The following is a 55,982-nucleotide window of genomic DNA, read 5'->3' as shown; positions in this document are numbered from 1 at the left end:
ACATTCAGGCTGTACATGCGGTTTCCTTGCGTGATTGTGCGGGCGGGATCAGTAGCGAATGCGGTGGCACAGCGTACGGTCCGCCTCCGGCCCTGTCACCCGCTGCATCACGGCCGGGAGATCGACAAACGCATCCTCGCCGGTAATGAGACCGTCCAGGGCCGGGTCATCGAGCAGTGCGAGTGCGAGCGCCAGCCGTCGCCGGTAATCCCAGCGCGGCGCCCGCTCGGGCGGGATACGCCCGACCTGCGAGCTGCGCAGGGCCAAGCGGCGTGCGTGGAAGCCTTCCCCCAGCGGCAGATCCACCGGCTGGTCACCGTACCAGCTCATCTCCACCACCCGCGCCTCGACGCCCGCCAGGCTCAGTGCCTGGCGCAGACCAGCCGGGTTGCCGCTGGCATGCACCACGAGGTCCAGTTCCTGCAAGGAGGCGTCCTGGGCGGCCTGATTCGGGGTCAGAAGGGTCAGGTCGAGTGCGGCACAGATGTCTTCGCGCGCAGGGTTGGGGTCGACCACGGATACCTCGGTTCCGGGAATCCTTCGCAACAACCAGGCGGCGAGCAGGCCCACCACGCCCGCGCCGATCACGGCGATACGATCCCCGGGACCGGCAGCGCTGTCCCAGACCGCGTTGATCGCCGTCTCCATGTTGGCCGCCAGCACGGCACGTTCGGCGGGCACACCCTCGGGAATGGACATCACCGCACTGGCAGGCACGACATACTCCGACTGGTGCGGGTGCAGGCAGAACACCGTCTGCCCCGCCCCGGGGCCCTCGACGACGTTGCCCACACTGATATAGCCGTACTTGACCGGCGCCGGGAAGTCGCCCGTCTGAAAGGGCGCGCGCATCGCGGCGTGCTGGCTGGGGGGAACGCGACCATGAAACACCAGAGACTCGGTCCCGCGGCTGATCGCGGAATAGCGGCTGCGCACCCGCACCTCGTCGGCACCGGGCGCCTCCAGCGGCTCGTCACGCAACTCGCCCCGGCCGGGTCCGGTGACCCAGAAGGCGGTGGCACGGGGAGCGCTCATGGAGCGGTTCGATTATCGTCCGGCATGGGGCCAGTGTGGTCGATGGTCGTGATTCCAGGCAACTCGCGGGCGATTACACGGTCGTTATCTCAGTAACGACTACACTCGAGCCATGGATTCCACGCTGACCTCCAACCGCTGGCCGGAACGCGCGCGCACGGGCCTGCGCACCTGGGCGCGGGACTGGGCGCTGGCCGGCGCGGGCGGCCTCGCACTGTCCGCGCTGCTGGGCTGGCAGATCGGCGCTGTCACCCCGCTGCTGATCGCGCACGTCGGGATCTGGCTCCTGCTAGGTCTGATACTGGTCCTGAACACACCCCAGACCGGGCTTACAATACAGCAGCGCGGACCCGGGCCCGCCAACCGCGTAACCCTGGCCCGCGCCGCGATCGCGACCCCGCTCGGGGCACTCGTTCTGGCGGCGGTTGCCGCCCCCGAGACGGTCGTACTGCTGTGGGTCCTGGGACTCGCTGCAGCGGCCCTGATCCTGGACGGCGTGGACGGTGCCGTTGCCCGCCGCACCGGTAGCCGCACGGCCTTCGGCGCCCGCTTCGACATGGAGCTGGATGCGGCCATCATCCTCGCCCTCTCGATTCTGGTCTGGTGGATGACCGCGGTCGGGGCCTGGGTCGTGCTGATCGGCGCCATGCGCTATCTGTTCCTGGGTGCGCAGCACATCTGGCCCTGGCTGGCCGAGGACCTGCCCCCGAGCCGTCGCCGCCAGGCGGTCTGCGTGCTGCAGACCGGCGTACTCCTGGTCGCCCTGCTCCCGGGCCTGCCCCCGGTGGCAGCGATCGGCGTCGCCCTGGCGGGGCTTGCAGCCCTGACCGGCTCGTTCGCCACCGACATCCACTGGTTACACCGTCATCGTCCCGGAGGTTCGACATGATCCACGCCCGCGCCCCACGCTCGCTGCTCCTGGCCGTTCTTCTTGCCCTGGCCCTCCCCGTCTCCGCGCTGGCCCAGGCCGATCGCTGGGAAATCGACCCGGAACACTTTGCGGTCGGCTTTCTGGTGGATCATGCCGGCTTCGCCAAGGTCCTGGGCATGTTCCTGGAGGCCGAGGGCGAGTTCACCTTCGACCCGCAGACCCGGGAACTGCGCGAAGGGTATTTCGTCGTGCAGACCGACAGCGTGTTCACCAACCACGAGGAGCGCGACGACCACCTGCGCAGCGATGACTTCCTGAATGTCGCGGAATACCCGGAGATGCGCTTCACCGCGACACAGTACGAACCCACCGGCGATGACACCGGACGCCTGACCGGCGACCTGGAGCTGCTGGGCGAAACCCGTCCGGTCACTCTGGACGTGACGATCAACAAGGTCGGTCGCTATCCGTTTCCGCTCGGTGGGGTGTTCGGACGGCCCTACGTGCTGGGCGCCTCGATGCGCGGCAGCTTCGACCGCTCGGACTTCGGCATGACTTATGGCCTGACGCGCGACATCGTGGGGGACGAGATCGAGCTGATCATCGAATTCGAGGCCCAGCGCCAGTAAGCCCGGCGCCGGGAATCAGGTGGCCGCCGCCGCGGCCCCCTCGCTTTTCAACAGGTCGCGCAGCGTACGCCCGTCCAGATGGTCACGGCGTGCGGTCTCCAGTTCCTCCAGCGTGGCCTCGACTGCCGGGTCGCCCTGCAAACGGCGCAGGGCGCGGGCATCCGCATCCTGGCGCAGGGCCTCCAGGATCTCGTCCACCCGAATCCGCTCCAGATCACGCCCCGGCACATAACAGGTGGCATCGGTGCCGGCCCGCACCAGCAGCCCCGCCGACTCGAGCGCCTGCGCGACCTCGCCCAGGGCATTGCCCGGCACTGACAGGTCATGCGCCACATGATCCAGGGTCGGCGGCGAGCGGCCGTCGAGGAAACGCTGGCCCACCTGCTGCATCAGGTGCAGGCCCATGCGTTCACGCGCCGCGCCGGACAGGCGCAGGCGCAGGCCGCGCACCGTCATGTACTCGGGGTGCTGCACGTAGAAGGCCACATTCGCCCCGATCAGCAGGATCAGCCAGGCCAGGTAGATCCAGATCAGCAACAGGATCATGATCGCGAAGCCCGAATAGATCGCGTCATAGCGCGTAGACCCGGCCACCATGGTCGCGAACCCCCAGCCCACGCTCTGCCACAGCAGCCCGGCCACAACGGCCCCGACCAGGGCCGGGAACAACCGTACCCGAGTGTTTGGCACAAACACGTAGATGAAGGTGAACGCGGCCATGATCAACAGATACGGAACCATGCGCGAGGCGCCGGTGATCAGCGTGCCAAACGGCTCGATCCCGGCCAGGGTCTGCATGGCCGTGGTGGACATTACCGTCGCGGTGATCCCCAGGGCGGAGACCACCAGGAGCGGACCAATCAGGATTACCGACAGGTAGTTGGAGAAACGCTGGGCGAAGTTACGACTGTTCTCGACCCGCCAGATGGTGTTGAACGCCAGTTCGATCTTCTGCACCAGCGCGATCACGGTGTAGACGAGGAATAGCAGACCGACAAAACCGAGGACGCCGACACGCATGTTGTCGACGAATTCGATCACGTTGTTCGCGATCTCGACCCCCTGCTCCCCCAGCGGCTCAAGAAACCCCAGCACCACCGGCTCGACCGCGTTGTGCGCGCCGAAGGCCTTGAGTACCGAGAACGACAGCGCGATCAGCGGGACGATCGACAGCAGCGTGGTATAGACCAGACTCATCGCGCGCAGCGTGAGCTGACCCTCCTTGGCCTCGTGCATGATCGCGCCCGCACCCCGCACGATCCCGAGCAGCAGGGCCTTCCAGCGCGGCAGCCGCGTCAGGTCGGTATCCTGCACCAGCGATACCAGACGCTGGCGCTGGGCCTCGATGCGTTCGGCCAGCGTCAGCGCCGGCACGGACCACTCCCTGTGCCTGGCAGGCTCATGGGCGGGCTATTTTTGCTGCCACTGGCCGTTGCGGTCCTGGTACCAGTAGCCGGAGGGCGCCTCTTCCACCCAGACCCGGGCGAAGGTCTCGCGAATCCGGTCTTCCCAGTCCGGGCGATCATTCGCCCGCGCGATCTCGCGGTAGAGCGAGTCGCGGTCCGAGTTTTCCTCGCTCACCAGCCGCTGCACAGTGCTGCGATCGCGCAGCGGGACCTCGGACAGGTCACGGATCACCACATCGGCGTTACGCCCGAAGCCGATCGCCCCGCTACGAAAATGCGGCGCGAGCTGCGGCGCCCGCTCGCGCATGGAGGCGCGGATGCGGTTGATCGCCGGGGTCTGGATCTGCAGGTCCGGGCTCTGCGCGGCAGCCGGGCTCACCAGTCGATCCAGCACCCAGGCCAGCACTGGCAGGTTGCCATTCGCCGGGGTGTTGCGCGGCATCAGCATCGCACCGGGCTCGGCCTCAGGTGACACTTCCGACTCCGGGGTGCCTTCCTCGACCTGCAGCGCGTCGCGTACGATCGCGCGCGCCGCCTCCTCGGCCGCGGCCGTCGGGAAATAGATATTGATGGTCACGCAGCCCGCCATCAGGGCGAACACCAACGCCAGTCCCGGAATAGTCCATAAAGCCTTCATGCCGTACTTCCCTTGTCGAGGCGGTTCAACCCGCATGATGCCCAATCTACACCAACACCCTGAACGGCAACCAAACGCCAGGCCGCTTATTGCACCACCGGGCCCTCACCAGCCTGGATGGTCGCCAGACGATGGACCAATTCGGGCCAGTCGACCCGGCGGTTGTAGCCAATCACCTGAATCTGCGGGATGCCACCGCCCTGCACCAGCACGAAGCCGCCATCCGGGCGATCGGCCACGCCGGAGGCGGTGCAGACCTCGCCACGCAGCTCGCAGCGAAAACCAAGGCGACGATAGCTGAAGTTCTCGAAGAATTGCAGGAAGACCGACGAGGCCGCGGCCTGAAGTCCCCCACCCAGCTCGGTGATGTTCTCCACCGCCCGCTGGCTGATCCGTCGGCGCCCACGATCACGCTCCGGCGTCATCAACTCCAGATCCATGTGTACCGGCGACCAGTCCACCATCACCAGATCGCGCACGTGCCCGGAGATCCGGCCCTGCACACGCCCGAAATCGAAGGCCTGGGTCAGGGGATCCAGGTCCAGCCGCTGGATCTCGGCCGACAGGCCCAACTCGGGGGCGTAACCCAGCAGATTGTGGATATACACATCACGCAGCACGACCTCGCCGTTGAACACCTGGACCAGCAACCGCCCATCCACGTTCAGGTCACCCTGTTCGTAGCGTACCCGAGGAATCATGCCGGCCAGCCGCCCGGAGAATCGCGGCCAGCCCAGTACCTCGGTCAGCGGCTCCAGGCTGATCGCGCGAATACCGCCCTCGAACCGTACATCCGGCCCCGTATCGGTCTGGCGCAACTCAAAGACCCCGATACGCAACCCGCCATCGAAGATCGGGATCTCGGTTTCAGCCAGCAGCTCCATTCCGGCCGGCAGGGCCCGGATCTGCGCCTCGAACGCATCGAATGGCAGCCCGTACAGGTGTGCGGCATCCAGCGCGAAGGTCCCGGGGCTGCCCGCCTCGTCTGCCGACCAGTCGAGTGCCCCGCGCGCACCGGCCAGGCCGAAACGCCCCCGCCGGTCACTGGCATCCAGTTCCGACCACTCGAGATCCGCACGCCGGGGCTGCGAACCCGCCAGTTCCACATGCCCTGCGATCCACCCCCCGGTGGCCAGATCCCCGAGTACCGTCCCGGCCAGCCAGGGCGCCAGCAAGGAATCGTAGACCGGCGCGAGCGCATGGACCCGCCCGTGAAAGACCCCATCCAGCCCGGCCTCCGGGTCGTAGGCCACCGCCTCTCCCCTTGCCTCCAGCGCATCGCCGTAACGCAGATCCAGGGCATCCACTCGGAACGCCTTGGCCCCGGGATCCCCCTCCAACCCGTTCAGGGAGAGCTCCACCGGCCCCTCGTCGTCCAGGTCCACGAACCACGGATCGATGTAGACCACGCCGCCCTCCAGGGCGAGATCCAGGTCCCAGCGCATGCCATCCCCGGACAACTGCGCCTGGCCGCGCAGTTCCTCGCCGGCCTGCAGGCCCAGCGGATCGCTGAACGCGACCTCTTCCAGCCCCAGGCGCGCGGTGACCCGACCATCCGGGCGCAGCCGCAGATCGAGATCGGCCCGTCCCCCGTCGACGGCGACGGGGAGCTCCAGAGACAAGCGGTCGAATGCGGCCAGCGCCTGGAGATCCAGCCCTCGCAACCGGGCATCGATATCCCAGCCGCGTTCGGGGGCAAAATCCGCGCGCAGGCTCCCACGCCCGCCGAACCACCGGGGCCAGTCCCCGGCCAGTCGGAGATAGCCGCTGTCGCGGCCCCAGGCCAGCGACAGGCGATGGCCGTCCAGCCGCAGATCGCCCGAGCGCCCCCACAGACGCGCGTCGTCACAGGCCACCTCGCGCCGGGTCAGGCGCAACTCGGTACATTCCACCCGCGCGGCCGTCAGCGTGCCCACCGGCTCCGGCAGCTCGATACGCTCGGCACGCAACTCCAGGCTCAGGCGCCCGTCGCGCCAGCCGATACGAGACGTCAGCCCCTTGGCACTCAGGGCCTCGTGCACCAGCGACTCGATACTCAGCTCGGCCCCGAGGGAGACGTCGGGCTCGGCCAGCGCCGAGGCCGATGTGGCCGCGAGGCCTGACGCGCAAATCCCCGCCAGCATCCAGCGCACCGGGCGGGGCACGGCCATCAGTCTCCCGTACTGCCGCGCAGGCGCTCGCGCAGGGGCAACGCCACCCGCGCCAGCCACTCGCGCAGAGCAAAGCGCGAGGTCTCGATGGCCTCGGCCGTGGGCAGGAAGTCCTGCAGACCGCGCGGTTCACCAGTGGTGCCGCGGAAACCGGCGGGCGCCGGATAGGCGTCAAACCCGGCGCGCTCGAAGCACTCCAACGCACGCGGCAGATGCATCGCCTGGGTCACCACCAGCACGGCCTCCACGCCCTGCCCCTGCAGACGCTGGCGTGTATGTGTGGCGTTCTCGCAGGTGTTGCGCGAGGTGTTCTCGAGCCAGCGAGCCGAGACACCGAGATCCTGTTGCAGGGTCGCGGCCATCAGTTCGGCCTCCGAACGCCGCCCGGGCAGCGCCCTCGGTGTCCCGCCCGAGACCACAATGGGGAGATCGGTTGCACGATGCAGCCGCGCGCCCGCGCGCACACGCTCGTGGGTGCGAGGGTTCAGGGCATCGTGTCCGGCGTCCTCCGCACGGCCCACCCAGCGGCCGCCGCCCAGGATGACAATCGCATCCGCCCGCCCGGTCGCCAGTACGCTGTCGCGCACCTCGCGCTCGAGGGTGTCCGCCAGGGGCTGTGCCACGACCTGCAGGCTGGGCAGCACCAGCGCCAGCAGCCCCAGCGCCAGGAGCGGCCGACCACCGCGCCAGTCGGCCCGCCACAGCAGCCCGCCCAGGATCGTCAGGGCCATACCCAGCCCCGGCGGCAACAGCAGGTGTTCCGCGATGGTTTGCAGGGACGCGAGCATGGGCGGTCCCGGGGGGCTTACTTCTTGCCCGGGGAGTAGAGGTAGTGGGCGTAGGTCGCCACGTCCTCCGAGACACGGCGAATCAGGTGATCCAGGCTGATGATCGCGAACTCCAGCAGGTTCACCGCGATATACGGGTTTTCCACGCGCAGGCGGTCGTACATCGAGCGCGACAGCCGCAACAGCCGCGTCTTGTCGCTCAGAGCCCGCATGCGCACGCCGCGCGGCACGCGGTCAAAGAACGACATCGACCCGGCCAGCTCGCCGGTCTGCATACGCCCCACCTCGATCTCCTGGCTGCCATCGTCGTGATACAGCGCGGCCGTCCCGCTCACCACGAAAAACAGCGACTCGCCCACCTCGCCGATGTCCGCGATCACCTGCTTGTGGTGGGTTTCCACCACCTCCAGGTATTCGAGCAGGACTTCGACCTCCGCAGGCGTCAGGGACGCGGAGATCGGGTGCTTGGAGAGGAATTCGGTCAGCAGTTCCTTGGACATGAGGGGGCTTCCTTCTGACGGGTCCGCAGTAGCAGTGGAGGTGATTTAGAGTATAACGAACGCACCCTCGACACGGGGGACGGGATACACCGAGGAGACGTGGATTGATCGACATTGATGCCCTGCGCCGACATCTGCCGCGCCGCCTGCGCGAAGGTCGGGCCCTTCTGCTCGCGGCCGGGGCCAAGCCGCCGGACAGCCCACCGGGGCTGGAACAGATCACCGTGGAGGACTTTCTCGAACACCCACCCGAATCCCGCGTGCCACTGGTACTGCTGCTGGACACCCTCAGCGCCCTGGATATCCCGACCGGCCAGCAACTGCTCGGCGGACTACGGGATCGCTGGGCGGACGAGGTGCTGATCCTCCATCGGCTGGACGATGAACGCTGGGGACTGAATGAGTTGCTGGCACTGGGTTTTCGGCGCGACCCGGACGCCGAATCGGCCGCACCGGACCATGCGGTCTACCGCACCAGCCTGTACGACTACAAGCTGACGCCCGACTGGCTGAATGCCCGCTTCTGGGCCAACCCGGAGATGTGGAACAAGGCGCGCTGGTAGGCGCGCGGGGGCCTAATCCTTCTCGGGATTGAGTCGCGGGTGGGTCTCCTCCCCCCACAGCAGTACCAGCGCACCGGACAGGAACATGGCGATGGCCACGAACCAGAAGCCCCAGGTCACCGAACCGCCGATGTGGGCGACGACCCCCAGGGCCAGTGCACCGATGCCGTAGCCCAGGTCCCGCCAGAAGCGGTAGGTCCCGATCGCCGAACCGCGCCAGTTTGGATGGGCAATATCGGCCACCGCCGCGCTCAGATTGGGATACAGCAGGGCCATGCCAAAGCCGGTTACGGCCGCCGCGAACGACCACCAGATGACCCCCTCGCCGAGCAGCGTCAGGGCCACGCCCGCGCCACAGATCCACATGCCCCAGACGATGGGCTGCAACCGCCCCACATGGTCGGAGAGCTTGCCGGTGGCGAACTGCGAGCCACCCCAGACAAAGCCGTAGATCCCCACGACCCAGCCGATCGCGGCCAGGCTCAGCCCCTGCTGATACAGGAATACCGGATAGAACACCCAGACCAGGGCATCGACGAACTTCTCCACCAGGCCCGCCTGACTGAACGCGGCCATGCGCCGGTCCCGCCAGGACATCAGCGTGAACACCTCCCAGGTGGTCGGCGTATCGGCGATCGACTTGGGATAACGCGGCTGCGGCCCGGTGGATTGCCCGGCGGCATGCCGTGCCCCCTCGGCCCTGGCCCAGTCCAGGGTCTCGCGCACCCACAGCGCGGTCATCAGGATCGCGATCGCGATGACGACGACGCCGAACACGAACACCCCCATGCGCGGCCCAAGGGCCGCGGCCATATAGCCGGTCACGATCCCGGCAACGGCCACCCCGACATAGCCGGAGAACTCGTTCATGCCCATCGTGAAGCCGCGCTCGTCGCCCCGGGTGATGTCCATCTTCGCGGTCTGCGTCATCGACCAGGCCAGCCCCTGATTCACGCCCAGCAGGATGGTCGCGGCCACGATCCAGCTCCAGGACGGGGCGTAGAGGATCATGAACGGGATCGGGATGGCCGCCATCCAGCCGAGCATCAGCACGGTCTTGCGCCCCATGCGTTCGGACAGTCGCCCGGCCACGAAATTGAGCACGCCCTTGACCACGCCGAACGCGACGACGAACGCGGTCAGCAGCATGAACGAGCCCTCGGCCACGCCGAACTCGTCCTCGGCCAGCGCCGGGATGACGGTGCGCATCATCCCGATCGTCAGGCCGACGAAGAAGACCTGGACCAGTTGCTGCCCGAACTGCCCGAGGTTCTCGCGAATCCCGTGGGTCAGGTGTTCATAGGCCTGCGCGGCCCTGGATGGATCGCTCATCAGAGTTCCTTGCCTTGTGCCAATCAGGCCGCGATGTTTGCGGCTACATAGGCATCCATATCCGCCGGTCGCGGAGGGATGTCACTCGTCAGGAAATCGGCAAACGCATCGCGATCGCTGAACGCAAGCCCCGGGTTATAGCGTTTCTCGAAACCCAGGGTGGAGGATGGCTTGCCCGACAGACCCGCGCCACAGGCGCTTCCGGCGTAGTGGCCCGGATAGATCTCGACTTCATCCGGCAGCCCCAGCAGCCGCTGATGCAGGCTGTCGTAGAGGCGCCCCGCCATCTCGCGTTCCTGCCCGGCCAGATCGGGGCGCCCGACGCTCCCGATAAACAGCGTGTCACCCGTCAGAATGAACCACGGCTGCTCGCCACGACGCCTGTCGGTCACCAGCAGACACACGCTGTCCTCCGTATGTCCCGGCGTGTGGATGACCTCCACTTCGACGTTACCGGCCTCGATCCGGTCGCCGTCGCGCAGGGGATAAAAATCGAACTCGACCACCTCGCGATCCGATTCATGGAGGCAATACTTCGCGCCAGCCCGCTCCGCCAGATCGCGCCCACCGGAATAGTGATCGGCGTGGACATGGGTATCGATTACGTGCGTGATCTCGACACCGGTCTGGCGTGCCTGCTGCAGGAACCACTCCTGGTCACCCTCGACCACGTCCACAGCGATCGCCTTGCCGAGCGATCCGCACCCAAAGAGATAGGACAACGACGATTCTGTAGTCGCTAACTGACGGAAAAACATGACATACCTCCTGGATCATCCATGATGACGACAAGGATCGGGCGAGAATAGGCATCCGGTTGGTTCCATCCCGGGAAAGTTACCCCGTAATCGAACAGAACCCGCCAGGCAGAATCTTAATTCTAACGTTCGTTAGAATGTAACCTAGTTGGCAACCAAGGAGATGTCAAATTGCGTTCTGGCCAATGCTGATGGGGTTCCAGCGCAGGGCACGGACGAACGTCCAGCGGCACGCAACTCACGCCCCTGCTGGGGGCGCTGACGCGGGGTATGCGAACCGGCGCCACCACCGCAACGCGGCTTCAGGGCTCGGAGGCCCCTGACGAAACACTAACTAGTGTTTCCCTTGTTCCAGGGGGAGGCCCTGGTGGCGCCATTCCGCCACGCCTTCATCGAGACGGATCGCGCGGAAACCATGCTCGCCCAGGATGGTCACGGCGTCGCGCGCCATCAGGCAGTACGGTCCCCGGCAGTAGGCAACAACCGGGACATCCGGGGCCAGTTCGTCCAGACGCTGCTTCAACTCGCGCAGCGGGATGGATCGGGCATGTGGCAGATGCGCAGTGGCATACTCGGTGTCCGGGCGAACATCGAGGACAATGACCTCGCCCCTGCGTGCCTGCTCCAGTAGCTCCTGACCACTCAGCGGGACCATGTCACCGGCACTGGCCGCCATGTCGCGGACGGCGCCCTGCAACTCCAGCAACCGGCTCTCCGCCAGCTCCCGCAACACCACCCAGAAATCCGCGACGCGCGGGTCCGCCAGACGGTAGAAGATGCGGCGTCCCTCGCGCCGGGACTCCACCAGATGCGCCTGACGCAGCTCTTTCAGGTGGGCACTGGCCAGTTTGACACTGATCTGGGCGTCCGTTGCGAGCTGGTCGACACTCTTCTCGCCCTGCACCAGGATCTCGATCAGCTCCAGCCGCTTCGGGCTGGATGCCGCCTTGCCGATCCGGGCGACCTGGTCATAGAGCAAATCTTTCAGTTCGCGATCGGACATGAACGCATTCCAAATCATGGGGAAGCCGGCAAGGTAGACCGCCCTGCCCTGTCGTGCAAGGCCCAAGGGGGAACGAGGGTTTGTTGCGCCGAATTTATTCTTGACTAAATTACTCAGGAACTATTCATCAGCAGTTAGTAACTAACTAACAAGCCGTGCCCCGATGAACGACAGGGGCACCCGTTCCCGAAAGGAGGACAACCATGAGCCAGCTGATCCACAACTTCCCGGCCGACGGCGTCGTAACCATCAACCGCGTGATCCTGAAGCCGGAATACAGCATCGACGACCTGCAGGAACGTGTCGCCATGCTGTGCGAAAACGTGAAGACCTACCACTCGGACACCGGCTTCGTCGGCGGTTTCGTCGCACTGAACTCCGGCGCCGTCTCCAACGAAGGCTCGACCATCGGTCAGGCCGTGGAGAGCCCGATGAAGGACAAGGAAGCGTTGATCATCACCTTCTGGCGCAGCTTCGAGGAACACGAGGCCTCGCACCGCAGCGAGACGTTCCAGCCGCTGTTCCAGGACGTCCTGGAGCTGTGTGAAAACGGTAACGAAGAGATTGCCTACGAGATGCTCTGGTCCGGAGCGGCCTATTCGCCGGAAGACGCCAGGGCCGCCCGCGAGGCGAAAGAGAAGCATCAGGCCGCCTGAAGCCGATCCGAAGGCGGAGTGACCTCCAGTCGTATTTCTCTCCTGCGACTGTGCCCATTGCCGGGACCTTGCGTCCCGGCTTTTTTTGGGTGGACGGCCGGGATACCGGCCAGGTCGAATTCAGCGCCGGGGCTCGTCGTCCGACGAGGACTCGTTCATCTCCGGGGGCGAGGCCAGCGTGTGGGTCTTGTCGTCATAGCGGCCCTTCAACTCGTCCGCGCGCGTGTGCTCCCACAATGGCACCCCCACGAAGTAGCCGGCGCGGCCAATCGCATGCGCGGCCACCGGGGCCGTCAGCAGCAGAAAGCCGATCACCGCCACGGCTCGGGTAGTCACGCCTCCGTCACCGAAATAGACGGCGACCCCCACCATCATCAGACCAGCCCCGAGCACACCTGCCTTGGTCGTCGCGTGCAGGCGCATCGGCAGGTCCGGCATGCGGACGAGCCCCAGCGCGGCTACCACCATGAACGCGGCACCGGATACCAGGAACAACGCCGTCAGTAGCTCAATCATCTTCGCGATGCCCCCCTTTCTCGAGATAGCGGGCAAATCCGACCGCGGCGAGGAAGGCGGTCAGGGCCAGCACCATCGCCACGTCGATAAACGGGGTCCGGCCACTGGCGATCACGTACACCGCGATAAAGCCGATGGTAAGGGATGCGATCAGCTCCAGCGCCACCACGCGATCGGGCAGCGTCGGCCCGAGATAGAGACGCCAGAACCCCAGCACCAGGGAGATGCTGAGCAGGACATTGGCCACAATGATGGCGATTTCAAACATCTGCATCCCCTGCGCTAGCGCAGGACCTCCAAGGCCCGGTGTTCCAGATACTTGATCGAGCGGATCACCGCGTCGCGGTCTTCCAGATACATCACGTGGATGTAGAGCACCTTCCGGTCGGTCGAGACGTCCAGGCTCAGGGTGCCCGGCGTCAGCGAGATCAGGTTCGCGACGATCGTGATCTCGCCATCGGTCTGCGCATCCAGCGGAAAGGCGATCACGCCCGGCACCATGTGGTGCGTCGGCGTCATCACATCGTAGGCGACCTTCAGGTTCGACAGGAACAGTTCCCACAGGAAGAACCCAATGAAGGCGATGAACTTGGGCACCCGTCGCGCGTAGCTCGCAAACGCCGGCTTGTCACGCAACGCGAACGCCAGCAGGACATAGCCGAGGAAGAACCCGATCAGCAGGTTGCCCCCGGTGAAGTTTCCGGTCAGAAACACCCAGATCAGGGCCAGCGCGATATTCCAGGTCAGCGCGATCATTGCCGTGAATCTCCCAGCACGGCCTCAATATACTGCGACGGATCCAGGAGCTGCTCGGCGGACATCGCCGCCATCTGGTAGATCGGCTCGCCGTACAGGCCGATGGCCACGGTCATCAGCGCCAGCATGATCACCGGCACCCACATCCAGATCATCGGGCCCGAGCTGACATCCCGGAGCTCGCCCTCGACCCCTTCCGGCTGTGCCTTCCAGAACACCTCGGCCCAGATCTTGATCATCGAATAGAGCGTCAGCAGGCCCACCACCAGTGCCACGGCCACGACCCAGTAGGCCTCGGCCTCAATACCGGCGCGGATGATGATGAACTTGGCGAAGAACCCGGACAATGGCGGCAGCCCCGCCAGCGACAGCGCCGGGATCAGGAACAGCACGCCCAGCATCGGGTTCGTGCGGTAGATGCCACCCATGTGCTTGAGCTCGTGGGTGCCTTTCATCACGAAGGTGATCCCGCTGATCAGGAACAGATTCGCCTTCACGATGATGTGGTGCATGATGTAAAACACCCCACCGACCAGTGCCAACGGTGTAAACAACGCCAGCCCCATGATCATGTAGCCGATCTGACTGATAATGTGGAACGACAGGATGCGCCGGAATTCGTAGTGGGCGGCCGCCCCGAGCACGCCGGTCAGCATCGTGGCCGCGGCCACCCACAGGAGGATCTCGTGGGTGTAGTCCACATCCTGGTTGAAAATCAGCGTGAACACGCGGAACAGCGCGTATACCCCGACCTTGGTCAGCAGGCCCGCGAACAGCGCGGAGACCGCGACCTTGGGCGTGTGATAGGAGGCCGGCAGCCAGAAGAAGAACGGGAAGGCCGCCGCCTTCACCCCGAACGCGACCAGATACAGCATCGCGATCACGGTGATCAGCCCGGTGTCTTCTACCGTGGAGAGCTTGTCGCCGATGTCCGCCATGTTCAGCGTGCCGGTCAGACCGTAGGTCAGGCCGATCGCGGTCAGGAAGATCATCGACGACAGCAGGTTCAGGGTGACGTACTTGATCGCCCCCTCCATCTGCGAGCGCTCGCCCCCCAGGATCAGCAGCGCAAACGACGCGACCAGCATCACCTCGAACCAGACATAGAGGTTGAAGATGTCGCCGGTCAGGAACGCGCCGTTCACCCCCGCCAGCAGCAGGTGCAGCAGCGGGTAGTAGCCGAACTTCTCCGACATCTTGCCGATGCCCGAGAGCGAATAGAGCGCGGTCGCGAAGCCGATGATGCCGGTCAGCACCACCATGATCGCCGCCAGCATGTCGGAGACCAGCACGATCCCGAACGGTGCCGGCCAGGAGCCCATCTCCATCACGACATGGCCGTTCTCCCAGGTCTCCAACAGCAGCCAGACGGTGGCCGCCAGCATGGCGCCGGTGCCGAGCACGCCCAGCGCACGCTGCGCGAAATGCGAGCGCCAGAACATCACCGACAGCGCGCCGGCGAGCAGCGGGATGATGACCGGAAGGGCAACGGACATATTCATCGATCCGTGTCCTTCATCTGGTCCAGATCATCGACCTTCACCACCTCGTAGGCGCGATGTATCAACACTACGGCGAATGCCAGTACGCCGAAGCCGATCACGATCGCGGTCAGCACCACGGCTTGCGCCAACGGATCGGCCGACAGCCCTTCAGGAACCGTGGCACCCGGCGGGATCAGCGGCGGCGCGCCCGGCAGCATGCCGGCCAGCGTAAAGATCAGCAGGTTGGCCGCGTTCGACAGCAGCACCAGGCCGATCACCAGCTTGACGATCGAGCGCCGGAGCATCATGTAGATGGCCGCGGCGTACATACCGCCGACCACGAAGGCCATGACGACTTCCATCAGTCTTCTGCCTCCGCCAGGTTGAGCATGATCGTCAGCACCGACCCGATCACGACGAGATAGACGCCGATATCGAAGATCAGCACGGTAGAGAGCTTGATCTCGCCAAAGACCGGGGCCGTGAATTCCCACCACTGGGCCGTGAAGAACGCCTGCCCCAGGAAGGCCGCGGGCAGTGCGCTCACGACCGCCAGCACCATGCCGGCACCCAGCAGGTCGCGCGGGTCCACGCGCAGCACCTTGCGCGCGGAGCGGATGTCCATGGAAAACAGGTACAACACGATCGCCGCCGCCGCGACCAGGCCACCGATAAACCCGCCACCCGGCTCGTCGTGGCCGCGCAGCAGCAGGAACACGGAGAACAGCAGCAGCAGCGGCAGCAGAAAGTGCCCGGCCGTGCGCAGGATCAGCGAGTGCATGTTCATCGGCGGTGGTCCTCCGCACGGAAGCGAATCATCGCGTACACCCCGATCGCGGCCAGGGCCAGCACGAAGATCTCGCCCAGCGTATCCAGTGCCCGGAAGTCCACCAGCACCACGTTCACGATGTTACGGCCATAGCCCGAGGGCTCCGACTCCTCGATGAAGTACTGCGAGATCGAGTCGAACAGGCGCGCATCCATTGTGCTCAGCATCAGCAGCGTGATCATGCCGCCGGTGACCAGCGCGATACCGGCATCGCGCAGCCGCAGCGCGGTAGACGACAGATTCAGGAAACCCGGCAGGCGGAACAGCACCAGCACCAGCAGGATTACCGTCAGGGTCTCAACCAGCACCTGGGTGATCCCCACATCGGCCGCGCTGTACAGCACGTACACCAGGGCGACCGTAAAGCCCAGAGAACCCAGCGCTGCCACGGCGCCCAGACGCGAGCGCGTCAGCACCGCGAACAGCATCGACGCCACCAGGATGGCGATAATGGCCATCTCGTGGATCTGCAGGCGCTCGAAGTGCGCCGTGCCGACACTCACGTTGAACAGCTGCGCGGTCACTCCGACCAGGCCCGCGGTCATCGCCACGATCACGATCACGTAATAGCGCAGATAGCCGTTCTGCAGGACCCGGGTCTGCCATTCGGAGATCCAGACCAGGCCATCCATCATCTTGAAGTAGCCCTTCTCCGGGCCGTATTCAGCGGCCCGATCGACCCAGTCCAGGGCCCGACGCGCCTGCTCCCAGCGCCAGTAGAGCAGACCACCCGCGACCAGGCTGAACGCGGAGATCGCCAGCGGCCAGTTAATGCCGTGCCACAGCGCCAGGTAACCATCCACCGGCGCGCCCTGCACGCTCGCCGCCGCGGCGTTGACCAGCCCGTCGTCCGCCAGCCCCGGCCCAAGGCCAAAGATCAGTCCCAGGCTCGCCAGCACGACCGGGCCGGCCAGCATCGCCGGCGGTGCCTCGTGGTGCGGGGTCTTGGGTGTTTCCACCCGAGCCCCGAACCACGGCCGGATGCCGACGATCGCGGCGACCGCCACCCCGAGGATCGCGGTCAGTACCGCCAGCAGCGTCAGGATACCCACCAGACCCGGTGCCTCGAGCACCGACTCCAGCATCAGCTCCTTGGCAACAAAGCCGAACAGCGGAATAACCCCACCCAGCGACAACGCTGCAAGAATCGCGAAGGCGGCCGTGATCGGCAGCGCGGTGCGCAGCCCCCCGGTTTGCAGGAAGTCCTTGGCCCCGGCCTCGTGGTCGAGGATGCCGGCGACCATGAACAGCGCGCCCTTGTACAGAGAATGCGCCAGCAGGAAGGCCATCGCGGCCATCAGCGCGGTCTCGGTGCCGATACCAATCAGCATGGTCAGCGTGCCCAGCGCCATCACGGTGGAATAGGCCAGGACCTGCTTCACGCCCGTGCTGCGGAAGGCCAGGAAGACGCCCGTGAACATGGTGATCGCGCCGAACAGCGCGAGCGTGGTGAACCAGATATCGGTGCCACCCAGCGAAGGATTCAGGCGCGCCATCAGGTACACCCCGGCCTTCACCATGGTGGCGGAGTGCAGATAGGCGGAGACCGGCGTCGGCGCGGCCATCGCGCGCGGCAGCCAGAAGTGGAACGGGACCTGGGCCGACTTGGTAAAGGCCCCGATCAGTATCAGAATCAGTAAAGGCAGGTACAGCGCGTGTTCGCGGACGACATCGCCGTTGGCCAGGATCTCGGAGAGCTCGTAGGAGCCGCCGGCCATCGCCAGCATGATGATCCCGGCGAGCAGCGCCAGGCCGCCACCGACCGTGACAATCAGGCCCTGCAGTGCGTACTTCCGGGCGTCCGCGTTCTCGTGGTTATAGCCGATCAGCAGATAGGACGTGATGCTGGTCAGCTCCCAGAACACGAACATCGCAATGAGGTTGTCCGCCAGCACCAGCCCCAGCATGGAGCCCATGAAGGCCAGGATAATCACGTAGAAGCGCCCGAGGTCGCGGTGCCCCTCGAGATAGCGCCCGGCATAGGTGACGATGAAGAACCCGATACCCGAGATCAGCAGCGCGAACAGCAGCGACAGGCCGTCCACCAGGAACGACAGGTGGATATCCAGCCCCGGCAGCCAGGGCCAGCTGAGCACGATGGACTCGCCGGCGGAGACCGCAGGGAGGAAACTCAGGAAATAGAGGAACAGCGCGGCCGGGAGGAGCCCCAGCACCCAGCCGCTGGCGCGACCGGTGACACGATGGACCGCGGGTGCGATCGCGGCCACCAGGAATGTTGACAGAATTGCGTAGAGCATCCGGCCAGCTGAGTCCTTTTGCGTCGGGCGTTATCCGCGTGACCCCGTACGACCTGCCCGGAATCACGCTCCTGGAGTTGCGTCCGCCACCAAGGACCACCGGCGACGGCTTCAAAACAGCTGCGAAAGCCTAATGGCTCGATCGCCGGCACGCAAGAAACGCGTATGGGGGCACGTTTCGGCGCGCGTCCCCGGGCAACCCCGGAGACGGAAGGGGGGATCAGTACCAGTCGCTGCGGCGGCGGCGCAATGGGATGCGCGTCAGGATAATGCCAAGAATCAGGCTGCCAACCGTCACCGCCGCACCCGTCATGAACCACCGCCGCTGGCTGTCGGCCTGCATCACCTCCACCTGGCGGCGATACTCGTCCGCGGAATCACGGGCCTCTACCAGCTCGCTTTCCAGGCGCCGGTTTTCGCGCTGGATCTCCTGCGGCCGTTCCGCGACGTCGCGCAGCTCCTCGAGCTCGGACTCCATGTCCGCCACCTGCGTCTCCAGGCCATCGCGCTCGGCTTCGAGTTCGCGGCGGGTATCCAGCAGTTCGGCAATCCGGCCTTCCTGGTCGTCCGCACCCGAGCGAATCTCGGCCAGCTCGGCCTCGACCTCTTCCAGGCGTTCACGGGAATGCGGCTCGTCCTGCAGGTAACGGGTCAGGATCCAGGCCTCGGTGCCGCTGGGCAGGCGAATACGGGTATGGCCATCGCCGCTCTCCTCGAGCACCGTGACCTCCTGACCCGAGCGCACTGAACTGATAATGCGGCTGTTCGGCCCGGTGCCATTCCGCACCCCGACCTCCAGCTCGTCGCTGACGAAACGCGTGGTCTCGGCCATCACCGCCGTCGCGGTCAAGCCGCCCAGGATCAGAATCCCGGATACCGTAAGTCCGCGCATCACCCGCTGCATCTGCATGCCCATGTCCTGCCTCTCGCCTGGTTGCCTGATCCGACCATGGAGTCAACGTCGCCTGCATGGCCGGGGGCGCATTCTACAGTGGCATTCGTGGCTCGCGGCAACGCACCGCCTGCGGGGTGATCCGCGTCACACTCCGGCATCCGCATCCCGGGCCGACGTCGAACGGTCCGCGAGCCGTTCGCGCACCGCGCGCGCCGGGAATGTGACCAGCTCGAACAGGGCCGGCAGCAGCCTGCGCAGCTGCAATGCAATCACGGCAAGCAGGTGCAGCACACCCGTCAGCAGCGCCAGCAGGATGCCAAGAAGCCCTCCGACCAGCACCCGTATCGCCTGCAGGAGGGAGACCAGCCACAGCGGCGCAAGCGCCACCACCAGCGGCACCACCAGCCCGACCGCCGCACCAACCATCTGCTCGGTCCAGTACAGCGTGGGCGGTGGCGCGACCTCCCCGGCCATCAGGGTCTCCAGCAAATCGTTGCGATAGCGGACCCACTCCAGGTGATAACCGGCCAGGCCCGACAGCACCACCACGGCGGCCAGCACCAGCAATGCCGTGACCACCAGGCCCATTCGGGCCCAGTTGTCGCGCTCCATCACCGCCTGCGGCAGCAGCCGGACCGCCCCGCGGCTCTCGGCCAGCAGCCACCCGCTTACCAGCGCAATCCCCAGCAGCAGCGCAATGATCCGATCCGAGAGCGTCCCGGGCCCCGCGTCCTCGGCACCCGGGAACTGCCCGTCAAACGGCGGCCCGAAGAGCTGGTGGTACACCGTGACCGCCAGCACCGTCAGCGCAAGCCCCAGCAGGCCCAGCAAACCCTGGCTGACGGCCTGGATATACGAAGGCATCTGATGGCGGATCGAAGGCTCGGTCTGCTCGCAGCGCGTCAGGGCGTGGTCCAGGCGGCCCCCCTGACGCTGCAGGTCGCCCAGACGCCTTTGCAGACCCTCCAGACGGCCGACCAGCTGATCCACCGGGCTCTCCAGCCGCCGCCGGGCGGCCAGCATGCCCTGCGCCAGCTGCCGGTGTTCCTCCATGCCCAGCCGCGCGATACGCAGGATCGTCTCCTGGAGATCCTGCGCGAGACGCTGACTCTGCGGGGTATCACTGACGGGGGTGCTGGCCAGTGCCTCGAGACGGCTTACCCAGGCGGGTTCCTCGAGCAGGCGGGTCTCGTCCCGTTCGTAGGCCTCGCGCAGGGCGCGCAAGGTTTCAGTGGACTCCTGGCGAAGCTGCGGCATCTGCGCCAGGTCATGCCCCACCAGGTGGGCATACCGACGTTCCAGGGCCTCCACCGCCCCGTGGATACGATCGGCCTCCAGCCGTGCCAGATACCGGCGATGCCAACCGGTCACGGCATCCCGCACATGTACGAGATGCCGGCGCAGCGCACATACCAGGTGGACCAGCCCGCCCGTGATCGCAAGCAGCACCGTGCGCACCGGATTCCGCGCCCAGTCCAGCAGCACGATGGCGACCACGATCGCCAGAGTCACCATCAGGATTGTGATCGCCACGCCACCCCCTCGTCGGTCCTGCCTGTCGCCCGGACACGCCGGGCCCCACACCTACCCTGCTTGCAACCGGCACTCACCTGTCGCCGGTTCTCCCCGCCGCGATTATGGCCGATCCAACCATCCGGTGCGCGCCCCCCTGGCTCAAGTTTGCGACAAGCGCGCCGATAGGGAGGGTAAATCTCCGGAGAATCCCAATGCTGCAGACCGACCTGCTTCCCATCGCCGGCCCAGAACGCATGGAACAACCCGGCTGGCTGGATGCCGGCTTCACCGCCGGCTGGCTGCCCGCGTTCCGTCATCGAGGTACGGGCGAGGTGCATGCCAGCCACCTGGAAGATGGTCGACTGGCCTGCACGCACATCCTAGACACCCTGCCCGCGTCCTGGATCGCCGAGCGCGACGCCGAGGGCCGCCCCGGTGCCCTGGTGGCCGACATCCAGGCCGGCTACCTGCGCGGGTCGCGCTTCTACACCCTGGCCGAGCTGCTGCGCTACCCGTCCGACGCCTGATTCTTGCGTCTCTGGCGCCGCCCGGCGGCCAGCGCCCTCGCCCGGCACAATTGCTTTTAGGCGCGGGTTTCGGTCCAATACCGGGCTTTTCCCCGAGCGACGCCCCCCATGCAGAAAAATCAGTACGATCGCGACGAACTCCTGGCCTGCGGCTACGGCGACATGTTTGGCCCGGGCAACGCCCAGTTGCCGGTCCCCAACATGCTGATGATGGATCGCGTCCTGGAGATCAACAGCGATGGCGGCGAGCATGGCAAGGGCCAGATGATCGCCGAGCTGGATATCAATCCAGACCTGTGGTTCTTCGCCTGTCACTTCCCCGGTGATCCCGTGATGCCCGGCTGCCTGGGGCTGGACGCGATGTGGCAGCTGGTCGGCTTTTATCTGGCCTGGCTGGGCAACCCCGGCCGCGGCCGCGCCCTGGGTGTGGGCGAAGTGAAGTTCACCGGTCAGGTCCTGCCCACCGCGAAGAAGGTCACCTACCGCATCGACATGAAGCGGGTGATCTCGCGCAAGCTGGTGCTCGGCATTGGCGACGGCATCGTCGAGGTCGATGGCCGGCCGATCTACGAGGCCCATGACCTGCGTGTGGGCCTGTTTACCTCCACCGAAAACTTCTGACCTGACCGGCAAGCCTGCTCCGGCAGGGCACTAGTCCGTCGCCAGCGGCGCGGGCGTGGCGTCCGGGTAGAAGCGGTGGCCCTGGCGCAGGCAGTAGCGCAGCCACTTGAACAGAAAGCGGTTATGCCGCCAGCGGCAGCCCAGCCCCGGGTGCCCCGCGATCGTGTCGATCACCAGGTCCTCGCCGCTGCGCCGGCAGTGACGCCCCAGCACCTCGGCCTGCCGCGCATCGTGGAACAGGCGCACCCGGGCATCCGGCTGCAGGCGCGGTTCATCGCGCCCGGCAAAGGCATAGGTCAGTCGCAGCGTGGTCGTGTACCGCGTGCGCTCCAGCACCTCCAGATGCAGATCCAGCGCCCCCTCGACCCGCGAGACCGAGTGCACCGGCTGACAGTGCAACTCGGGGCACAGACGCCGTATGGACAGGTAGTTCTCCTCGTACATCTCCATCAGCGCCGCGAAGGTCACCGGGCGCGGCTCGAGGTGGGCGGGGGTGCGGGTATCCAGCAACATGCCGCGCAGTCTAACAGCCCCCGGGCAACCACAGGCCAATGTACCCGCAAGGAATAATGTCCGGTTCTGCACGATCGACTTTCCGCCTCGATACAAGCCGAATCCATCGCTTCCGAGGCGCGCGGCACGCAGCGGGTGTCGAAAACCATGCGCAAACCCTTCGCCCGGCACGGGACACCCCGAGCCCTTTTTGGTACCGTCAAACCAGAAGAGAATCCCCGGCGTGCAACCTAAAAGGACTCACGACTTCATGGATATCAGTGTCGTCACGACCCGGCCATTCAACGACCAGAAGCCCGGCACCTCGGGCCTGCGCAAGCGGGTACGGCAGTTCCGGCAGCCTCACTATCTGGAAAACTTCATCCAGAGCATCTTCGAGGCACACCCGAGCCTGTGCGAAGGGGAGCTAATCCTCGGCGGGGATGGCCGCTTCCACAACCGCGAGGCGATCCAGACCATCCTGCGCATGGCCGCGGCCAACGACGTCAAGAAGGTCGCGATCGGCTATGCCGGACTCCTGTCGACCCCGGCCGCCAGCCACCTGATCCGCTCGCGCGGTGCCACCGGCGCCATCATCCTCTCGGCCTCCCATAACGCCGGAGGGCCGGAGGGAGACTTCGGTGTCAAGCTGAACACGGCCAACGGCGGGCCCGCACCGCCCGGCGTCACCGATGCCATCTTCGAGCACAGCAAGTCGCTCACCCATTACCGCATCGCCAGCGGCACGCCGCACGTCGATATCGATCATCTGCACACCACCCATCTCGGCGAGATGTCGATCGAGGTCGTCGACCCCGTGGGTGCCTACGCCGACCACATGGAGACACTGTTCGACCTCGAACGCATCGGCGAACTGCTGCGCTCGGACTTTTTCCGCATGCGCTTCGACGCGATGCATGCGGTCACGGGGCCCTACGCCGAGGAAATCCTGATCAACCGCCTGGGCGCCCCCGCCGAAACCCTGCTGCGTGCGGAACCACTGGCCGATTTCGGCGGACGCCACCCGGACCCGAACCTGGCCCATACCCGCGAGCTGTGCGAGGCCCTGTACGGGCGCAACCCGCCGGACTTTGGCGCGGCCTCCGACGGCGACGGCGACCGCAATCTGATCCTGGGCCCGAATTTCTTCGTCACGCCGTCCGACAGCCTGGCCATCATGGCGGCCAACGCCCACCTGATCCCCGCGTTCTCCAACGGGCTGAAGGGTGTGGCGCGCAGCATGCCGACTAGCCAGGCGGTGGACGTGGTCGCCGAGGCGCTCGGCATCCCCTGCTTCGAGACACCCACCGGCTGGAAATTCTTCGGCAACCTGCTGGACGACGGCCGCATCCGCCTGTGCGGCGAGGAGAGCTTTGGCACCAGCTCCGATCATGTGCGCGAGAAGGATGGCCTGTGGGCCGTGCTGTTCTGGCTGAACCTGCTGGCCGCCCGCCGCCAGTCGGTGGAAGAGATCGTGCGCGATCACTGGCGCGACTACGGTCGCCACTACTACACGCGGCATGACTACGAAGGGCTGGACACCGCCCGCGCCGAACAGGTGATGGCGCGCATCGGCGAACAGCTCTCGAGCCTCCCGGGGCAGTCGCTCGCCGGCATGCGTGTCACGGAGGCGGACGACTTCGCCTACCGCGACCCGGTGGATGGCAGCGTGACCGAGCACCAGGGCCTGCGGGTCCTGTTCGAGGGCGGCGCGCGCATCGTGTTCCGTCTCTCCGGGACTGGCACTGAAGGAGCGACCCTGCGCATCTACATCGAGCAGTACGAGACCCACCCGGAGCACCTGGACCGCGAGCCGCAGGAGCTGCTGCGTCCGCTGATCGAGGCTGCCGTGCGGCTGGGTGACCTGCCGGGCCTGACCGGGCGCGACCAACCCGATGTGATTACCTGACCCGACCTTCAGTCCACCGCTGATGGACATCGTCGCCACCCGGCAGCGCTGGACGCATGGCTATGCGTTCGTGCTGGCCGCCACCGCCTCGGCGGTCGGGCTCGGCAACATCTGGAAGTTTCCCTACATCCTCGGCCAGAACGGCGGCGGCGCCTTTCTGGCTGTGTACCTGCTGACGATTGCGCTGATCGGCATCCCGATCATGATGGCCGAGGTGATGATCGGGCGGCGCGGTCGCCGGTCTCCGGGATACGCGGCACTGGCCGTCGCCCGCGAGGCGCGTGTCCGCGACGCCTGGCAGATGGTCGGCTGGATCGGGATCATCGCCCTGTTCGTGATCATGACCTTCTACGCCGTGGTCACCGGCTGGGTCTTCTCCTATGTGCCACGGGCCGCCAGCGGGGCCTTCGCCGGGGTAGACGCGCCCGAGGTCATCGCGATCTTCGAAGGCGTTCAGACGTCGCTTTCGGGGATGCTGCTGTGGACTACACTGGTCCTTGCGGCGACCTTCGCGATTGTGGCCCTGGGGCTACGCAACGGGCTGGAACGCGGTGTAGCACTGGTGATGCCGCTGTTGTTCGGGCTGCTGCTGGCCGCCATGGTTGGCGGTCTCTGGGTCGGCGACGCCGAAACCGCTCTGGACTTCATGTTCCGCCCGGACTTCTCCGCCCTCGACCGACACAGCCTGCTGATCGCGGTCGGGCACGCGTTCTTTACCATGACCCTGGCAGCCGGCGTGCTGATGATGTTTGGCGCCTATCTTCCCAGGAAAACCTCCATCGCCGGCACGGCCATCGGGGTTGCGATCGCCGACACCGTGATCGCACTGATCGCAGGGGTCGCGATCTTCCCGGTGGTCTTTGGCTATGGCCTCGATCCCGCCGCCGGGCCCGGCCTGATGTTCGAGGCCCTGCCGCTGGCCCTGTCCGCGATCCCGGCAGGGGTCCTGCTCACGACGCTGTTCTTCGTAACGCTAAGCCTGGCGGCCTTCAGCACCATGATCGCGAACGTCCAGGTATTCGTGCACCTGCTGCACGACCACTTCGGCATCTCCAACCTGCAGGCCGCCCTGGGCAGCGCGCTGGGCATCTGGGGTTTCAGCCTGATCACGATATTCTCTTTCACGGGGGCCGGCTGGACCCAGATCGACCTGGTCGTGCTGGGGCGCGAGTTGCCGACGCTCTACCACCTGCTGGAACACACGGCCATCAACATCCTGCTGACGGTCAGTGGCCTGCTGATCGCACTGTTTGCCGGCTGGATCCTGCCGGTGAGGATCACACGCGACGAGCTGGGGCGGCCACCACTAGCCTTTCATATCTGGCGTCTGATCCTGCGCTATATCGCGCCGATCGTCCTGCTGACCCTGTTCTGGCAGAACTCGGTGATCGTCAACCACCTGCCATTGACCTAAACGACCACGTCCCGGCACCCCGCGCGGAACCCTGATTACGGAGCCGCCCTTGGAACCACCGCCACCCCGAGCACCGGGGCCACCGGATGGGGGACCGCCATCGGACTGCTCGGCCTGGCTGAGGGTGTTCCCCTTTGCCGTTACCGGCGTTCCTTGTCACGACCACCTCACGGACGCGGACGCAGACCACAAAAGGCCCCGTTAGAATGCGCGGATGAATGGCGAGTGGATGATCACCTTCGAGATCGCGGCGACGCTGTTTGCCGGGCTCGGCCTGTTCTTCGTCGGCATACGCCTGATCAGCGAGCACCTGCGCCAGCTCGCGGACCAGCGCCTGCGGGCACTGGTCGGGCGCGCCACGGGCTCCAACCGGGCGGCCGCGTTCCTCGGCCTGGTCGGCGGGGCGATTACACAAAGCATCCATGCGGTCATCTTTGTGCTGATCTCGCTGGTCACCGCCGGCGTACTCGACGCCCGCCGTGCCCAGCCGGTGATCAACTACGCCAACCTGGGCACCTCGCTGCTGGTCCTGATCGCCGCGCTAGACCTGACCCTGATGGTCTTCATCCTGGTCGGCGTTACGGGGCTGCTGTTCTACTTCGACCGCGACCAGTCCGCACGCCTGCGCCACCTGATCCGAGCCATGCTCGGCATTGGCCTGCTGTTCCTCGGGCTGATGTTCATCAAGGAAGGCGCCAAACCGCTCAGCGAGCTGACCTGGATGACCGGCCTGATGTCGCTGTCGGCGCAGTCCTTGCTGATCGCATTCGCCACCGGCCTGGTGTTTGCGGTGATCGCGCATTCGGCCTCCAGTATCACCATCGTGACGATGGCCCTGGCCGCCAGCGGCGTGATCGATCTCGAATACGGCCTGATGGTCGTCTACGGGGCGAGCTTCGGCACCGGTGTGTCGACCCTGATCCTCGCCGCCTCGCACAAGGGACTGGGCCGCCAGCTGGCGCTTTATCAGTTCATCCTGAAGGGACTGGGTCTGATCCTCCTGCTGCCGCTGTTCTGGATCGAGTTCTACGGCGGCGTCCCGCTGATCGCCTCGGGCCTGGAAGCGCTCGCGATCGGCATCAGCCTGCAGATCGCGCTAGCCTACATCCTCTACCAGGTCGTCTGCGACCTGGCGATGCACCCGGTGCACGGCCCCGTCGCGCGCTTCCTGGAGCGCACCGCACCGCCAACCGAGGAAGAGGCCCTGGGCAAGCCGCATTTCATCTACGCCGGGGCACAGAACGACGCCGGGTCCGCGCTGGTGCTGGTGGAAAAGGAACAGTTGCGCCTACTCAAGCGACTGCCCGACTACCTCGAAAGCGTGCGCGATGACAGCGACGGTGCCCACCACGAGCGCCTGGCCCTGCACCGCGGCAACCTGCAGGTCACCGAGGCAATCGAGCAATTTCTCGACGAGATCCTTTCCGGTGCCCTGAGCGGGGCCACCCTCGATCATGCGATCGTGCTGAAGAACCGCAATCAGCTGCTGCTGCAGCTGGAAGATACGCTGAACGACCTCGCCACGGAGATCGAGCGCTCGCTCAATGCCGACGCCTCCGCCGAAGCCCGCGCCCTGACCCACAACCTGGTCGAGACCCTGCACATGATGCTGCTGACGCTGACCGACGCGGCACGCACCGGCGATACCGAGGATGTCGCCCTGCTGCAGTCCCTGACCCACGACCGCTCGGAGCTGATGGATTCCATCCGTCGCCGCCTACTCGCCTCCAGTGATCTCGACGGCAGCGTACGCGAAGCGGTGTTCGGCGCGACTAGCCTGTTCGAGCGGGGCATCTGGGTCTTGCGCCGCTATGCGCTGCTCCTGACGCCGCCGGTGGGGGCCTCCTACGAGGCCGACCCCACCACCGCCTCCACCAAGTCTTAACGCTATATTCCTGATCAGACGGCGAAGCTTGTTGCCCCGCGCCCTGAGGCTAGGCCTGGTTCGTTATCCGGTGTTTACGTGCCTTCGGTCCGCCACCTGCCAAGCGCTCACTCGCGAGCGCGCCGCGAGGTACTTTCTTGCTTGCCCAAGAAAGTACCCAAAGAAGGGCACCCGGATTCCGCCCGGGAACCTTGCTCCAGGGCCCTCGGGCCGGCGGCGCTGAAACTCGCTGCGCTACGCTCCGCTCAGACAGTCAGCGCCTCTCTTCCGGCCCGAGCACCCTTCCGCAAGGGGCTTCATACGGGGGGATAAGGTCAAAACAACGGCTGTCCTGACGTTCGTGCCAATGGTTGGAGGCAAGGTGTTCCGACATCCTGGGCACGCGCGGCCTTCGGCCCTGGCGTGCCGCGCCCGCGAGCGGGCGCCAGGCCCCATCGTAGGATGTGATGAGCGCAGCGAATCGCATCAGGGTTTCTCCGGCGTCGGAACGGTGCGTTTCGCTGCGCTCAACGCACCCTACAGCTCGGGGCTTAGGACAGGTGCGGGAACACCGGCGGTTTTTGACCTTCCCTCCCGATATGAGCCCCTTGTGGAGGGCGTGACAGGCCGGGAGAAGGCGCTGACTGTCTGAGCGAAGCGAGTTTCAGCGCCGCCGGCCTGGCGCGGCCGGAGCAAGGTTCCCGGGCGAATCCCGGGCGTGTTTCTTGGATACTTCTTTGCACAAGCAAAGAAGTAACTCGGGGTGCGCTGGCGAAACAGCGCTTGGCAGGCGGCAAGACGAAGCCACCGTAAACACCGGGTGCCGAACCAGGGCCAGCCTCAAACAGGTGAGTGTCAGGCGAGGAGCGACGCGAGGCGGTCCAGTGCTTCGCGCAGGCGTGACTCGCGCTGGGTGTAGGCGATGCGCAGGTAGCGCTTGCCCGCGCTGGGGCTGAAGTCCGTGCCCGGCGTCAGGGCCACGCCTGCCTCGTCGAGGATGCGCGCGCAAAGCGCCTCGGAGTCGTCCCCGTGTGCCGTGCAGTCGGCGTAGATGTAGAACGCCCCATCGGGGCGGGCCTGAACCTCGAGGCCCAGCGCCGGCAGGGCCTCCAGCAGCACGTCACGCCGCGTCTGCAGTTCGCGCACCTGGCGTTGCAGGATCTCCTCGGTCTCGGGGGCGAAGGCCTCGACCGCGGCCGTCTGCGCCATGCTGGCCGGGGCCACGAAGAGATTCTGGGCGATCCTGCGAACCGGGTCGATCCACATCTGTGGGACCACCATCCACCCCAGCCGCCAGCCGGTCATCGCGAAGTACTTGGAAAAGCTGTTGATCACGATGACATCGGGGTGGAAGGCCGCGGCACTGCGCTGCGGCTCGTCGAACAGGATCTGGCCATAGATCTCGTCCACGATTACCAGACCGCCCCGCGCGCGCACGACGTCCACGATGGCGGCCAGACGATCGCCGGACAACCGGGTACCGGTGGGATTCGCGGGTGAACCGAGCAGGATGGCCCGGGTTCGCTCGCCCCAGGCCTGCGCTACTGCCTCGGCAGTCGGCTGGAAGGCGTGCTTGGCGGCCACCGGCAGCCCGACCGGGACCGCCCCGCGCGCCGCGACAAACTGACGGTTACAGGCATAGCCCGGGTCGGGGAGCAGCACTTCCTCACCGGGGTTCACTCCGGCGGCCAGCGCCAGCAGGATCGCGGCAGAGGCCCCCGCCGTGATCACGACGCGCTCGGGGTCGATCTCGGCCTGATGGCGACGGCGGTAGTCGGCCGCGATGGCCTCGCGCAGCTCGCGGGTACCATGCGCCGGGGTATAGCGGGTATCCCCGGCCGCCAGCGCAAGCTCCCCGGCGCGCAGCACCGCGGGGGGCGTGGGAAAGTCCGGTTCACCCACCTCCAGGTGGATGATATCGCGCCCGGCACGCTCGGCCGCCTGGGCGCGCGCCAGGATATCCATCACCCGGAAGGGCTCGACCGCTCGGCCGAACGCGGACAGCGCAGGGGCACTCGGCCCCTCCAGTGATGCCCGGCTCGGATCAGCGGCGGACATGGCGCATCATGCGCTTTCGTTTGCGCTGCTGGCGCGGCGTGAGGGTATTGCGGCGACCGGCATACGGGTTGCGGCCCGAGCGAAACTCCATGCGCAGCGGTGTACCCACCAGCCCCAGATGCTTGCGGAAGAAGTTCTCCAGGAAACGCTTGTAGCTGCCCGGCAGGGCATCGGTCTGGTTGCCATGGATCACGATGACCGGGGGATTCTGCCCGCCCTGATGGGCGTAGCGCAGCTTGATGCGGCGACCGCTGACCAGCGGTGGAGCATGCTCGGCGACGGCACTCTCCAGCAAGCGGGTCAGCTCGGGGGTCGAGACCTTGGCGAACGCACTGGTATGGGCCTCCTGCACATCTTCGAGCAGGTGCCCCACATTGGTGCCATGCAGGGCGGAGATCAGCCGCAGCCGGGCAAAATTGACGAAGCCGAGGCGCCGGTCCAAGTCGTCGCGCACCCGCTCGCGTTCCTCCGGCGCCATACCGTCCCACTTGTTCACCGCGAGCACCAGCGCGCGACCGGAGTCGATCACCAGGCCCAGCAGGTGAGCATCCTGCTCCGAAAGCCCGGCCTGGGCATCCATCACCAGGATCACGACATGCGCGGCCTCGATCGCCTGCAGCGTCTTGATCACGCTGAACTTCTCGATGACCTCGTGTACACGCGCCCGGCGCCGCACCCCCGCCGTATCGATCAGGGTGTAATCCTGCCCATCGCGCGAGAACGGGACAAAGATGGAATCACGAGTGGTACCGGCGACATCCGTGGCCACCACGCGCTCGTCGCCGAGGATGCGATTGACCAGCGTGGATTTGCCGACATTCGGGCGCCCGACAATGGCCACGCGGATGCCCGGCCAGTCGTCCAGCGCGGCCTGCTGCGAGGCCTCGTCCAGTCCGTCCTCCGCGGCCTCCTCCGCTGCACCCTCGGCTGCTTCGGCCTCGCGCCGCTCGGCGGCCACGGCCCGCCGGACCTTCTGCATCAGGCCCTTGATGCCACGACCATGGGCTGCGGCAATCGACGTGATCTCGCCCATGCCCAGGGTATAGAACTCGGCGCTCACGGCGTCGGCATCCAGGCCGTCGGTCTTGTTCACCACGACCCGGGCCTTGACCCCGGCCGAACGCAACTGGTCGGCGATCGCCTGGTCCTGCGGCGTCAGGCCATCGCGCGCATCCACCAGGAACAGGACATGGTCCGCCTCCGCGACGGCCCGCTGGGTCTGCTCGGCCATCGCCCGGTCCATCTCGGCACCCTCGCCCGACAGACCACCGGTATCCACCACCAGGTAGGGGAAGTCGCCCACCTTGCCGATGCCGTACTGGCGATCGCGGGTCAGGCCGGCGACATCGGCCACCAGCGCATCACGCGAGCGCGTGAGCTGATTGAACAGGGTCGACTTGCCGACATTGGGCCGGCCGACCAGGGCAATGACAGGGATCATGAGGCAACGCTACCGCAACAGCTGGATCCGGGGGTACGTGCCAGCGACGCTCATTCCCCGGAGTCCAGACGCGGATTGACCGCGGTGAGCCGACCGTTGTCGGTCACCACGTAGAGGATGTCGTCCACCAGCACGGGGCGGGTCACGACCGCGCCGGAGCTCGCCCGCAGACGCGCCACGATGCGCCCGTCCTCGAGGTGGAACCAGTGCAGATAGCCTTCGTAGTCGCCGACGATGGCGTAATCACCCACCACGACCGGGGCCGTGACGCCGCGCAGGCGCAGCTGCTCGCTCTGCCAGAGATCGGCGCCATTGCGCGGATCCAGCCCCCACAGGTGGCTCTCGGCATCGGTGACCGCGAGGACGTTCGCCTCGTTCGTCACATCCCCACCCTGATAGGACGAGAAGTCGCGGGCCCAGAAGATTTCGCCGGAATTCAGGTCGATGGCGGCCAGACGCCCCTGATAGCCGGATGCGATCGCCGCACCCTGATAGATCGGCATATAACCGTCGACATCGACCATGCGCTCCACCTCCGAGCGGCCGGTCGGGATGCCGAGCGTCGTCTCCCACAGTACGTTGCCGCGCTCCCGCCCGAGCATTACCACACGCCCGTTATCGAAGCCGGTAAGTACGCGCCCGGCCGTCATCTGGGGTCGATGCGCACCGCGCAGGCTCAGCGAGGGCGTGGTCCGCAGCGCGGTCCACTGCGTGGCGCCGGAGGCCGCATCCAGGGCATGCACGCGACCATCGTTGGTGCGCGCAATCACAACACCCGAGGCGACGTCCGAAATCGCCACGACCTCGCTGGACAGACGCGAGCGCCAACGCTCGCCATCACCCTGCAGATCCACCGCGATAGCCTCGCCATCCAGAGTGCCGACCACCGCGATCTCGTCGCCCACACCAACACCCGCCGACACCCGGGCGTCGTCCAGGCGTACGCGCCAGCGCTGGCTCCCGGTTTCCGGATTCAGCCCGGAGACGCGGCCATCGGCATCGACCATCACCAGCATGTCGTCGACCACCCCCGGATAGACCTGCCAGAGGAAGCGCTCACCGCCGCTCCCGACCGAGCGCGACCACAGCTGCTCCGGCTGCGCCTCCGCCTCGAATTCGGGCAGATCGGCCGGGGGCTCCGTGGTATCGCGTTGCCACAGGCCGCAGGCACTCAGCGACAGCATGAGCGCACCGGCAATCAGCAGGCGCACGGCACTCTTCGTCGGGACAGGCACGGACATGGGGATATCGATCCTTTAGGCGGAGAGCTCTTCGTACTTCAGGCTCAGGTATTCGGGTGTATGGCCATGATCAAGCGCTTCGCGATAGCGCTCGCGAGCCAGGTCGCGATCCCCGCGCGCCCGCGCGAGGTCGCCTTCCAGCTCCAGGCGCAGGCCACGAAACGCATCGCGGCGCACGTCGCCAAGGGCCGATTCGGCATTGTCATACTGCTCCGCCAGGATCATCTGCCGCGCCATGCGCAGGGTGAGCAGTTCGCGGTAACCCCGATCCGGCGCGGCGTCACGCGCCGAGCGCAGGGCCTCGATCGCGGCCTCGTGGTCGCCCTCGGAAACCGCCAGATCCGCACGGAAGATCCAGGCCAGCGAGCGATACGGCGTACCGCGGCCCTGCTCGATCAGCTGGTCGGCCAGCTCCATCGCACGGGCATTGTTGCCAGTCTGCGCCGCGCCCTGCATGGCGATATACATGTCGGAAGCGCCGGCCGCACGCTCCTCCTGGTGGCCACTCCACCAGTTCCAGCCAATCAGGCCGCCAATGCCCAGCACCAGGCCGGCAATGATGGCAACGGCATTATCCGACCACCACTGTTTGATGCGTTCGGCTTTTTCTTCGTCGGTGAGGTAGCTCATCGTCCTCTTGATCCTTCGGTTTCGGTACGCGCCTTTACGTTCGTCAGGCGGCGGAGGCGTGCAGGGCCTGTTCCAGATGGCGCGCGAGTTCCTCGCGCGGTACGGCACTTTGTTCGGCTCCGGGCGATCTTAACGGCTTCACCGTCACGGTGCCCGCGGCATGTTCGTCAGTTCCGAGCACGAGGGCAAAATGGGCGCCCAGCCGATCCGCTCGTTTCATCTGCGACTTGAAGCTGCCGCCCCCGCAGTGCTGGACCAGCCGCAGCCCGGGCAGTTCGCTGCGCAGCCGCTCGGCCAGCTCCAGCGCGGGACCCACCAGCTCGTCACCGCCCACGACCAGGTAGGCATCTGGCCCCGGCGGCTGCGGTGCGTCTTCCCGGGCCTCCAGCAGCGCGACCAGGCGCTCCAGCCCCATGGCCATGCCAATGGCCGGGGTGCCACGCCCCCCCAGCTGTTCCACCAGGCCGTCATAGCGCCCGCCGGCGCAGACCGTGCCCTGAGCCCCGAGGTCGTCGGTAATCCACTCGAACACGGTGTGCGTATAGTAGTCCAGACCGCGCACCAGCCGCGGGTTATGGACGTACGCGATACCCAGTGCATCCAGGTGCGCGCGCAGGCTGTCAAAATGCGTGCGCGACTCGGCATCCAGGTGGTCCATCAGGCTCGGCGCGTTCGCCACCACGGCACGTGTCTCCGGGTGCTTGCTGTCCAGGATGCGCATCGGGTTGTCGTGCAGCCGTCGCAACGCCTCCTCGTCCAGCGAATCCCGATGCTGCTCAAAATAGGCGATCAGCTGGTCCCGGTACCGGACGCGGCTGGCCGGCGTGCCCAGGGTATTCAGCTCGAGACGCACATTCTCCAGGCCCAGCAGCTTCCAGAGCCGGGCGGTCATGGCAATCATCTCGGCGTCCACATCGGGGCCCGGCAGCCCGAACACCTCCACACCGACCTGGTGAAACTGCCGGTAGCGACCCTTTTGCGGGCGCTCGTGCCGGAACATCGGACCCAGATACCAGAGCCGCTGGACCTGGTTGTGCAGCAGGCCGTGCTGGATCCCGGCGCGCACGCAGGAGGCGGTGCCCTCGGGCCGCAGGCTCAGGCTGTCGCCATTGCGGTCCTCGAAGGTGTACATCTCCTTTTCGACGATGTCCGTGACATCGCCGATGGAGCGCTTGAACAGCTCCGTCGCCTCGACCACCGGCATCCGGATTTCCTGATAGCCGTAGCCATCCAGAAGGCCGCGCAGACGGTCTTCCAGGTGCTGCCAGACGTGGATCGACTCGGGCAGGATGTCGTGCATCCCGCGGATGGATTTGATCGCTTTCATGTTGCCTTTGTGGACTCGGGACCGGCCTGCCCAGGGCGCATGGCCGGCGTCGAAAGATCAGGGTTCGAGGTCGAAGCGCGCGGTGCGGTCACTCCGGACATGAGTCTCGAAATCGAAGGACTCTCCATCCAGGGTCAGTTCGACGCCCCGGGCATTCCCCAGGACCACACGTCCGGGAAGCGTGAGTTCCAATTCCTCACGGTCGCCGCTGCTCAGCACGCCGGTGAGAACGACCTCGTCGTCGGCGTTGCGAATCTCGACCCAGGACGTCTCGGTGACGTCCAGCACCAGTCGGTACACGCCATCGCGACCGGCCTCTCCACCATTCGGCTCGGCGCCATCCTCTTCCGGGTCCGGCACCGCGCGGGCACCACCGGTCAATAGCGCCATCTCCGATACCGGGCCGGAGCCCGACGACTCGACCGTATCTTCCGAGGCCGTATCCTCGGGGGCGGTATCGTCGGCCGCCGTATCCTCTGTGGGCATCGGCTCGGTCAGCGTATCCATCGCGGGTTCCGAATCCCGTTCCGCCTCGGTCTCGCTGGCCTCGCCATCGGTCTCCGCAGCCACCGGTGCCTCGGGCTCGGGTTCCGCTTCCTCGACCAACGCCGGCGGCGCACTCAATTCATCATGCGGCGCGCGGTCAACGGCACCCTCGGACGGGGCACTGCGATCGTCTTCCAGCCAGCCCAGTGACGGGAATGACGGCGTACCACCGCCACGCTCCGTCCACGCGTAAACGCCCAGCCCCAGCAACGCCAGCACTAGCAAAAAAGCCAGCCAGTACGGCGCACTGGAACGTCGCCGCCTCTTGCTCCGGGCCGAGGCCGTGGCCACCGCCCGCAGCTCCGGCTCGGTCAGGCCATGGCCCTCGAAGGCGCGCAGCCAGGGATCGGCGTTCACCCCCAACTCGCGCGCGCAGGCCCGCAGATAGCCCCGTACATACGCCGGGGCCATGTGGTCGAACCGGTTCGCCTCCAGGTCTTCCAGCGTCCCGCGACCGAGGTGGATCCGGTGTGCCAGGGTGGCGGTATCCAGACCGGCGGCCTCGCGCGCACGGCGCAAACTGTTGCCGGGCTCTCCCTCCCCACCCTCGGGGTCCGGAGGCGGAGGCTGATCCCGGGTCGTCAGACCACTCGCGGCGGGAAACTCCGGCGCGGCATGCGGATCATCGTCCGTGGTACGCAGCGACTCCATCTCGGAGACGGAATCATCGACTTCGTCGACCCGGCCCAGGCCCGGTTCCTTGTCATCACGCGGCTCAGCCACCATTGCGCTCCATGTCTTCCAGGCGGACCAGCTCCATGCTGTCCGGGTACTGACGCCGCAGGCGTTCCGCGCAGTCGTTCGCCGCACGCCGGTTCCCGAGCGCCAATTCCGCCCGATAGCAGAGGAACAGCGTCTCGGAACTTTCCACACCCAGTCCTTCCAGGCGTTGCAGGAACGCCCTTGTCTGCATCGGGCGGTCGTCTTCGTAGGTCAGACTTGCCATTTCCAGGAGGGCACGCGGGTACTGCGGGTTGATCCGCAGCGCCTCGCGCAGCTTCTCCTCGGCGCGTTCCGTCTGTCCGGCATCGGCAAAGCAGACACCGGAGTTCATCAACGCAATCTCGCGCTGGTCGTAATCGGGATTGTCGATCGCCCTGGCAAACAGCTCCTGCGCCTCGTCGAAGGCCTCGCGCCGGCACAGCAGGGCCCCGAGGCTGGTCTGCACATAGGGGTTGCCATCGTCCCGACGCAGTGCCCGGCGGTAGTGCTCTTCCGCTCGGTCAAGCGCACCCCGGCGCTCGTAGACATTGGCCATGCCCAGATTGGCGAGCGGATGGCCAGGATCGAATTCCAGCGCCCGCTTAAGATTGCGTTCGGCCTGGTCAACCTCTCCCTCGCGCAAATACCCGATGCCCAGCTCGGCATTGACCTCCGCGGCCTCTGCGCGCTCGCCGGTGACCTCGCGTTCGGCCATCGCCGCGCATCCTCCGAGGGCCAGCCCCAGCAGTATCACGACGGCCGGGCGCCCCCAGCGCAGTCCCATCAAGAGGCCCTCCGCGGCCGCTCAGGCAGTTCGGCGTGCAGACGAATCATGCGCATCCCCCGGTTGGTACGGTCTTCCACCTGCCCCACCAGCTGTCCGCAGGCCGCGTCGATGTCATCGCCGCGCGTACGCCGCACGGTGGTCACATAACCCGCCTTCTGCAGCTGACGCTCGAAACGCTCGATATCCCCTTCCGCAGGGCGGTCGAAGGGCGCCCCGGGAAACGGATTGAACGGGATCAGATTGATCTTGCCCGGGATGCCCCGCAGCACGCCGGCCAGCTGATTGGCATGTTCGGGGCGGTCATTCACGCCGGCCAGCAGCACGTACTCGAAAGTGACACCGCTGTGGGCTCCCGTCGCCTCGACATAGCGCCGGCAGCTCTCCATCAGGCGCGCGATCGGATACTTGCGGTTGATCGGGACCAGACGGTCGCGCAGCTCGTCGTTCGGGGCATGCAGGCTTACCGCCAGGGCAACATCAGTGTGCTCGCTGAGGCGATCCAGCGCCGGTACCAGCCCGGAGGTCGACAGTGTCACTCGCCGACGACTCAGGCCGTAGGCGTTGTCGTCGGTCATCAACTGGCAGGCCGCGACCACGGCATCGTAGTTGGCCAGGGGCTCGCCCATGCCCATCAACACCACATTGCTGACCGCGCGCTGGCGGCCCTCCGGTGCCGGCAGGCGCTGCATCGCCAGCCAGACCTGGCCGATGATCTCGGCGGCCGTCAGGTTGCGATTAAAGCCCTGCTGGGCAGTCGAACAGAAGGTACAGTCCAGCGCACAGCCGACCTGCGAAGAGATGCACAGGGTGCCGCGTCCGGATTCGGGAATGAAGACGGTCTCGATCGCGTTGCCATCCGCCAGCCGCAGCACCCATTTCACGGTGCCATCACCGGAGGCCTTCTCCAGGGCGATCTCGGGCAGGGCAATCTCGGTTTCGCGCGCCAGGCGCTCGCGCAGTGTGCGCGAGACATCCGTCATCGCGTCGAAGTCGGTGACGCCGCGCTGATGCATCCACTTGACGAGCTGGGTGGCACGAAAACGCGGCTCACCCCACTGCGCCAGCAGCTCGGTGAGCTGACTGCGGCTGTAACCCAGCAGATTCAGAGGTGTAGACGTTTCGGCTGCCATGCTCGCGACCGGTTGAACAACATCCCCTAGTGTACTGTGCAAGGGGGATGCCTGCCTACGGGGCCCGGCGAGACCCGCGAAAGACCCCGTAGCAGGAAGAAAGGACGCCGCCGCAACGGACCGCGCCCTTCCCCGACCGGTGCTTAGCGGGTACGCGGGCAGACGCCGTCGTTGCCGAAGAAGAACTCGATCTCGCGCGCAGCGGTTTCCGCGGCGTCCGAGCCGTGGACGGCGTTCTCGTCGATCGAGGTCGCGAAGTCCGCACGGATCGTGCCGGGGGCCGCTTCCTTCGGGTTGGTCGCACCCATGATTTCGCGGTTCTTGGCGATCGCGCCCTCGCCTTCGAGCACCTGCACCATCACCGGACCCGAGATCATGAATTCCACCAGATCGTTAAAGAACGGGCGCTCCTTGTGCACGTCGTAGAAGCCTTCGGCCTGTTCGCGGCTCAGCTGCATCATGCGCGCGGCCACGATCTGCAGGCCGGCTTTTTCGAAGCGGCTGTAGATCTCGCCGATCACATTCTTGGCAACGGCATCCGGCTTGATAATGGACAGGGTACGTTCTGCGGCCATGTTGGCTCTCCTGACTAAGGTTGACTAAACGGGGGCTATCCTGCGTCGCAAACGCGAGAACCCGCCAGACGGCGGGCTTCGGGCAGGCACAGCGTGCGGCGCGTAGTGTAGGCAAACTCGCGCCCGCATGCACGCGGGCCAGACCGCCCGTATCAGACGTGCGCGGGCTTGCGGAACTCCACCTGCTTCCAGTATCCGAACAGGCTGGCCGGGGCCACCATCGCCGGTTCCTGTCCGGTCACATTCACGAAGTCCTCGAACTCCATGTCCGGTCGAAAGCCGACCGCGCGCGACAACGGCCGCAGGCAGCGCTCGAACCCGCGCAGCAGCCACTGCCTTGAAGCGAAGTGGTTGATCACCAGGATCTGCCCGCCCGGACGGCAAACGCGCCACATCTCGGCAAACAGCCGATCGGGGTTGGGCACCACGGTGGCGACATACATCGCCACCACCGCATCAAAGCTGCCGTCGGCGAACGCCAGTTGCTCGGCGTCCATCTCGCACAGGCCGGAGACCGCGGGCAGGCCGCCATTCAGACGGCCCCGTGCGACATCCAGCATCTCGCGCGAGACGTCGATCCCGACGATCTCACAGTCGTCCGGATAGTCCGGCAGCGAGAGCCCGGTGCCTACACCCACCTCGAGTATGCGCTTGCCGGACAGCGGCGCCAGGGTCTCCTGCGCGCGCTCGCGACCGGTCGCGAATACCCGCCCAAAGGTAGCGTCGTAGTGGCGGGCGTAGCGCTTGTAGCTCTTGCGGATACTGACCAGATCCATGCCGTTACGTCCCGGATACCGATAGCCGGGCACCCGAGGGTGCCCGCTGCGTGACGGAGCCCAGATCAGGCCTCGGACTCGACCGCTTTCATGCTCAGGCGGATGCGCCCCTGCTTGTCTACTTCCAGCACCTTCACGGTGACCGAGTCGCCCTCGGACAGGAAGTCCGCCACGTTCTCCACCCGCTCGTCGGAGATCTGCGAGATGTGCACCAGGCCATCACGACCCGGCAGGATCGAGACGAACGCCCCGAAGTCCATGATCTTCGCGACCTTGCCGGTGTACTGACGGCCGACCTCGATGTCGGCAGTCAGCTCCTCGATACGGCGCTTGGCTTCGAGGCCCGCGGCCTGGTCAGTGGAGGCAACCTTCACCGTGCCATCGTCCTGGATGTCGATCGTCGCGCCGGTCTCCTCGGTCAGGGCACGAATCGTCGCCCCGCCCTTGCCGATCACGTCGCGGATCTTGTCCGGGTTGATCTTCATGGTGATAAAGCGCGGCGCGTGCGAAGACATCTCCTCGCGGTGGCTCGGCAGCACTTCGTTCATGCAGCCAAGGATGTGCATCCGGCCCTCGCGCGCCTGCGCCAGCGCCTGCTCCATGATCTCGCGGGTGATCCCGTCGATCTTGATGTCCATCTGAAGGGCGGTCACGCCGTTGGTCGTGCCGGCCACCTTGAAGTCCATGTCACCGAGGTGATCCTCGTCGCCCAGGATGTCCGACAGCACGGCGAAGCGGTCGCCTTCCTTGATCAGGCCCATCGCGATCCCCGCGACCGGGGCCTTCAGCGGAACGCCCGCATCCATCAGCGCGAGCGAGGTCCCGCAGACGGACGCCATGGAGCTGGACCCATTGGACTCGGTGATCTCGGAGACCACGCGCACCACGTAGGGGAACTCTTCGGCCTTCGGCATCACGGCCGCCACGCCACGCTTGGCCAGGCGCCCGTGCCCGATCTCGCGGCGCTTGGGCGAGCCCACGAAGCCGGTCTCGCCCGTGCAGTAGGGCGGGAAATTGTAATGCAACATGAAACGGTCACGCCGCTCACCCTCGATCGCGTCAATCACCTGGGCATCGCGATCCGTGCCCAACGTGGCCACGACCAGCGCCTGGGTCTCGCCACGGGTAAACACCGCCGAGCCGTGCGTGCGCGGAAGCACGCTGGTCTGGACGCTGATCGGGCGTACGGTCTTGTTGTCGCGCCCGTCGATACGCGGGTTACCATCCAGAATGCGGTCACGTACCAGGCGGTACTCGAGATCGTGGAACGCCGTCTTCACGTCTTCCGCGCTCGGCCCGGACTCGTCTTCGCTGGCGATCGCCTCGACAGCCTGGCTGCGCAGTTCGCTGATGCGCTGGGTACGCGCCTGTTTCTCGGCGATCTGGTAGGCCTCAACGAGGTCGCTGCCCACGGCCTCCTTAACGCGGTCTTCCAGCGACGCCTCGGACGGCGGCGCCTGCCAGTCCCAGGCCGGCTTGCCGGCCTCGGCCGCCAGTTCCTTGATCGCCTGGATCGCGGCCTGCATCTGCTCGTGGCCGAACATCACCGCCCCCAGCATCGCCTCCTCGGAGAGTTCACTGGCCTCCGATTCGACCATCAGCACGGCATGCTCGGTGCCCGCCACGACCAGGTCGAGATCGGAGTCTTCCAGGGCGCTGTAGGTCGGGTTCAGCAGGTACTCGCCGGCCCGATAGCCGACGCGCGCGGCGCCGATCGGGCCCGCGAACGGGACACCGGACAGCGCCAGTGCGGCCGAGGCGCCCAGCAGAGCGGGGATGTCGGGATCGACATCGGGGTTGATCGACATGACCGTGGCCACGATCTGGGTCTCGTTCTTGAAACCCTCGGGGAACAGAGGGCGGATCGGACGATCGATCAGGCGCGAGGTCAGCGTTTCCTTCTCGTTCGGACGCCCTTCGCGCTTGAAGAATCCACCCGGGATCTTGCCGGCGGCGTAAGTCCGTTCCTGATAGTTCACGGTCAGCGGGAAGAAGTCGCGACCGGGCTCGGCCTCCTTGCGCGCGACGGCGGTCACCAGGACCACGGTCTCGGCCATGTTGACGAGGACGGCGCCACTGGCCTGGCGGGCGATGTCACCGGTCTCGAAGGTGACGGTATGGTTTCCGTACTGGAACGACTTCTTGTGTGCCACGTTATATCCCGTTTCCCGTAATGCGTGCATCGGTCTTGCTTGCGATGGGCCGGCCAGCGCCCCTGCGTGGCCGCCCCTGAAACTGAACGGGCCCGCACCAGTGGCGCGGGCCCGTTGTGCCTGCCTTAGCGGCGCAGGCCAAGCTCCTGAACCAGGGCCTGATAGCGGTCCTGGTCATTGCGCTTGAGATAGGTCAGCAGCTTGCGCCGCTGGCTGACCATCTTCAGCAGCCCGCGACGCGAGTGGTGATCCTGCTTGTGCTTTTCGAAATGCCCCATCAGATGCTGGATGCGGGCCGTCAGCAGCGCGACCTGTACTTCCGGCGAACCGGTGTCATTGGCATCGCGCTTGTGCTTCTCGACGATGGCCGATTTTTCTTCGGTAGTGAGCGACATGAAAACCTGACTCCTGAGATTTCTTGACCGTTAATCGACCAGTGGCGCTGGCGATAGGCGCGCAATGTTAGCACGACACAAAGGCATTGAATAGGAAGAATCCCGGCCCCTTCAGGGGGCCGGGACAAACAGCCGGCGTGGCCGCACCCGGCCGTCCGGTTCGCGCGCACCGACCGCCAGAAAACCACCCTCGGCGTCATACACCCGGACCAGCGGCCAGCCGCTTTCGGCCTCGACCGGCGCGCCTTCCGTACCCGGGGTCCGGGATTCGATCGCCTCGGGATCCGCTGGGTGACCATGGCGCATGGCCGCGCTGGCCTGGGCATTGAGGGACACCGAAGGCCAGTGTCCCAGTGCCGTTTCCGGGGCCTGCAGCATGGCCTCGATCGCGGCCGCACCCCCCGCCTCGAATGCGGCTTCCACCTGCTCCATCGTCACCATCGCGGCGGCCTCGAACGGGCCGTGGCCGATGCGCCGCAGGCTGTCGACCGCCGCCCCGCAACCCAGTGCATGCCCGATGTCGACCACCAGGGAACGCACATAGGTGCCCTTGCTGCAGCGCACGTCGATACGCAGCCGCTCGGGCGCGATGGCTTCGATGGACAGGGCATGGATCTGCACGGGCCGCGGGGGGCGCTCGACCTCCACGCCCCGGCGCGCCAACTCATAGAGCCGCTGGCCATCGTGCTTAAGGGCCGAGACCATCGGCGGCACCTGCTCCTGCGCCCCGCTGAACTGCTGTTCCAGCGCCCGCAGCCGCTCCGGCTCGATGGCCGGCACCGGCGCCTCGCGGATGATCGCGCCATCGAGATCGGCGCTGTCGGTCTCGACCCCCAGCTGCGCCTCGGCGACATAGTGCTTGTCAGCGTCCAACAGCCAGCCCGAGACCTTGGTCGCCTGCCCGAAGCACAGTGGCAAAAGGCCGGTCGCCCGTGGGTCCAGCGCCCCGGTGTGGCCGGCCTTCCTGGCCTGCAACAGATACTTCACGCGCCCCAGGACCTGGGTAGAACTCGGCCCGCGGGGCTTATCCAGCAGCAGAATACCGTCGACCTCGCGACGTGCGCGCGCCATCAAGGGAACCGGCCGGGATCAGGCCTCGCGGCCCGGGTCCTTCGGGTCCTCGGACTCGCCCTGATCACCGCTGTCGGACCCATCCGGGTCGGCGTGATGCGCACGATCCTCGGCCAAGGCCTGATCGATCAGGGAGGACATGCGAGCCCCACGCTCCGGGGTGTCGTCGTAGACAAACCGCAGCTGGGGCACGCTGCGCAGCCGCATGCGCTGACCCAGTGCACGGCGCAAAAACCCGGCCGCGTGATTCAGCCCCTGCTGCGCCTCGCGGCCCTTCTCCTCGCCACCCAGTTGGGTAAAAAACACCTTGGCATGGGCGAGATCCCGCGAGACCTCGACATCCGCCAGCGTGATCATTCCCACGCGCGGGTCCTTGACCTCCAGACGGATCAGCTCCGCCAGCTCGCGCTGGATCTGATCCCCGACCCGGTCGGAACGGTGGAAGTCGCGATTCCCGGGCATCAGAGGCTCCGAGCCACCTCGACGCGCTGGAAGACCTCGATCTGGTCACCGGCCTTCACGTCGTTGTAGTTCTTCACCGCGATACCGCACTCGGTACCGGCCTTGACCTCGTTCACATCGTCCTTGAAGCGACGCAGGCTCTCCAGCTCGCCCTCGTAGATCACCACGTTGTCGCGCAGCACGCGGATCGGGTTGCCCCGCTTGACCGCACCCTCGACCACGAGACAGCCGGCGACCTGGCCAAAGCCGGAGGCCTTGAACACGTCACGCACCTCGGCCAGGCCCACGACCTCTTCGCGGATCTCGGCCGACAGCAGGCCCGACAGCGCTTGCTTCACATCGTCGATCGCCTCGTAGATCACCGAGTAGTAGCGCACGTCGATCTCGTTCTCGGCGGCCAGGCGCTTGGCACCCGCATCGGCACGCACATTGAACGCGATCACGATCGCCTCGGAGGCCATCGCCAGATTGAGGTCGGACTCGGAGATCCCGCCGACACCGGCGGAGACCACCTTCACGCGGACCTCGTCGGTGGACAGCTTGATCAGCGACTCGCGCAGGGCCTCGGCCGACCCTTGCACATCCGCCTTGATCAGGATGTTTACGGTCGCAATCTCGCCTTCCTGCATCTGGTTGAAGATGTTCTCCAGCTTGGCGGCCTGTTGCGCGGCCAGCTTGCGCTCGCGCTGCTTGGCGTCGCGGTGCTCGGCGACCTCGCGGGCGGTCTTGTCGTCCGCAACCACCAGCACCTCGTCCCCGGCCTCCGGTACACCGGACAGACCCAGGACCTCGACCGGCATGGACGGGCCGATCTCCTTCACCGACTTGCCGGTGTCGTCGAACATCGCTCGTACGCGACCGTATTCCTTGCCCGAGAGCAGGATGTCGCCATGCTTGAGTCGGCCGGACTGGACCAGGATGGTCGCCACCGGGCCCCGCCCCTTGTCCAGGCGCGACTCGATCACCACGCCACGGGCCGGGCCCTCGTCCGGGGCCTTCAGTTCCATCACCTCGGCCTGCAGACCCAGGGCCTCCAGCAACTGGTCGATGCCCTCGCCCGTATGCGCAGAGACATTGATGAACTGCGTATCTCCGCCCCAGGCCTCGGGGATCACCTCGTGCTGGGCGAGATCGTTCATCACGCGCTCGGGTTCGGCCTCCGGTTTGTCGATCTTGTTAACCGCGACCACCATCGGGACGCCTGCCGCTTTCGCGTGCTGGATTGCCTCCAGCGTCTGCGGCATCACGCCGTCATCCGCTGCCACTACGAGGATCACGATGTCGGTGGACTGGGCACCACGGGCACGCATCGCGGTAAACGCAGCATGCCCCGGGGTATCCAGGAAGGTCACGCCGTCGTGGCCGTTGTCGACGTGGTAGGCACCGATGTGCTGAGTAATACCCCCGGCCTCGCCGGATGCGACCTTCTCCTTGCGGATGTAGTCCAGCAGCGAGGTCTTGCCGTGGTCGACATGACCCATCACGGTGACGACCGGCGGGCGCGGCTTGGCCTCGGCCGTCTGCTCCAGACCGGTGTCGATCTCGTCCTCGACCGAGGTCTCCTTCGCGGCGACCGGCGTATGCCCCATCTCCTCGACCACCAGCATCGCGGTGTCCTGGTCGATCGACTGGTTGATGGTCGCCATCACGCCCATACCCATCAGGGCCTTGATCAGCTGTGGCGCCTTGATCGCCATCGCCTGAGCCAGTTCGGAGACCGTGATCGTCTCCGGCACCTCGACCTCGCGGACAACCGGCGCGGTCGGCTTGGCAAAACCATGTTTGCTGGCAACGGCCTGCGCGGCGGCGGACTGCGCCTTGCGGCCCTCGCCCTTCTTGCGCCGACCACGACGATCCCCAGCGACATGCAGCTCTTTGCGGTCGTCCTTGCGCGTCTTGCGGCCTTTGCCCGCGCCGGCCGCGGTCTTGCCCGCTTCGGCCTCGGCGGCGGCCTGACGCTGGGCCGCCTCGCGCTCGAGGCGTGCCTGTTCTTCTTTCTCGCGCTTGGCCTCCTGGGCCTCCAGTTCCTTCTGGCGGCGTTTCTGGCGCTCGCCGCGCTCGACCTCTTCCTGCTTGCGCGCCTCCAGCGCCTTGCGCTGGGCATCGCGTTCGGCCTCGACCTGCAAGGCCAACTGTTCGGTCCGGCTCAGCGGGCGCTTCGGCTTGGCCGGGGTCGGCTCGGGCTCGGCTTCGGGCTCAGCCTCGGGTTCCGGTGCTTCGGCCTCTTCGCTGGCCTCCGCCTCAACCGGTTCTTCCGCAGCAGCCTCGACTTCCGGGGCGGCGGGTTCCTCAACCTCGGGTTCCTCCGGCTTGGGCTCCTCGGCCACCGGCTCGGCCGGGGCTTCCTTCGGAGTCGGGGCCGGTTCGGCGCTCGGCTCGGGGGTCGGCGCGGCTTCGCCCTCGAGCGGGGCTTCGGGCGGGGCCTCGACGGCTTCCTCGGCTGGCTTGCGCTTGATGGTGCGCTTCTTGCGCACCTCTACATTCACCGTCTTGGAGCGTCCGGGACCCGAGCTCACCTTCAGGGTCTGAGCCTGGGCACGGCGCTTGAGCGTCACCCGGCCGCCCTCACTCTCCCCGTGCGACTGCCGGAGGTGATCGAGCAGCTTGCGCTTCTCGGCATCGGTGATGGCCGCTTCCGGGCCATCCACCTCGACGCCCGCCTCCTTGAGCTGCTCCATGAGGCGGTCTACCGGCTTCCCAACCGATTCCGCGAATTGCTGCACTGTCATTTGCGCCATGGCGCCTTACCTCCATTCCATATTCTTTTCAGGCCAGCCGACGGCCTGTCACACGGGCTTCGCGATTCTTCGTCCGGGGGTTATTCCCCGGTTTCAAACCACGGGGCGCGCGCCGTCATAATCAGCTCGGACGCCTCTTCCGTGCTCAATCCGGTCATTTCGACCACGTCGTCGGCTGCCTGCTCCGCGAGGTCTTCCATGGTGCAGACACCATGCGAGGCCAGCTTGTTGGCCACGCCCTGGGTCATACCGTCCATGCTCAGCAGATCCTCGGCAGGCTGGTAGTTTTCGCCGCCCGCGATCGCGCGGGTCAGCAGGGCGTCGCTGGCACGGTTGCGCAGCTCGGCCACGATGTCCTCGTCGAACTCCTCGATCGCCAGCAGTTCGGCCTCGTCGACATAGGCCACCTCGTCCAGCGTGCTGAACCCTTCCTGCACCAGGATGCCGGCCACTTCCTCGTCCACATCCAGCGCCTCCATGAAGAAGGTCACCAGCTGCTGGGCCTCGGCCTCGCTCTTCTCGGCTGCCTGTTCCTCGGTCATCACGTTCAGCTCCCAGCCGGTCAGCTGGGAGGCCAGGCGGATATTCTGCCCGCCGCGGCCGATGGCCAGGGAGAGTTTGTCTTCTTCGACCGCGATGTCCATCGACTGCTTGTCCTCGTCGACCACGATCGACAGGACCTCGGCCGGGGACATCGCGTTGATCACGAACTGGGCCGGATTCTCGTCCCAGACGATGATGTCGATGCGCTCGCCCGCCAACTCGTTGGACACCGACTGCACACGCGAACCGCGCATGCCGACGCAGGCACCGACCGGGTCCAGGCGCGGGTCGTTGGAGCGCACCGCGATCTTCGCACGCTGGCCCGGATCACGCGCCGCCCCCATGATGTCGATGATCTCCTGCCCGACCTCCGGCACCTCGAGCTTGAACAGTTCGATCAGGAACTCCGGCGCGCTACGGCTCAGGATCAACTGCGGCCCACGCGCGTCGGGCCGGATCTCCTTGAGATAGCCGCGCAGGCGGTCATTGGTGCGCACGGTCTCGCGCGGGATCATGTGTTCGCGCGGGATCAGGGCCTCGGCGTTGTTGCCAAGATCGACGTAGGTGCCGTTGCGGTCGGTGCGCTTGACGATACCCATCACCAGCGTTCCCACGCGGTCCTGGTACTCCTCGACCACCTTGGCGCGCTCGGCCTCGCGCACCTTCTGCACGATCACCTGCTTCGCAGTCTGCGCGGCGATACGGCCGAAATCCACGGCCTCCACCGGCTCCTCGATCACGTCACCGACCTGCGCATCGGGGTTTTTCTGCTGCGCGTAGGAGAGCAGGATCTGGTACTCCGGGGACTCGAACTCGGGGTCCTCGTCATCGACCACGGTCCAGCGACGGAAGGCCTCGTAGTCACCTTCCTCACGGTCGATGCTCACGCGCACGTCCATCTTGCCGCCATGGTACTTGCGGGTCGCCATGGCCAATGCCGATTCCAGGGCATCGAAAATAATGTCTTTGTCGACACCCTTCTCGTTCGCCACGGCATCCGCGACCAGCAGGATCTCCTTGTTCATCTCTTGTCTCTCCGCACCTCGGCGGTTACCCGCCGATTCAACAAAAACCGCGCGCCGGCCTACAGCTGTTCCAGGACCCGCGCATTGTGGATAGCGTTCAACGGCAGCTCGTAGCCCGTGCCGTCGACCTCGACTTCGATCATCTCCTCGTCCACGCCAATCAGCGTGCCGCGGTAGTTCCGCCGCCCGTGTTCCGGCCAGCTCAGGCGTACCTTCACCGGGTGGCCGATATAGCCCCGGTACTGATCGGGCGTGAACAGCGGCCGCTCGATACCCGGACTGGAGACCTCCAGGGTGTAATTGCCGCGCAGGGCCTGTTCAACCTCGAGCACCGCACCGGCCTGTTCGCTCACCAGCGCGCAGTCATCCACCGTCACCCCTTCCGGACTGTCGATGTAGATGCGCAGCATCACAGGCTTGGAACCGGGGTGGTACTCCAGCCCCCAGAACACAAACCCCTGCCCCTCGACCACCGGGGCCAGCAGTGTCTTCAATTGTTCGGGCTTTTCCGCCACGTGACTCCACTCGGAACGATTGACGAACCGGCCCTTTCCGGGGTCCGGAAACAAAAAAAGGGCGATAAACGCCCCTCGAACACCTCAGCGATGACCGCAGCCAGTCGTACTGACTGCTTGGCGCGCGGGAGCGCAGCCCGGCAAGACCGTCACAACGGACCTGCCTAACAAAAAGGCCCCATATGGGGCCTCTCTGAAAATTGGTAGCGGGGGCAGGATTTGAACCTGCGACCTTCGGGTTATGAGCCCGACGAGCTGCCAGACTGCTCCACCCCGCATCCGAGACGCGAAACTATAGCAAAGAGGGTTGAGCCCTGCAAGGAAAAGCGCGAGATTTTTCCCGACCCGGAGGCCCCTCGCGCAGCCGCGCCGATTCCCTTACCGCGAGCGGTGTGCACGAGTCCGCAGGTGCTGCCGGAGATCATAGCGCCAGATGTACCCGGGCAGCGCGAAGACCGCGAACAGCGACAGGGTGATCACATAGAACTCCCATCCCTGCGTATGGATGCCGCCGGTGGCCTGAAACTCCAGGCCCTTTCCGATCAGGCCTACCAGCAGATAAAGCCCGGCCCATTCGAAGATACGGGTCCAGGGACCCTTCACGCCACTGGCCGGCGGCACCATCAGGCCGATGCGCTCGGTGAGCCAGGGCAGGTTCGCCGAGATAAAGGCGACAACGACAAAACCCCAGACCAGAACTTCAAACGGAATCCACTGTGTCACGACTTAGCCCATGATTGCGTAGTGGGTGACAGACAACAGCAGGCCCGGAAAAATTCCAAGAAGCAGCACTGCCAGCCCGTTAATGCTGAGCGCGGCGGCAAGCGCGCCAGAAGGCTGAATCGGCTCCTTTGCGTCTTCCTGCGGGTCATCGAAGAACATCATCTTGACCACGCGCAGGTAGTAGAAGGCGCCAATGATCGAGAAGATCACGGCAACAATCGCCAGCCAGACCAGATCCGCACCCACCGCGGCCTGGATCACCGCGAGCTTCGCGTAGAAGCCGACCGTCGGCGGAACACCTGCCATCGAAAACAGCAGCAGCAGCATGATGAACGCGAACCACGGGTTGCGCTTGGCCAGGCCCTTGAAGTCATCGATCTGGTCCGCCTCATAGCCCTTGCGCGACAGGAACACGATCATGCCGAAGCCACCGGCCGCGGTGATCGCGTAGACGATCACGTAGAACATCGCCGAGGCGTAGCCGCTGTCGGTCCCGGCCAGGATGCCCATGAACACGAAGCCGACATGGGCGATGGTCGAGTAGGCCAGCATGCGCTTGATGCTGGTCTGCGCAATCGCGATCACGTTCCCCACCGCCAGCGACAGCACGGCCAGGATCACGAACATGCCCTGCCAGTCGGCATGCATCGGACCCATGCCCTCCACCAGCAGGCGCATCAGGAAGGCAAACGCGGCGATCTTCGGCGCAGTCGCGATGAATAGCGTGACCGCCGTCGGGGCGCCGTCGTAGACGTCCGGCACCCACATGTGGAACGGCACCGCCCCCAGCTTGAACGCGATCGCGACCACCAGGAACACCAGACCAAAGACCAGCGGGATGTTGAGGCTCTCGTCCGCGGCCGTCAGCTCGGCGGCAATGACCGCGATATCCAGCGAGCCGGTCATGCCGTAGATCATGGACATGCCGTAGAGCAGCAGACCGGAGGCCAGCGCGCCCAGCACGAAGTACTTCATCGCCGCCTCGGTCGCGCGGGTGTTGTCGCGCCAGAACGCAACCAGCGCATAGGACGACAGCGACAGCAGCTCCAGACCCAGGTACAGCGTCAGCAGGTTATGCCCGGAGATCATGATCATCATCCCGAGCACGGCGAACAGGCCCAGGATGTAGAACTCGCCCTTGTGGATCCCGCGTTCCATCAGGTACGGACGCGCATACAGGAACACCAGGAAGCTGGTCACGTAGACCGCGACCTTCAGGATGTCCGCCATCGGATCCTTCACGAAGCTGTCCGAGAAGGTCAGCACCGTCTCCGGACCCATCATCCACAGGGTCAGACCGGCGGCCGCGACCAGGGTCGCCTGCACCAGGCCGTAGGTGATGTCGCGCCGCGAATCCGGCAGGAACGCGTCGATCACCAGGATCAGGCACGCCATTCCGAGCACGAACATCTCGGGCACGGCGGGTAGGAAGTTGGGGATCTCGAAAGTCATGTCAGGCGTCCGTTCAGAGCTTCGAGTGCGCGATATGCGCCACGAGGTGGTCGATGGTCGCGTTCATCACATCCAGCAGCGGCGCCGGCCACACACCCAGCAGCAGGGTGAAGAAGGCCAGCACGCCCATCAGGAAGAACTCGCGGCGGTTCATGTCGGACAGACCAGCCACGTTGTCGTTGGCCACCGCACCGAAGATCACGCGCTTGACCAGCCACAGGGTGTAGCCGGCGGCCAGGATCAGCGTGGTCGCGGCCAGGAAGGCAATCCAGAAGTCCGCCTTGAACGCCGCCAGGATGACCATGAACTCGCCGACGAAGCCGGAGGTGCCCGGCAGGCCAGTGTTCGCCATCGCGAACAGCACAAAGAACGCGGCAAACCAGGGCATGGTGTTCACCACACCACCGTAGTCCGAGATCTGCCGGCTGTGCAGACGGTCGTACAGCACGCCGACCGCGAGGAACATCGCCGCCGAGATAAAGCCGTGCGAGATCATCTGCACCATGCCGCCGGCGATACCCAGCGAGGCGCCTTCCCAGTCACCGGTATTGCGGTAGATGTAGAACGCGAGGAAGAAGCCCAGGGTCACAAAACCCATGTGCGCGATCGACGAATAGGCGATCAGCTTCTTCATGTCGCTCTGGATCAGCGCCACCAGGCCGATGTACACGATCGCGATCAGCGACAGCACGATCATCAGCGTATCCAGCACCGCCGAGGCATCCGGGGTAATCGGCAGCGAAAAGCGCAGGAAGCCGTAGCCGCCGATCTTCAGCATGATCGCGGCCAGGATCACCGAGCCGCCGGTAGGCGCCTCGACGTGCGCATCCGGCAGCCAGGTATGCACCGGGAACATCGGGATCTTCACCGCGAACGCCATGAAGAAGGCGAGGAAGATCAATATCTGCGCGGTCATGCCGATCTGCAGGGCATGGAAGTCCTGGATCAGGAAGCTGCCGGACTGGATGTACATCCAGATCAGCGCGACCAGCATGAACACCGAACCCAGGAAGGTATAGAGGAAGAACTTGATGGTCGCATAGACGCGCCGCGGCCCGCCCCAGATCCCGATCACCAGAAACATCGGAATCAGCATCGCCTCGAAGAACACGTAGAACAGCACCGCGTCCATCGCCGCAAACATGCCGATCATCAGGCCTTCCATCACCAGCATCGCCGACATGTAGTAGGCGATCCGATCCTTCACCGACTCCCAGGCGGCAATGATCACGATTACGGTGATCAGCGTGGTCAGCAGGATCAGCGGCATGGAGATCCCGTCCACGCCCAGGTGGTAGTTCACGTTGAACGCGGGGATCCACGAGGCCAGTTCCTGGAACTGCATCTCCGCGGTGCCACGTTCGAACGCGAACCACAGCGGCAGACTGGCCACAAAGGTCGCGACGGCCACCGCGAGCCCGAGCCGCCGCGCCACATGGGGCGCATCGCGCCCGGCGGCAAGCACCAGGAAGCCGCCGAGAATCGGCAGCCAGATCAACAGACTCAAGATAGGCCAGTCAGCAAACATGGTCGTTCCTTGAAACAGCGATGGGCTTCGAGCGCATGGGTGTCGAAGCCGCTCAGATCACGAAGGCGAACATCAGGACCAGCAGGCCGATGATCATCACGAACGCGTAGTGGTAGAGGAAGCCGGACTGCATGTGGCGGATGCGCGCCGAGATCCAGCCCACCGAGCGCGCGGTGCCATTGACCAGCAGCCCGTCGATGATCAGCGCATCACCATAGCGCCACAGCGCACGGCCCAGACGGACGGTCCCGCCTGCGAAGAACCAGTCGTTGAAGCGGTCGAAGCCGTACTTGTCCTCAAGGACGCGCACACCCAGCTTCAGGCGTTCTGCGATCACCGCAGGCAGTTCCGGGCGCTTCATGTACAGGTACCAGGCCGTCGCCAGGCCGGCCATCGCCAGCCAGAACGCCGGCAGCATCAGGCCGTGCAGCACGAAGCCGATCACCCCGGTGTAGGTCTCGCCCTTGGTCGCCAGCACGTCCTGCTCCGGCAGCACAAACAGGCTGTCGGCGAAGAAGTCCCCAAACAGCATCGGGCCAATGAAGTAGCCGGCCACCACCGACGGGATCGCCAGCAGGATCAAGGGCACCGTCACCACCCACGGTGATTCCTTGGGCTGCAGCGGGCCGTGGTCGTGATGGTGATCGTCGTCGTGGTCGTCACCGTGATCCGGCATGTACTTGTGCGCCTGGTCGTAGCGTTCCTCGCCGTGGAAGACGAGGAAGAACATGCGGAACGTGTACAGGGCGGTCACGAATACGCCCGCCAGCACCAGCCAGTAGGCAAACGTCGCCCCCGGGATCTCGGAGTAGCCGACCGCCTCGATGATCGCGTCCTTGGAGAAAAACCCGGAGAAGAACGGGAAACCGATCAGCGCCAGCGAGCCGATCAGCGCGGTCGCATAGGTGATCGGCATGTGCCGGCGCAAGCCACCCATCGCGCGCATATCCTGCAAATGGTGCATCGCGATGATCACCGAGCCCGCGGCCAGGAACAGCAGCGCCTTGAAGAAGGCGTGCGTCATCAGGTGGAACAGGCCGGCGGCGTAGGCCGAGGCGCCCAGGGCCACGGTCATGTAGCCCAGCTGCGACAGCGTGGAGTACGCCACCACTCGCTTGATGTCGTTCTGCACCAGGCCGATCAGGCCCATGAAGAACGCGGTGATCGCCCCGATGATCAGGATGAACGACAGCGCCGGGACCGAGAACTCGTACAGCGGCGACATGCGCGCCACCATGAAGATACCCGCGGTCACCATGGTCGCCGCGTGGATCAGTGCGGAGATCGGGGTCGGGCCCTCCATCGAATCCGGCAGCCAGACATGCAGCGGCACCTGGGCAGATTTGCCCATCGCGCCAATGAACAGGAAGATCAGCGCGAGATCCAGCAGGCCGAAGGTCCAGCCCGGCCAGATGGTTATGGTCGCCTCGCTCATCGACTGACCTTCGGCGAACACATCGGCGTAGTTCAGGCTGCCGGTGTAGAACACCAGCGCGGCGATCCCGATCAGGAACCCGAAGTCTCCCACCCGGTTGACGATGAACGCCTTCATGTTCGCGTAGATCGCGGTCGGGCGCTTGTACCAGAAGCCGATCAGCAGGTAGGAGACCAGGCCGACGGCCTCCCAGCCAAAGAACAACTGCATGAAGTTGTTCGCCATCACCAGCATCAGCATCGAGAAGGTGAACAGCGAGATGTAGGCGAAGAAACGCTGGTAGCCGGGGTCGTCCTGCATGTAGCCAATGGTGTAGATGTGCACCATCAGCGAGACGAAGGTGACGACCAGCATCATCATCGCGGTCAGGTTGTCGACCAGGAACCCGACCTCGAACTGGATGCCGTCGGAGACCATCCAGGTATAGACGGTCTCGTTGTAGACCCCGGCATCACCGAAGACGTGGGCCCAGAAGACCACCACCGACAGGATGAACGAGACCGCCACCCCGAGGATGGTGACGCTGTGCGCCCCGGTACGGCCGATCTGACGCCCGAACAGGCCGGCGATGATCGCGCCGAACAGCGGCGCCAGGACGATAAGTAGATAGATCGTATCCATGGCCCGTTATCCCTTCATTGCGTCCAGATCCTGGACGTTGATGGTTCCGCGATTACGGAACAGCAACACCAGGATGGCGAGGCCGATGGCCGCCTCGGCCGCGGCGACGGTCAGGATGAAGAACACGAACACTTGGCCCGCGAGGTCCTGAAGGAAGAACGAAAAGGCAATGAAATTGATGTTCACCGCGAGCAGCATCAGCTCGATGCACATCAACAGCACGATCACGTTTTTCCGGTTCAGGAAGATCCCGGCCACACTGATCGAAAACAACAGCGCGGCCAGCACCAGGTAGTGCTCTAGCGTAATCATGTTCTAGCCCTGAGTTCTTTCGGGGGCGCACCCGCCCCCGGTGTCCGGGTCCCGACCTCTGGCCGGAATGCCTAGTTACTCGGTTTGCCTATTTCCGGATTGCTATTTCGACGGGTCGTCCTGCTGCCCATCCGCATCGCCGCCCTGGGCACCACGACGCGGTGACTTCTTCTTCTCGGAGGCCATGGAGACCATGCGTACCCGGCCTTCGCGCGACACCGCCATCTGCTGGCCCGGGTCAATCGACTTGTTGTCCGGACGCTTGCGCATGGTCAGCGAGATCGCCGCGATGATCGCCACCAGCAGGATCACCGCCGCGATCTCGAACGGATAGACATATTCGGTGTAGAGGATCGCGCCCAGGGCCTCGGTGTTGGCATATTCCGGCCCCGCACGCTCCGGCACATCCATCGTGATGTAGCGGGTGATCACGGCCACCAGCACGGTGGCCATCGCGACCGCGACCACAATCCCCACCGGCAGGTATTCGGTGAACCCCTCGCGCAGCTTGGCCAGATTGATGTCGAGCATCATCACCACGAACAGGAACAGCACCATCACCGCCCCCACGTAGACGAGCACCAGCACGATGCCGAGGAACTCGGCCTCGGCCAGCAGCCAGACCGCGGCCGCCGCGACAAAGCACAGCACCAGAAACAGGGCCGCGTGCACCGGGTTGCGCACACTGATCATCGCCAGGGCGCCGCCCAGCAGGATCGCGCCGAAGAGATAGAAAAGGATCAACTCGAAGGTCATGGGGCGTTCCCTGCGTTACCGGTACGGGGCGTCGATCGCGCGGGCCTCGGCGATCTCTTTCTCGAAGCGGTCACCAATGGCCAGGAGCTTGTCCTTGGTCATGATCTGCTCGCCCCGGTTTTCGAAGTGGTACTCGAAGATGTGCGTCTCGACGATGGAATCGACCGGGCAGGCCTCTTCGCAGAAGCCGCAGAAGATGCACTTGAACAGGTCGATGTCGTAGCGCGTGGTGCGGCGCGTACCGTCCGCGCGCTCCTCGGAATCGATCGTAATCGCCAGCGCCGGGCAGACCGCCTCACACAGTTTGCAGGCGATGCAGCGCTCCTCGCCGTTCGGGTAGCGACGCAGCGCATGCAGGCCACGGAAGCGCGGCGACATCGGGGTCTTCTCGTCCGGATACTGCACGGTGAACTTTCGGCTTAGCAGGTAGCGCCCCGTCAGGCGCAGCCCCAGCAGCAGCTCAAAGAACAGAAAACTCTTCAGATAACGGCGCAACGCTTTCATCACGAACTCCTCAGGCGAACCACGGGCCGACGTTGAACGCGACCAGCACGCCCTCGACAAACAGCCAGAGGATGGTCACCGGGATCAGCACCTTCCAGCCCAGACGCATGATCTGGTCATAGCGATAGCGCGGGAAGGTGGCGCGGAACCACAAGAAGGCGAACAGGAACACCGCCGTCTTGAACAGGAACCAGTGGATGCCGTGGTCCAGCAACGCACCGATGACCGGCAGGTCAAAGGCCGCCTGCGGCAGGATGCCCTGGAACGGCGACAACCAGCCGCCGAGGAACAGGATCGCGGTCAGGGCCGAGATCAGGATCATGTTCGCGTACTCGGCCAGGAAGAACACGGCGAACGCCATGCCCGAGTACTCGACGTGGAAACCAGCGACGATCTCGGACTCGCCCTCGGCCACGTCGAACGGCGCGCGGTTGGTTTCGGCAATCCCGGAGATGAAATACACAAAGAACAGCGGCAACAGCGGCAGCAGGAACCAGTGGTACATGCTGCCCGACTGCGCCTCGATGATCCCGCCCACGTTCAGCGTGCCCGCGGCCATCAGCACGCCTACCAGGGCAAAGCCCATCGCGATTTCGTAGGAGACCAGCTGCGCGGCCGAACGCAACGAGCCCAGCAGCGCGTACTTCGAGTTCGATGCCCAGCCAGCGATGATGATCCCGTACACACCCAGCGAGGTGAGTGCCAGCAGGTACAGCAGACCGGCGTTCACATCGGCCAGCGCCCCGCCCTCGAAGAACGGGATTACCGCCCAGGCGGCCAGCGCCGGGGCGATGGTCAGCACCGGGGCACTCAGGAACAGGAAGCGGTTGGCATTGGTCGGGAGGATGACCTCTTTGGTCAGCAGCTTCAGCGCATCCGCGATCGGCTGCAGCCATCCGCGCGGCCCGACCCGGTTCGGCCCGACGCGCACATGCGCATAGCCGATCACCTTGCGCTCGGCGAAGGTCGTGTAGGCCACGGCCAGCATCAGCGGGATCACGATCAGCTGAATGCCGATCAGGATCTGCATCACCGTCGGCAGGCTGCTGTAGAAGTTCATCATCCAGTCGAACATGTCTTACGTTCCCTCAGGCACGCGCGAGCGTGACCGTGGCGTTCGGGGCGCCC

55 protein-coding genes and 1 tRNA gene (2 of these 56 cut by a window edge) are annotated in these 55,982 nt (G+C 65.7%); 9 read left to right on the top strand and 47 right to left on the bottom strand.

Annotated features, from left to right (window positions below):
- Both TK90_RS03870 and TK90_RS03865 read right to left on the bottom strand, forming a co-directional pair.
- Nucleotides 1-17: the start of a 6-carboxytetrahydropterin synthase gene (locus TK90_RS03870; RefSeq protein WP_012982181.1), read on the bottom strand. Its footprint begins 382 nt before the window's first position; the window shows 17 of its 399 coding nt (coding positions 1-17); it begins with the start codon at nucleotides 15-17; its stop codon lies off the left edge, out of view.
- Between the two features lie 31 nt (nucleotides 18-48).
- Nucleotides 49-1,035, bottom strand: coding sequence for a zinc-binding alcohol dehydrogenase (locus TK90_RS03865; RefSeq protein ID WP_012982180.1), 987 nt, complete (start codon nucleotides 1,033-1,035; stop codon nucleotides 49-51).
- 112 nt (nucleotides 1,036-1,147) lie between these two features.
- Here TK90_RS03865 and TK90_RS03860 point away from each other — a divergent pair, with 112 nt between their 5' ends.
- Together TK90_RS03860 and TK90_RS03855 are read left to right on the top strand one after the other, a co-directional pair.
- Entirely contained in the window at nucleotides 1,148-1,924 is a 777-nt protein-coding gene (locus TK90_RS03860) for a CDP-alcohol phosphatidyltransferase family protein (protein ID WP_012982179.1), read from the top strand.
- Nucleotides 1,921-2,535, top strand: coding sequence for a YceI family protein (locus tag TK90_RS03855; RefSeq protein WP_012982178.1), 615 nt, complete (start codon nucleotides 1,921-1,923; stop codon nucleotides 2,533-2,535). The genes TK90_RS03860 and TK90_RS03855 overlap by 4 nt, the downstream gene beginning before the upstream one ends.
- Nucleotides 2,536-2,550: 15 nt before the next feature.
- Here the strand turns inward: TK90_RS03855 and TK90_RS03850 are convergent, their stop codons facing one another.
- The 5 genes from TK90_RS03850 to TK90_RS03830 form a co-directional block, all read right to left on the bottom strand.
- Nucleotides 2,551-3,909 (bottom strand): YihY/virulence factor BrkB family protein, encoded by a 1,359-nt coding sequence (locus TK90_RS03850; protein WP_012982177.1) that lies wholly within the window; start codon nucleotides 3,907-3,909, stop codon nucleotides 2,551-2,553.
- A 36-nt stretch (nucleotides 3,910-3,945) separates the two neighbouring features.
- Nucleotides 3,946-4,578 (bottom strand): YdbL family protein, encoded by a 633-nt coding sequence (locus tag TK90_RS03845; protein ID WP_012982176.1) that lies wholly within the window; start codon nucleotides 4,576-4,578, stop codon nucleotides 3,946-3,948.
- Nucleotides 4,579-4,664: 86 nt separating this feature from the next.
- A complete protein-coding gene (locus TK90_RS03840) occupies nucleotides 4,665-6,701 on the bottom strand; it encodes a hypothetical protein (protein ID WP_041444303.1) in 2,037 nt (678 codons plus the stop codon).
- Between the two features lie 26 nt (nucleotides 6,702-6,727).
- The gene (locus TK90_RS03835; RefSeq protein ID WP_012982174.1) at nucleotides 6,728-7,516 is read right to left on the bottom strand and encodes a YdcF family protein; all 789 of its coding nucleotides are present in this window, start codon (nucleotides 7,514-7,516) and stop codon (nucleotides 6,728-6,730) included.
- 17 nt (nucleotides 7,517-7,533) lie between these two features.
- The gene (locus TK90_RS03830) at nucleotides 7,534-8,016 is read right to left on the bottom strand and encodes a Crp/Fnr family transcriptional regulator (protein ID WP_012982173.1); all 483 of its coding nucleotides are present in this window, start codon (nucleotides 8,014-8,016) and stop codon (nucleotides 7,534-7,536) included.
- 104 nt (nucleotides 8,017-8,120) lie between these two features.
- Here TK90_RS03830 and TK90_RS03825 point away from each other — a divergent pair, with 104 nt between their 5' ends.
- On the top strand, nucleotides 8,121-8,579 hold the full coding sequence (locus TK90_RS03825; protein WP_012982172.1) for a DUF6231 family protein: 459 nt from the start codon (nucleotides 8,121-8,123) through the stop codon (nucleotides 8,577-8,579).
- 12 nt (nucleotides 8,580-8,591) lie between these two features.
- On the opposite strand, the gene TK90_RS03820 is transcribed toward TK90_RS03825, so the two are convergent.
- The 3 genes from TK90_RS03820 to TK90_RS03810 all read right to left on the bottom strand — a co-directional run bounded on the left by TK90_RS03820 (nucleotide 8,592) and on the right by TK90_RS03810 (nucleotide 11,672).
- Nucleotides 8,592-9,911 carry an MFS transporter gene (locus tag TK90_RS03820; RefSeq protein WP_012982171.1) on the bottom strand — a complete coding sequence of 440 codons (1,320 nt, stop codon included), beginning with the start codon at nucleotides 9,909-9,911 and terminating at the stop codon, nucleotides 8,592-8,594.
- Nucleotides 9,912-9,934: 23 nt separating this feature from the next.
- Nucleotides 9,935-10,669: an MBL fold metallo-hydrolase gene (locus tag TK90_RS03815; RefSeq protein WP_012982170.1), complete on the bottom strand. Its 735-nt coding sequence runs from the start codon at nucleotides 10,667-10,669 to the stop codon at nucleotides 9,935-9,937.
- A 334-nt stretch (nucleotides 10,670-11,003) separates the two neighbouring features.
- A complete protein-coding gene (locus TK90_RS03810; protein ID WP_012982169.1) occupies nucleotides 11,004-11,672 on the bottom strand; it encodes a metalloregulator ArsR/SmtB family transcription factor in 669 nt (222 codons plus the stop codon).
- 203 nt (nucleotides 11,673-11,875) lie between these two features.
- Here TK90_RS03810 and TK90_RS03805 point away from each other — a divergent pair, with 203 nt between their 5' ends.
- The gene (locus tag TK90_RS03805; RefSeq protein WP_012982168.1) at nucleotides 11,876-12,328 is read left to right on the top strand and encodes a hypothetical protein; all 453 of its coding nucleotides are present in this window, start codon (nucleotides 11,876-11,878) and stop codon (nucleotides 12,326-12,328) included.
- A 120-nt stretch (nucleotides 12,329-12,448) separates the two neighbouring features.
- Here TK90_RS03805 and mnhG read toward each other — a convergent pair whose 3' ends face one another.
- The 9 genes from mnhG to TK90_RS03760 all read right to left on the bottom strand — a co-directional run bounded on the left by mnhG (nucleotide 12,449) and on the right by TK90_RS03760 (nucleotide 20,599).
- Nucleotides 12,449-12,844, bottom strand: coding sequence for a monovalent cation/H(+) antiporter subunit G (gene mnhG / locus TK90_RS03800; protein ID WP_012982167.1), 396 nt, complete (start codon nucleotides 12,842-12,844; stop codon nucleotides 12,449-12,451).
- Entirely contained in the window at nucleotides 12,837-13,112 is a 276-nt protein-coding gene (locus TK90_RS03795; protein WP_012982166.1) for a cation:proton antiporter, read from the bottom strand. The genes mnhG and TK90_RS03795 overlap by 8 nt, the downstream gene beginning before the upstream one ends.
- Nucleotides 13,113-13,126: 14 nt before the next feature.
- Entirely contained in the window at nucleotides 13,127-13,600 is a 474-nt protein-coding gene (locus TK90_RS03790) for a Na+/H+ antiporter subunit E (RefSeq protein ID WP_012982165.1), read from the bottom strand.
- Nucleotides 13,597-15,102 (bottom strand): Na+/H+ antiporter subunit D, encoded by a 1,506-nt coding sequence (locus TK90_RS03785; protein ID WP_012982164.1) that lies wholly within the window; start codon nucleotides 15,100-15,102, stop codon nucleotides 13,597-13,599. Before TK90_RS03785 ends, TK90_RS03790 begins: the two co-directional genes overlap by 4 nt.
- Nucleotides 15,099-15,446: a Na+/H+ antiporter subunit C gene (locus tag TK90_RS03780; RefSeq protein WP_012982163.1), complete on the bottom strand. Its 348-nt coding sequence runs from the start codon at nucleotides 15,444-15,446 to the stop codon at nucleotides 15,099-15,101. The genes TK90_RS03785 and TK90_RS03780 overlap by 4 nt, the downstream gene beginning before the upstream one ends.
- On the bottom strand, nucleotides 15,446-15,871 hold the full coding sequence (locus tag TK90_RS03775; protein ID WP_012982162.1) for a Na+/H+ antiporter subunit B: 426 nt from the start codon (nucleotides 15,869-15,871) through the stop codon (nucleotides 15,446-15,448). The genes TK90_RS03780 and TK90_RS03775 overlap by 1 nt, the downstream gene beginning before the upstream one ends.
- Nucleotides 15,868-18,171 carry a putative monovalent cation/H+ antiporter subunit A gene (locus tag TK90_RS03770; protein WP_012982161.1) on the bottom strand — a complete coding sequence of 768 codons (2,304 nt, stop codon included), beginning with the start codon at nucleotides 18,169-18,171 and terminating at the stop codon, nucleotides 15,868-15,870. Before TK90_RS03770 ends, TK90_RS03775 begins: the two co-directional genes overlap by 4 nt.
- A 220-nt stretch (nucleotides 18,172-18,391) precedes the next feature.
- Nucleotides 18,392-19,081, bottom strand: coding sequence for a TIGR04211 family SH3 domain-containing protein (locus TK90_RS03765; RefSeq protein WP_018138673.1), 690 nt, complete (start codon nucleotides 19,079-19,081; stop codon nucleotides 18,392-18,394).
- 129 nt (nucleotides 19,082-19,210) lie between these two features.
- Nucleotides 19,211-20,599 (bottom strand): hypothetical protein, encoded by a 1,389-nt coding sequence (locus TK90_RS03760; RefSeq protein ID WP_012982159.1) that lies wholly within the window; start codon nucleotides 20,597-20,599, stop codon nucleotides 19,211-19,213.
- 194 nt (nucleotides 20,600-20,793) lie between these two features.
- On the opposite strand from TK90_RS03760, the gene TK90_RS03755 reads away from it, so the two are divergent.
- Nucleotides 20,794-21,108 (top strand): hypothetical protein, encoded by a 315-nt coding sequence (locus TK90_RS03755; RefSeq protein ID WP_012982158.1) that lies wholly within the window; start codon nucleotides 20,794-20,796, stop codon nucleotides 21,106-21,108.
- Between the two features lie 108 nt (nucleotides 21,109-21,216).
- Nucleotides 21,217-21,729, top strand: a complete 513-nt coding sequence (fabA, locus tag TK90_RS03750) for a 3-hydroxyacyl-[acyl-carrier-protein] dehydratase FabA (protein ID WP_012982157.1) — start codon at nucleotides 21,217-21,219, stop codon at nucleotides 21,727-21,729.
- A 30-nt stretch (nucleotides 21,730-21,759) separates the two neighbouring features.
- Here the strand turns inward: fabA and TK90_RS03745 are convergent, their stop codons facing one another.
- Nucleotides 21,760-22,242 carry a DUF1249 domain-containing protein gene (locus TK90_RS03745; RefSeq protein WP_012982156.1) on the bottom strand — a complete coding sequence of 161 codons (483 nt, stop codon included), beginning with the start codon at nucleotides 22,240-22,242 and terminating at the stop codon, nucleotides 21,760-21,762.
- A gap of 250 nt (nucleotides 22,243-22,492) precedes the next feature.
- Between TK90_RS03745 and TK90_RS03740 the strand changes: the two genes are divergently transcribed.
- From TK90_RS03740 to TK90_RS03730, 3 genes are all read left to right on the top strand, one after another.
- Nucleotides 22,493-24,130, top strand: coding sequence for an alpha-D-glucose phosphate-specific phosphoglucomutase (locus tag TK90_RS03740; RefSeq protein WP_012982155.1), 1,638 nt, complete (start codon nucleotides 22,493-22,495; stop codon nucleotides 24,128-24,130).
- A gap of 22 nt (nucleotides 24,131-24,152) precedes the next feature.
- Entirely contained in the window at nucleotides 24,153-25,544 is a 1,392-nt protein-coding gene (locus TK90_RS03735) for a sodium-dependent transporter (protein ID WP_012982154.1), read from the top strand.
- Nucleotides 25,545-25,758: 214 nt separating this feature from the next.
- The gene (locus TK90_RS03730; RefSeq protein WP_020146263.1) at nucleotides 25,759-27,429 is read left to right on the top strand and encodes a Na/Pi symporter; all 1,671 of its coding nucleotides are present in this window, start codon (nucleotides 25,759-25,761) and stop codon (nucleotides 27,427-27,429) included.
- Nucleotides 27,430-28,263: 834 nt separating this feature from the next.
- On the opposite strand, the gene TK90_RS03725 is transcribed toward TK90_RS03730, so the two are convergent.
- From TK90_RS03725 to nuoG, 27 genes are all read right to left on the bottom strand, one after another.
- Nucleotides 28,264-29,466, bottom strand: coding sequence for an aminotransferase class I/II-fold pyridoxal phosphate-dependent enzyme (locus tag TK90_RS03725; RefSeq protein ID WP_012982152.1), 1,203 nt, complete (start codon nucleotides 29,464-29,466; stop codon nucleotides 28,264-28,266).
- Nucleotides 29,453-30,907, bottom strand: coding sequence for a ribosome biogenesis GTPase Der (gene der, locus TK90_RS03720; RefSeq protein WP_012982151.1), 1,455 nt, complete (start codon nucleotides 30,905-30,907; stop codon nucleotides 29,453-29,455). The genes TK90_RS03725 and der overlap by 14 nt, the downstream gene beginning before the upstream one ends.
- Before the next feature lie 50 nt (nucleotides 30,908-30,957).
- Complete coding sequence (gene bamB / locus TK90_RS03715; protein ID WP_012982150.1) at nucleotides 30,958-32,148, bottom strand: outer membrane protein assembly factor BamB; 1,191 nt, start codon at nucleotides 32,146-32,148, stop codon at nucleotides 30,958-30,960.
- 15 nt (nucleotides 32,149-32,163) lie between these two features.
- Nucleotides 32,164-32,778, bottom strand: a complete 615-nt coding sequence (locus TK90_RS03710) for a tetratricopeptide repeat protein (protein ID WP_012982149.1) — start codon at nucleotides 32,776-32,778, stop codon at nucleotides 32,164-32,166.
- Nucleotides 32,779-32,821: 43 nt separating this feature from the next.
- The gene (gene hisS, locus TK90_RS03705) at nucleotides 32,822-34,105 is read right to left on the bottom strand and encodes a histidine--tRNA ligase (RefSeq protein WP_012982148.1); all 1,284 of its coding nucleotides are present in this window, start codon (nucleotides 34,103-34,105) and stop codon (nucleotides 32,822-32,824) included.
- A 57-nt stretch (nucleotides 34,106-34,162) separates the two neighbouring features.
- Nucleotides 34,163-35,377 carry a RodZ domain-containing protein gene (locus tag TK90_RS03700; protein ID WP_012982147.1) on the bottom strand — a complete coding sequence of 405 codons (1,215 nt, stop codon included), beginning with the start codon at nucleotides 35,375-35,377 and terminating at the stop codon, nucleotides 34,163-34,165.
- Entirely contained in the window at nucleotides 35,367-36,137 is a 771-nt protein-coding gene (gene pilW / locus TK90_RS03695) for a type IV pilus biogenesis/stability protein PilW (protein WP_012982146.1), read from the bottom strand. Before pilW ends, TK90_RS03700 begins: the two co-directional genes overlap by 11 nt.
- Complete coding sequence (rlmN, locus tag TK90_RS03690) at nucleotides 36,137-37,270, bottom strand: 23S rRNA (adenine(2503)-C(2))-methyltransferase RlmN (RefSeq protein ID WP_012982145.1); 1,134 nt, start codon at nucleotides 37,268-37,270, stop codon at nucleotides 36,137-36,139. Before rlmN ends, pilW begins: the two co-directional genes overlap by 1 nt.
- 143 nt (nucleotides 37,271-37,413) lie before the next feature.
- On the bottom strand, nucleotides 37,414-37,845 hold the full coding sequence (gene ndk / locus TK90_RS03685) for a nucleoside-diphosphate kinase (protein ID WP_012982144.1): 432 nt from the start codon (nucleotides 37,843-37,845) through the stop codon (nucleotides 37,414-37,416).
- 152 nt (nucleotides 37,846-37,997) lie between these two features.
- Complete coding sequence (locus TK90_RS03680; RefSeq protein WP_012982143.1) at nucleotides 37,998-38,621, bottom strand: class I SAM-dependent methyltransferase; 624 nt, start codon at nucleotides 38,619-38,621, stop codon at nucleotides 37,998-38,000.
- A gap of 65 nt (nucleotides 38,622-38,686) precedes the next feature.
- On the bottom strand, nucleotides 38,687-40,774 hold the full coding sequence (gene pnp, locus TK90_RS03675; protein WP_012982142.1) for a polyribonucleotide nucleotidyltransferase: 2,088 nt from the start codon (nucleotides 40,772-40,774) through the stop codon (nucleotides 38,687-38,689).
- A gap of 125 nt (nucleotides 40,775-40,899) precedes the next feature.
- Nucleotides 40,900-41,169, bottom strand: coding sequence for a 30S ribosomal protein S15 (gene rpsO / locus TK90_RS03670; protein WP_012982141.1), 270 nt, complete (start codon nucleotides 41,167-41,169; stop codon nucleotides 40,900-40,902).
- Nucleotides 41,170-41,280: 111 nt separating this feature from the next.
- Nucleotides 41,281-42,240, bottom strand: a complete 960-nt coding sequence (gene truB / locus TK90_RS03665; protein ID WP_012982140.1) for a tRNA pseudouridine(55) synthase TruB — start codon at nucleotides 42,238-42,240, stop codon at nucleotides 41,281-41,283.
- A gap of 18 nt (nucleotides 42,241-42,258) precedes the next feature.
- Complete coding sequence (rbfA, locus tag TK90_RS03660; protein ID WP_012982139.1) at nucleotides 42,259-42,702, bottom strand: 30S ribosome-binding factor RbfA; 444 nt, start codon at nucleotides 42,700-42,702, stop codon at nucleotides 42,259-42,261.
- Entirely contained in the window at nucleotides 42,702-45,440 is a 2,739-nt protein-coding gene (gene infB, locus TK90_RS03655; RefSeq protein ID WP_012982138.1) for a translation initiation factor IF-2, read from the bottom strand. Before infB ends, rbfA begins: the two co-directional genes overlap by 1 nt.
- A gap of 80 nt (nucleotides 45,441-45,520) precedes the next feature.
- The gene (nusA, locus tag TK90_RS03650) at nucleotides 45,521-47,008 is read right to left on the bottom strand and encodes a transcription termination factor NusA (protein WP_012982137.1); all 1,488 of its coding nucleotides are present in this window, start codon (nucleotides 47,006-47,008) and stop codon (nucleotides 45,521-45,523) included.
- Between the two features lie 59 nt (nucleotides 47,009-47,067).
- The gene (gene rimP / locus TK90_RS03645) at nucleotides 47,068-47,523 is read right to left on the bottom strand and encodes a ribosome maturation factor RimP (RefSeq protein WP_012982136.1); all 456 of its coding nucleotides are present in this window, start codon (nucleotides 47,521-47,523) and stop codon (nucleotides 47,068-47,070) included.
- Nucleotides 47,524-47,724: 201 nt separating this feature from the next.
- Nucleotides 47,725-47,801 (bottom strand) — tRNA-Met (locus tag TK90_RS03640).
- A gap of 100 nt (nucleotides 47,802-47,901) precedes the next feature.
- Nucleotides 47,902-48,246 carry a DUF2818 family protein gene (locus TK90_RS03635; RefSeq protein ID WP_012982135.1) on the bottom strand — a complete coding sequence of 115 codons (345 nt, stop codon included), beginning with the start codon at nucleotides 48,244-48,246 and terminating at the stop codon, nucleotides 47,902-47,904.
- 3 nt (nucleotides 48,247-48,249) lie between these two features.
- Complete coding sequence (gene nuoN / locus TK90_RS03630) at nucleotides 48,250-49,698, bottom strand: NADH-quinone oxidoreductase subunit NuoN (RefSeq protein WP_012982134.1); 1,449 nt, start codon at nucleotides 49,696-49,698, stop codon at nucleotides 48,250-48,252.
- Nucleotides 49,699-49,711: 13 nt separating this feature from the next.
- Nucleotides 49,712-51,226, bottom strand: a complete 1,515-nt coding sequence (locus TK90_RS03625; RefSeq protein WP_012982133.1) for an NADH-quinone oxidoreductase subunit M — start codon at nucleotides 51,224-51,226, stop codon at nucleotides 49,712-49,714.
- 52 nt (nucleotides 51,227-51,278) lie between these two features.
- Complete coding sequence (gene nuoL / locus TK90_RS03620) at nucleotides 51,279-53,282, bottom strand: NADH-quinone oxidoreductase subunit L (protein WP_012982132.1); 2,004 nt, start codon at nucleotides 53,280-53,282, stop codon at nucleotides 51,279-51,281.
- A 6-nt stretch (nucleotides 53,283-53,288) separates the two neighbouring features.
- A complete protein-coding gene (gene nuoK, locus TK90_RS03615; RefSeq protein ID WP_012982131.1) occupies nucleotides 53,289-53,594 on the bottom strand; it encodes an NADH-quinone oxidoreductase subunit NuoK in 306 nt (101 codons plus the stop codon).
- A gap of 102 nt (nucleotides 53,595-53,696) precedes the next feature.
- On the bottom strand, nucleotides 53,697-54,350 hold the full coding sequence (locus TK90_RS03610) for an NADH-quinone oxidoreductase subunit J (RefSeq protein ID WP_012982130.1): 654 nt from the start codon (nucleotides 54,348-54,350) through the stop codon (nucleotides 53,697-53,699).
- A gap of 15 nt (nucleotides 54,351-54,365) precedes the next feature.
- Nucleotides 54,366-54,854, bottom strand: a complete 489-nt coding sequence (gene nuoI / locus TK90_RS03605) for an NADH-quinone oxidoreductase subunit NuoI (protein ID WP_012982129.1) — start codon at nucleotides 54,852-54,854, stop codon at nucleotides 54,366-54,368.
- Between the two features lie 10 nt (nucleotides 54,855-54,864).
- Nucleotides 54,865-55,929 carry an NADH-quinone oxidoreductase subunit NuoH gene (nuoH, locus tag TK90_RS03600; protein ID WP_012982128.1) on the bottom strand — a complete coding sequence of 355 codons (1,065 nt, stop codon included), beginning with the start codon at nucleotides 55,927-55,929 and terminating at the stop codon, nucleotides 54,865-54,867.
- 13 nt (nucleotides 55,930-55,942) lie between these two features.
- On the bottom strand, nucleotides 55,943-55,982 hold the 3' portion of the coding sequence (gene nuoG / locus TK90_RS03595; protein ID WP_012982127.1) for an NADH-quinone oxidoreductase subunit NuoG. The gene runs 2,357 nt beyond the window's last position; 40 of the gene's 2,397 nt are visible here — the last part of the coding sequence; its start codon lies beyond the right edge, outside the window; its stop codon occupies nucleotides 55,943-55,945.

It is taken from the genome of Thioalkalivibrio sp. K90mix (genome assembly GCF_000025545.1).
Classification (GTDB): Bacteria; Pseudomonadota; Gammaproteobacteria; order Ectothiorhodospirales; family Ectothiorhodospiraceae; genus Thioalkalivibrio.
This window is presented reverse-complemented; position numbering and strand designations above follow the sequence as displayed.

What these genes read in the sequence shown, in the direction of transcription:
- rlmN (WP_012982145.1), bottom strand. Translation starts at nt 37,270, where the DNA reads ATGGCAGCCGAAACGTCTACACCTCTGAATCTGCTGGGTTACAGCCGC.
- TK90_RS03855 (WP_012982178.1), top strand. Translation starts at nt 1,921, where the DNA reads ATGATCCACGCCCGCGCCCCACGCTCGCTGCTCCTGGCCGTTCTTCTT.
- TK90_RS03785 (WP_012982164.1), bottom strand. Translation starts at nt 15,102, where the DNA reads ATGAATATGTCCGTTGCCCTTCCGGTCATCATCCCGCTGCTCGCCGGC.
- TK90_RS03680 (WP_012982143.1), bottom strand. Translation starts at nt 38,621, where the DNA reads ATGGATCTGGTCAGTATCCGCAAGAGCTACAAGCGCTACGCCCGCCAC.
- TK90_RS03775 (WP_012982162.1), bottom strand. Translation starts at nt 15,871, where the DNA reads ATGAACATGCACTCGCTGATCCTGCGCACGGCCGGGCACTTTCTGCTG.
- TK90_RS03755 (WP_012982158.1), top strand. Translation starts at nt 20,794, where the DNA reads ATGCTGCAGACCGACCTGCTTCCCATCGCCGGCCCAGAACGCATGGAA.
- nuoL (WP_012982132.1), bottom strand. Translation starts at nt 53,282, where the DNA reads ATGGATACGATCTATCTACTTATCGTCCTGGCGCCGCTGTTCGGCGCG.
- TK90_RS03765 (WP_018138673.1), bottom strand. Translation starts at nt 19,081, where the DNA reads ATGCAGATGCAGCGGGTGATGCGCGGACTTACGGTATCCGGGATTCTG.
- nusA (WP_012982137.1), bottom strand. Translation starts at nt 47,008, where the DNA reads ATGAACAAGGAGATCCTGCTGGTCGCGGATGCCGTGGCGAACGAGAAG.
- TK90_RS03735 (WP_012982154.1), top strand. Translation starts at nt 24,153, where the DNA reads ATGGACATCGTCGCCACCCGGCAGCGCTGGACGCATGGCTATGCGTTC.
- TK90_RS03770 (WP_012982161.1), bottom strand. Translation starts at nt 18,171, where the DNA reads ATGCTCTACGCAATTCTGTCAACATTCCTGGTGGCCGCGATCGCACCC.
- bamB (WP_012982150.1), bottom strand. Translation starts at nt 32,148, where the DNA reads ATGTCCGTGCCTGTCCCGACGAAGAGTGCCGTGCGCCTGCTGATTGCC.
- nuoI (WP_012982129.1), bottom strand. Translation starts at nt 54,854, where the DNA reads ATGAAAGCGTTGCGCCGTTATCTGAAGAGTTTTCTGTTCTTTGAGCTG.
- mnhG (WP_012982167.1), bottom strand. Translation starts at nt 12,844, where the DNA reads ATGATTGAGCTACTGACGGCGTTGTTCCTGGTATCCGGTGCCGCGTTC.
- TK90_RS03745 (WP_012982156.1), bottom strand. Translation starts at nt 22,242, where the DNA reads ATGTTGCTGGATACCCGCACCCCCGCCCACCTCGAGCCGCGCCCGGTG.
- TK90_RS03840 (WP_041444303.1), bottom strand. Translation starts at nt 6,701, where the DNA reads ATGCTGGCGGGGATTTGCGCGTCAGGCCTCGCGGCCACATCGGCCTCG.
- fabA (WP_012982157.1), top strand. Translation starts at nt 21,217, where the DNA reads ATGCAGAAAAATCAGTACGATCGCGACGAACTCCTGGCCTGCGGCTAC.
- nuoN (WP_012982134.1), bottom strand. Translation starts at nt 49,698, where the DNA reads ATGACTTTCGAGATCCCCAACTTCCTACCCGCCGTGCCCGAGATGTTC.
- nuoK (WP_012982131.1), bottom strand. Translation starts at nt 53,594, where the DNA reads ATGATTACGCTAGAGCACTACCTGGTGCTGGCCGCGCTGTTGTTTTCG.
- TK90_RS03830 (WP_012982173.1), bottom strand. Translation starts at nt 8,016, where the DNA reads ATGTCCAAGGAACTGCTGACCGAATTCCTCTCCAAGCACCCGATCTCC.
- TK90_RS03865 (WP_012982180.1), bottom strand. Translation starts at nt 1,035, where the DNA reads ATGAGCGCTCCCCGTGCCACCGCCTTCTGGGTCACCGGACCCGGCCGG.
- TK90_RS03835 (WP_012982174.1), bottom strand. Translation starts at nt 7,516, where the DNA reads ATGCTCGCGTCCCTGCAAACCATCGCGGAACACCTGCTGTTGCCGCCG.
- TK90_RS03780 (WP_012982163.1), bottom strand. Translation starts at nt 15,446, where the DNA reads ATGGAAGTCGTCATGGCCTTCGTGGTCGGCGGTATGTACGCCGCGGCC.
- nuoH (WP_012982128.1), bottom strand. Translation starts at nt 55,929, where the DNA reads ATGTTCGACTGGATGATGAACTTCTACAGCAGCCTGCCGACGGTGATG.
- TK90_RS03805 (WP_012982168.1), top strand. Translation starts at nt 11,876, where the DNA reads ATGAGCCAGCTGATCCACAACTTCCCGGCCGACGGCGTCGTAACCATC.
- hisS (WP_012982148.1), bottom strand. Translation starts at nt 34,105, where the DNA reads ATGAAAGCGATCAAATCCATCCGCGGGATGCACGACATCCTGCCCGAG.
- TK90_RS03820 (WP_012982171.1), bottom strand. Translation starts at nt 9,911, where the DNA reads ATGAGCGATCCATCCAGGGCCGCGCAGGCCTATGAACACCTGACCCAC.
- rpsO (WP_012982141.1), bottom strand. Translation starts at nt 41,169, where the DNA reads ATGTCGCTCACTACCGAAGAAAAATCGGCCATCGTCGAGAAGCACAAG.
- infB (WP_012982138.1), bottom strand. Translation starts at nt 45,440, where the DNA reads ATGGCGCAAATGACAGTGCAGCAATTCGCGGAATCGGTTGGGAAGCCG.
- TK90_RS03710 (WP_012982149.1), bottom strand. Translation starts at nt 32,778, where the DNA reads ATGAGCTACCTCACCGACGAAGAAAAAGCCGAACGCATCAAACAGTGG.
- truB (WP_012982140.1), bottom strand. Translation starts at nt 42,240, where the DNA reads ATGGCGCGCGCACGTCGCGAGGTCGACGGTATTCTGCTGCTGGATAAG.
- TK90_RS03810 (WP_012982169.1), bottom strand. Translation starts at nt 11,672, where the DNA reads ATGTCCGATCGCGAACTGAAAGATTTGCTCTATGACCAGGTCGCCCGG.
- TK90_RS03860 (WP_012982179.1), top strand. Translation starts at nt 1,148, where the DNA reads ATGGATTCCACGCTGACCTCCAACCGCTGGCCGGAACGCGCGCGCACG.
- TK90_RS03795 (WP_012982166.1), bottom strand. Translation starts at nt 13,112, where the DNA reads ATGTTTGAAATCGCCATCATTGTGGCCAATGTCCTGCTCAGCATCTCC.
- rbfA (WP_012982139.1), bottom strand. Translation starts at nt 42,702, where the DNA reads ATGCCCGGGAATCGCGACTTCCACCGTTCCGACCGGGTCGGGGATCAG.
- TK90_RS03815 (WP_012982170.1), bottom strand. Translation starts at nt 10,669, where the DNA reads ATGTTTTTCCGTCAGTTAGCGACTACAGAATCGTCGTTGTCCTATCTC.
- ndk (WP_012982144.1), bottom strand. Translation starts at nt 37,845, where the DNA reads ATGGCCGCAGAACGTACCCTGTCCATTATCAAGCCGGATGCCGTTGCC.
- TK90_RS03845 (WP_012982176.1), bottom strand. Translation starts at nt 4,578, where the DNA reads ATGAAGGCTTTATGGACTATTCCGGGACTGGCGTTGGTGTTCGCCCTG.
- TK90_RS03725 (WP_012982152.1), bottom strand. Translation starts at nt 29,466, where the DNA reads ATGTCCGCCGCTGATCCGAGCCGGGCATCACTGGAGGGGCCGAGTGCC.
- TK90_RS03700 (WP_012982147.1), bottom strand. Translation starts at nt 35,377, where the DNA reads ATGGTGGCTGAGCCGCGTGATGACAAGGAACCGGGCCTGGGCCGGGTC.
- TK90_RS03790 (WP_012982165.1), bottom strand. Translation starts at nt 13,600, where the DNA reads ATGATCGCGCTGACCTGGAATATCGCGCTGGCCCTGATCTGGGTGTTT.
- der (WP_012982151.1), bottom strand. Translation starts at nt 30,907, where the DNA reads ATGATCCCTGTCATTGCCCTGGTCGGCCGGCCCAATGTCGGCAAGTCG.
- TK90_RS03730 (WP_020146263.1), top strand. Translation starts at nt 25,759, where the DNA reads ATGAATGGCGAGTGGATGATCACCTTCGAGATCGCGGCGACGCTGTTT.
- pilW (WP_012982146.1), bottom strand. Translation starts at nt 36,137, where the DNA reads ATGGGACTGCGCTGGGGGCGCCCGGCCGTCGTGATACTGCTGGGGCTG.
- TK90_RS03740 (WP_012982155.1), top strand. Translation starts at nt 22,493, where the DNA reads ATGGATATCAGTGTCGTCACGACCCGGCCATTCAACGACCAGAAGCCC.
- TK90_RS03610 (WP_012982130.1), bottom strand. Translation starts at nt 54,350, where the DNA reads ATGACCTTCGAGTTGATCCTTTTCTATCTCTTCGGCGCGATCCTGCTG.
- TK90_RS03625 (WP_012982133.1), bottom strand. Translation starts at nt 51,226, where the DNA reads ATGTTTGCTGACTGGCCTATCTTGAGTCTGTTGATCTGGCTGCCGATT.